The organism is Candidatus Lariskella endosymbiont of Hedychridium roseum, from assembly GCF_964020185.1.
Lineage (GTDB): Bacteria > Pseudomonadota > Alphaproteobacteria > Rickettsiales > Midichloriaceae > Lariskella.
Genome location: NZ_OZ026538.1, coordinates 115343 through 173013, shown reverse-complemented (window position 1 = coordinate 173013; position 57671 = coordinate 115343). Strand labels below are relative to the sequence as shown.

Annotated in this window: 56 protein-coding genes, 1 tRNA gene and 3 pseudogenes (1 of these 60 cut by a window edge); 35 read left to right on the top strand and 25 right to left on the bottom strand. The window is 35.5% G+C overall.

The window, feature by feature from the left end; translation table 11 throughout:
• Positions 1 to 281 precede the first annotated feature (281 nt).
• The 4 genes from flhA to queC all read right to left on the bottom strand — a co-directional run bounded on the left by flhA (position 282) and on the right by queC (position 6081).
• Positions 282 to 2429, bottom strand: a complete 2148-nt coding sequence (flhA, locus tag AACK98_RS00840; protein WP_339041567.1) for a flagellar biosynthesis protein FlhA — start codon at positions 2427 to 2429, stop codon at positions 282 to 284.
• A gap of 887 nt (positions 2430 to 3316) precedes the next feature.
• Positions 3317 to 3676: a TrbC/VirB2 family protein gene (locus AACK98_RS00835; protein ID WP_339041565.1), complete on the bottom strand. Its 360-nt coding sequence runs from the start codon at positions 3674 to 3676 to the stop codon at positions 3317 to 3319.
• A gap of 288 nt (positions 3677 to 3964) precedes the next feature.
• On the bottom strand, positions 3965 to 4444 hold the full coding sequence (gene greA / locus AACK98_RS00830; protein WP_339041563.1) for a transcription elongation factor GreA: 480 nt from the start codon (positions 4442 to 4444) through the stop codon (positions 3965 to 3967).
• 929 nt (positions 4445 to 5373) lie between these two features.
• Positions 5374 to 6081 carry a 7-cyano-7-deazaguanine synthase QueC gene (queC, locus tag AACK98_RS00825; protein WP_339041561.1) on the bottom strand — a complete coding sequence of 236 codons (708 nt, stop codon included), beginning with the start codon at positions 6079 to 6081 and terminating at the stop codon, positions 5374 to 5376.
• A gap of 211 nt (positions 6082 to 6292) precedes the next feature.
• Here queC and AACK98_RS00820 point away from each other — a divergent pair, with 211 nt between their 5' ends.
• The 5 genes from AACK98_RS00820 to AACK98_RS00800 all read left to right on the top strand — a co-directional run bounded on the left by AACK98_RS00820 (position 6293) and on the right by AACK98_RS00800 (position 9904).
• Positions 6293 to 6454: a hypothetical protein gene (locus AACK98_RS00820; protein WP_339041559.1), complete on the top strand. Its 162-nt coding sequence runs from the start codon at positions 6293 to 6295 to the stop codon at positions 6452 to 6454.
• Positions 6417 to 6695, top strand: a complete 279-nt coding sequence (locus AACK98_RS00815; RefSeq protein ID WP_339041557.1) for an IS1 family transposase — start codon at positions 6417 to 6419, stop codon at positions 6693 to 6695. Before AACK98_RS00820 ends, AACK98_RS00815 begins: the two co-directional genes overlap by 38 nt.
• Positions 6696 to 6825: 130 nt before the next feature.
• Positions 6826 to 8610, top strand: coding sequence for a peptidyl-prolyl cis-trans isomerase (locus tag AACK98_RS00810; protein WP_339041555.1), 1785 nt, complete (start codon positions 6826 to 6828; stop codon positions 8608 to 8610).
• A gap of 139 nt (positions 8611 to 8749) precedes the next feature.
• Positions 8750 to 8980: a hypothetical protein gene (locus tag AACK98_RS00805; RefSeq protein WP_339041553.1), complete on the top strand. Its 231-nt coding sequence runs from the start codon at positions 8750 to 8752 to the stop codon at positions 8978 to 8980.
• 318 nt (positions 8981 to 9298) lie between these two features.
• The gene (locus AACK98_RS00800) at positions 9299 to 9904 is read left to right on the top strand and encodes a 50S ribosomal protein L25/general stress protein Ctc (RefSeq protein ID WP_339041551.1); all 606 of its coding nucleotides are present in this window, start codon (positions 9299 to 9301) and stop codon (positions 9902 to 9904) included.
• A gap of 407 nt (positions 9905 to 10311) precedes the next feature.
• Here AACK98_RS00800 and AACK98_RS00795 read toward each other — a convergent pair whose 3' ends face one another.
• The 5 genes from AACK98_RS00795 to AACK98_RS00775 form a co-directional block, all read right to left on the bottom strand.
• Positions 10312 to 11571 (bottom strand): hypothetical protein, encoded by a 1260-nt coding sequence (locus tag AACK98_RS00795; RefSeq protein WP_339041549.1) that lies wholly within the window; start codon positions 11569 to 11571, stop codon positions 10312 to 10314.
• Positions 11572 to 11601: 30 nt separating this feature from the next.
• Complete coding sequence (locus tag AACK98_RS00790) at positions 11602 to 11970, bottom strand: IS1 family transposase (RefSeq protein ID WP_339042483.1); 369 nt, start codon at positions 11968 to 11970, stop codon at positions 11602 to 11604.
• Positions 11877 to 12260 (bottom strand): hypothetical protein, encoded by a 384-nt coding sequence (locus AACK98_RS00785; protein ID WP_339041547.1) that lies wholly within the window; start codon positions 12258 to 12260, stop codon positions 11877 to 11879. The genes AACK98_RS00790 and AACK98_RS00785 overlap by 94 nt, the downstream gene beginning before the upstream one ends.
• A gap of 122 nt (positions 12261 to 12382) precedes the next feature.
• Positions 12383 to 12898, bottom strand: a complete 516-nt coding sequence (locus tag AACK98_RS00780; protein ID WP_339041545.1) for an ankyrin repeat domain-containing protein — start codon at positions 12896 to 12898, stop codon at positions 12383 to 12385.
• A gap of 48 nt (positions 12899 to 12946) precedes the next feature.
• Positions 12947 to 14560, bottom strand: coding sequence for an ankyrin repeat domain-containing protein (locus AACK98_RS00775; protein ID WP_339041543.1), 1614 nt, complete (start codon positions 14558 to 14560; stop codon positions 12947 to 12949).
• Positions 14561 to 15335: 775 nt separating this feature from the next.
• Here AACK98_RS00775 and AACK98_RS00770 point away from each other — a divergent pair.
• Positions 15336 to 15412: transfer RNA gene (locus AACK98_RS00770), tRNA-Met, on the top strand.
• A gap of 575 nt (positions 15413 to 15987) precedes the next feature.
• Here AACK98_RS00770 and AACK98_RS00765 read toward each other — a convergent pair.
• Positions 15988 to 16755: an ankyrin repeat domain-containing protein gene (locus AACK98_RS00765; protein ID WP_339041541.1), complete on the bottom strand. Its 768-nt coding sequence runs from the start codon at positions 16753 to 16755 to the stop codon at positions 15988 to 15990.
• Positions 16756 to 16888: 133 nt separating this feature from the next.
• A pseudogene (locus AACK98_RS00760) lies at positions 16889 to 17882 on the bottom strand (IS481 family transposase).
• A 286-nt stretch (positions 17883 to 18168) separates the two neighbouring features.
• Between AACK98_RS00760 and AACK98_RS00755 the strand changes: the two are divergent.
• The 5 genes from AACK98_RS00755 (at position 18169) to AACK98_RS00735 (ending at position 22568) form a co-directional block, all read left to right on the top strand.
• Complete coding sequence (locus AACK98_RS00755) at positions 18169 to 18393, top strand: hypothetical protein (RefSeq protein WP_339041539.1); 225 nt, start codon at positions 18169 to 18171, stop codon at positions 18391 to 18393.
• Positions 18394 to 18633: 240 nt separating this feature from the next.
• Positions 18634 to 19017 (top strand): hypothetical protein, encoded by a 384-nt coding sequence (locus AACK98_RS00750; protein ID WP_339041537.1) that lies wholly within the window; start codon positions 18634 to 18636, stop codon positions 19015 to 19017.
• A complete protein-coding gene (locus AACK98_RS00745) occupies positions 18921 to 19292 on the top strand; it encodes an IS1 family transposase (RefSeq protein ID WP_339042481.1) in 372 nt (123 codons plus the stop codon). Before AACK98_RS00750 ends, AACK98_RS00745 begins: the two co-directional genes overlap by 97 nt.
• Before the next feature lie 1081 nt (positions 19293 to 20373).
• On the top strand, positions 20374 to 21012 hold the full coding sequence (locus tag AACK98_RS00740) for a hypothetical protein (protein ID WP_339041535.1): 639 nt from the start codon (positions 20374 to 20376) through the stop codon (positions 21010 to 21012).
• Positions 21013 to 21697: 685 nt separating this feature from the next.
• A protein-coding gene (locus tag AACK98_RS00735; RefSeq protein ID WP_339040258.1) for an IS630 family transposase occupies positions 21698 to 22568 on the top strand; the annotation gives its coding sequence in 2 pieces (ribosomal slippage) (positions 21698 to 22021 and positions 22023 to 22568; 870 coding nt in all).
• Between the two features lie 141 nt (positions 22569 to 22709).
• Here AACK98_RS00735 and AACK98_RS00730 read toward each other — a convergent pair.
• Positions 22710 to 23780 carry a transposase gene (locus AACK98_RS00730; protein WP_339041533.1) on the bottom strand — a complete coding sequence of 357 codons (1071 nt, stop codon included), beginning with the start codon at positions 23778 to 23780 and terminating at the stop codon, positions 22710 to 22712.
• Positions 23781 to 23920: 140 nt separating this feature from the next.
• Here AACK98_RS00730 and AACK98_RS00725 point away from each other — a divergent pair, with 140 nt between their 5' ends.
• Both AACK98_RS00725 and AACK98_RS00720 read left to right on the top strand, forming a co-directional pair.
• Positions 23921 to 24175: a hypothetical protein gene (locus tag AACK98_RS00725; RefSeq protein WP_339041531.1), complete on the top strand. Its 255-nt coding sequence runs from the start codon at positions 23921 to 23923 to the stop codon at positions 24173 to 24175.
• Between the two features lie 858 nt (positions 24176 to 25033).
• Entirely contained in the window at positions 25034 to 25981 is a 948-nt protein-coding gene (locus AACK98_RS00720; RefSeq protein WP_339041529.1) for a tyrosine recombinase XerC, read from the top strand.
• Positions 25982 to 26349: 368 nt separating this feature from the next.
• On the opposite strand, the gene AACK98_RS00715 is transcribed toward AACK98_RS00720, so the two are convergent.
• Both AACK98_RS00715 and AACK98_RS00710 read right to left on the bottom strand, forming a co-directional pair.
• Positions 26350 to 26628 carry an IS1 family transposase gene (locus tag AACK98_RS00715; protein WP_339041527.1) on the bottom strand — a complete coding sequence of 93 codons (279 nt, stop codon included), beginning with the start codon at positions 26626 to 26628 and terminating at the stop codon, positions 26350 to 26352.
• Positions 26591 to 27007, bottom strand: a complete 417-nt coding sequence (locus tag AACK98_RS00710) for a hypothetical protein (RefSeq protein WP_339041525.1) — start codon at positions 27005 to 27007, stop codon at positions 26591 to 26593. The genes AACK98_RS00715 and AACK98_RS00710 overlap by 38 nt, the downstream gene beginning before the upstream one ends.
• A gap of 1032 nt (positions 27008 to 28039) precedes the next feature.
• On the opposite strand from AACK98_RS00710, the gene AACK98_RS00705 reads away from it, so the two are divergent.
• From AACK98_RS00705 to AACK98_RS00695, 3 genes and pseudogenes are all read left to right on the top strand, one after another.
• On the top strand, positions 28040 to 28444 hold the full coding sequence (locus tag AACK98_RS00705; protein ID WP_339041523.1) for a hypothetical protein: 405 nt from the start codon (positions 28040 to 28042) through the stop codon (positions 28442 to 28444).
• Complete coding sequence (locus AACK98_RS00700; RefSeq protein WP_339041521.1) at positions 28431 to 29852, top strand: hypothetical protein; 1422 nt, start codon at positions 28431 to 28433, stop codon at positions 29850 to 29852. The genes AACK98_RS00705 and AACK98_RS00700 overlap by 14 nt, the downstream gene beginning before the upstream one ends.
• Positions 29853 to 30087: 235 nt before the next feature.
• Positions 30088 to 30645 (top strand): annotated as a pseudogene (locus AACK98_RS00695) (IS30 family transposase); the annotation flags it as partial.
• Here the strand turns inward: AACK98_RS00695 and AACK98_RS00690 are convergent.
• Together AACK98_RS00690 and AACK98_RS00685 are read right to left on the bottom strand one after the other, a co-directional pair.
• Positions 30615 to 30983: an IS1 family transposase gene (locus tag AACK98_RS00690; RefSeq protein ID WP_339042479.1), complete on the bottom strand. Its 369-nt coding sequence runs from the start codon at positions 30981 to 30983 to the stop codon at positions 30615 to 30617. The pseudogene AACK98_RS00695 and the gene AACK98_RS00690 sit on opposite strands and share 31 nt — an antisense overlap.
• Positions 30890 to 31273 (bottom strand): hypothetical protein, encoded by a 384-nt coding sequence (locus tag AACK98_RS00685; protein WP_339041519.1) that lies wholly within the window; start codon positions 31271 to 31273, stop codon positions 30890 to 30892. The genes AACK98_RS00690 and AACK98_RS00685 overlap by 94 nt, the downstream gene beginning before the upstream one ends.
• Before the next feature lie 580 nt (positions 31274 to 31853).
• On the opposite strand from AACK98_RS00685, the gene AACK98_RS00680 reads away from it, so the two are divergent.
• Both AACK98_RS00680 and AACK98_RS00675 read left to right on the top strand, forming a co-directional pair.
• Positions 31854 to 32237 carry a hypothetical protein gene (locus tag AACK98_RS00680; protein WP_339041517.1) on the top strand — a complete coding sequence of 128 codons (384 nt, stop codon included), beginning with the start codon at positions 31854 to 31856 and terminating at the stop codon, positions 32235 to 32237.
• Positions 32141 to 32512 (top strand): IS1 family transposase, encoded by a 372-nt coding sequence (locus AACK98_RS00675; RefSeq protein WP_339042477.1) that lies wholly within the window; start codon positions 32141 to 32143, stop codon positions 32510 to 32512. The genes AACK98_RS00680 and AACK98_RS00675 overlap by 97 nt, the downstream gene beginning before the upstream one ends.
• Before the next feature lie 95 nt (positions 32513 to 32607).
• Here the strand turns inward: AACK98_RS00675 and AACK98_RS00670 are convergent, their stop codons facing one another.
• Positions 32608 to 34098: an HlyD family type I secretion periplasmic adaptor subunit gene (locus tag AACK98_RS00670; protein WP_339041515.1), complete on the bottom strand. Its 1491-nt coding sequence runs from the start codon at positions 34096 to 34098 to the stop codon at positions 32608 to 32610.
• A gap of 239 nt (positions 34099 to 34337) precedes the next feature.
• Positions 34338 to 36065: a type I secretion system permease/ATPase gene (locus AACK98_RS00665; RefSeq protein WP_339041513.1), complete on the bottom strand. Its 1728-nt coding sequence runs from the start codon at positions 36063 to 36065 to the stop codon at positions 34338 to 34340.
• A gap of 319 nt (positions 36066 to 36384) precedes the next feature.
• Between AACK98_RS00665 and AACK98_RS00660 the strand changes: the two genes are divergently transcribed.
• The 4 genes from AACK98_RS00660 (at position 36385) to AACK98_RS00645 (ending at position 39211) form a co-directional block, all read left to right on the top strand.
• A complete protein-coding gene (locus AACK98_RS00660; protein ID WP_339041511.1) occupies positions 36385 to 36690 on the top strand; it encodes a hypothetical protein in 306 nt (101 codons plus the stop codon).
• Between the two features lie 109 nt (positions 36691 to 36799).
• Positions 36800 to 38440 (top strand): hypothetical protein, encoded by a 1641-nt coding sequence (locus AACK98_RS00655; RefSeq protein WP_339041509.1) that lies wholly within the window; start codon positions 36800 to 36802, stop codon positions 38438 to 38440.
• Positions 38437 to 38667: a hypothetical protein gene (locus AACK98_RS00650; RefSeq protein ID WP_339041507.1), complete on the top strand. Its 231-nt coding sequence runs from the start codon at positions 38437 to 38439 to the stop codon at positions 38665 to 38667. The genes AACK98_RS00655 and AACK98_RS00650 overlap by 4 nt, the downstream gene beginning before the upstream one ends.
• Positions 38668 to 38698: 31 nt before the next feature.
• Positions 38699 to 39211, top strand: a complete 513-nt coding sequence (locus tag AACK98_RS00645; RefSeq protein WP_339041505.1) for a hypothetical protein — start codon at positions 38699 to 38701, stop codon at positions 39209 to 39211.
• 365 nt (positions 39212 to 39576) lie between these two features.
• On the opposite strand, the gene AACK98_RS00640 is transcribed toward AACK98_RS00645, so the two are convergent.
• Positions 39577 to 39945 (bottom strand): IS1 family transposase, encoded by a 369-nt coding sequence (locus AACK98_RS00640; RefSeq protein ID WP_339042475.1) that lies wholly within the window; start codon positions 39943 to 39945, stop codon positions 39577 to 39579.
• The gene (locus AACK98_RS00635; protein ID WP_339041502.1) at positions 39852 to 40235 is read right to left on the bottom strand and encodes a hypothetical protein; all 384 of its coding nucleotides are present in this window, start codon (positions 40233 to 40235) and stop codon (positions 39852 to 39854) included. The genes AACK98_RS00640 and AACK98_RS00635 overlap by 94 nt, the downstream gene beginning before the upstream one ends.
• A 674-nt stretch (positions 40236 to 40909) precedes the next feature.
• Between AACK98_RS00635 and AACK98_RS00630 the strand changes: the two genes are divergently transcribed.
• The 13 genes and pseudogenes from AACK98_RS00630 (at position 40910) to AACK98_RS00570 (ending at position 52551) form a co-directional block, all read left to right on the top strand.
• Entirely contained in the window at positions 40910 to 43786 is a 2877-nt protein-coding gene (locus tag AACK98_RS00630; protein WP_339041500.1) for a hypothetical protein, read from the top strand.
• Between the two features lie 415 nt (positions 43787 to 44201).
• Positions 44202 to 44723, top strand: coding sequence for a ubiquinol-cytochrome c reductase iron-sulfur subunit (gene petA, locus AACK98_RS00625; protein WP_339042473.1), 522 nt, complete (start codon positions 44202 to 44204; stop codon positions 44721 to 44723).
• A 135-nt stretch (positions 44724 to 44858) separates the two neighbouring features.
• Complete coding sequence (locus AACK98_RS00620) at positions 44859 to 46022, top strand: cytochrome b (RefSeq protein ID WP_339042471.1); 1164 nt, start codon at positions 44859 to 44861, stop codon at positions 46020 to 46022.
• Positions 46023 to 47177: 1155 nt separating this feature from the next.
• Positions 47178 to 47504 carry a Grx4 family monothiol glutaredoxin gene (grxD, locus tag AACK98_RS00615; protein WP_339041498.1) on the top strand — a complete coding sequence of 109 codons (327 nt, stop codon included), beginning with the start codon at positions 47178 to 47180 and terminating at the stop codon, positions 47502 to 47504.
• A gap of 2 nt (positions 47505 to 47506) precedes the next feature.
• Complete coding sequence (pth, locus tag AACK98_RS00610; protein WP_339041496.1) at positions 47507 to 48088, top strand: aminoacyl-tRNA hydrolase; 582 nt, start codon at positions 47507 to 47509, stop codon at positions 48086 to 48088.
• Positions 48089 to 48224: 136 nt separating this feature from the next.
• Positions 48225 to 48584, top strand: a complete 360-nt coding sequence (rplQ, locus tag AACK98_RS00605; protein ID WP_339041494.1) for a 50S ribosomal protein L17 — start codon at positions 48225 to 48227, stop codon at positions 48582 to 48584.
• Between the two features lie 141 nt (positions 48585 to 48725).
• Positions 48726 to 49109 (top strand): hypothetical protein, encoded by a 384-nt coding sequence (locus tag AACK98_RS00600; RefSeq protein ID WP_339041492.1) that lies wholly within the window; start codon positions 48726 to 48728, stop codon positions 49107 to 49109.
• Positions 49013 to 49384 carry an IS1 family transposase gene (locus AACK98_RS00595; RefSeq protein ID WP_339042468.1) on the top strand — a complete coding sequence of 124 codons (372 nt, stop codon included), beginning with the start codon at positions 49013 to 49015 and terminating at the stop codon, positions 49382 to 49384. Before AACK98_RS00600 ends, AACK98_RS00595 begins: the two co-directional genes overlap by 97 nt.
• A gap of 867 nt (positions 49385 to 50251) precedes the next feature.
• The gene (locus tag AACK98_RS00590; protein WP_339041490.1) at positions 50252 to 50467 is read left to right on the top strand and encodes a sugar phosphate nucleotidyltransferase; all 216 of its coding nucleotides are present in this window, start codon (positions 50252 to 50254) and stop codon (positions 50465 to 50467) included.
• Between the two features lie 157 nt (positions 50468 to 50624).
• Entirely contained in the window at positions 50625 to 51071 is a 447-nt protein-coding gene (locus AACK98_RS00585) for a sugar phosphate nucleotidyltransferase (RefSeq protein WP_339041488.1), read from the top strand.
• Positions 51004 to 51417: a sugar phosphate nucleotidyltransferase gene (locus tag AACK98_RS00580; protein WP_339042466.1), complete on the top strand. Its 414-nt coding sequence runs from the start codon at positions 51004 to 51006 to the stop codon at positions 51415 to 51417. Before AACK98_RS00585 ends, AACK98_RS00580 begins: the two co-directional genes overlap by 68 nt.
• Positions 51418 to 51530: 113 nt before the next feature.
• Positions 51531 to 51890: pseudogene (gene tnpA, locus AACK98_RS00575) on the top strand (IS200/IS605 family transposase); the annotation flags it as partial.
• Between the two features lie 106 nt (positions 51891 to 51996).
• Positions 51997 to 52551 (top strand): hypothetical protein, encoded by a 555-nt coding sequence (locus AACK98_RS00570; protein ID WP_339041485.1) that lies wholly within the window; start codon positions 51997 to 51999, stop codon positions 52549 to 52551.
• A 172-nt stretch (positions 52552 to 52723) separates the two neighbouring features.
• Here the strand turns inward: AACK98_RS00570 and AACK98_RS00565 are convergent, their stop codons facing one another.
• The 5 genes from AACK98_RS00565 to AACK98_RS00545 form a co-directional block, all read right to left on the bottom strand.
• Positions 52724 to 53092 carry an IS630 transposase-related protein gene (locus tag AACK98_RS00565; RefSeq protein ID WP_339041482.1) on the bottom strand — a complete coding sequence of 123 codons (369 nt, stop codon included), beginning with the start codon at positions 53090 to 53092 and terminating at the stop codon, positions 52724 to 52726.
• Between the two features lie 542 nt (positions 53093 to 53634).
• Positions 53635 to 54342: a type III pantothenate kinase gene (locus AACK98_RS00560; RefSeq protein ID WP_339041480.1), complete on the bottom strand. Its 708-nt coding sequence runs from the start codon at positions 54340 to 54342 to the stop codon at positions 53635 to 53637.
• Between the two features lie 48 nt (positions 54343 to 54390).
• The gene (locus AACK98_RS00555; protein WP_339041478.1) at positions 54391 to 55278 is read right to left on the bottom strand and encodes a hypothetical protein; all 888 of its coding nucleotides are present in this window, start codon (positions 55276 to 55278) and stop codon (positions 54391 to 54393) included.
• 440 nt (positions 55279 to 55718) lie between these two features.
• A complete protein-coding gene (gene dacB, locus AACK98_RS00550) occupies positions 55719 to 57098 on the bottom strand; it encodes a D-alanyl-D-alanine carboxypeptidase/D-alanyl-D-alanine-endopeptidase (protein WP_339041476.1) in 1380 nt (459 codons plus the stop codon).
• 143 nt (positions 57099 to 57241) lie between these two features.
• On the bottom strand, positions 57242 to 57671 hold the 3' portion of the coding sequence (locus AACK98_RS00545; protein WP_339042464.1) for a DMT family transporter. Its footprint extends 446 nt past the window's final position; only the last 430 of its 876 coding nucleotides appear in the window; its start codon lies beyond the right edge, outside the window; it ends in the stop codon at positions 57242 to 57244.

Genomic DNA, 57671 nt, shown 5'->3' with positions numbered 1-57671 from the left:
GATCAATACACATAAGGTAAATTCCTTTCACCAGCTAAACTCACATTTATAGATCTATAAAAACATCTAATAAAAGTGGAACAACAGCCTCTACAGAAACAACCACTTTGAGGATGTCTCCATGAAAAAATCCTTAAAACGTATCAAACCCGAGGAGAATATACATCAATTTACAGCATTTGCAATTGTTTTTTTGCAATTTCTGATGCTATTTTTAATAGATTCTGTATTGATATAGCTAAAACCCTATCAATACAAGCGGCTTGCAACCTCAAGGAGCCCTATATCTGACCAAGCGTCTTTAGCTTCGCTTTTGCATGAATTTCGTTATGTGACATCACTGCGATATTCGAGCGGAATCTTTCGACGACTGCTCTAATAAATGGCCTTAGCATCGGAGAAGTTAGAATCACAGGTACTTCACCATTCACTGCATGCTTTTCAAATTCTGCATTAATTAATCCTACAAATTCTTGCAGTTTGCTAGGTGGCATGACAAGCTGCCTATTGTCACCTTCTCCAACTATATTCTCTCTAAATGCCTGCTCCCAAGCTGGTGAAAGCACAACGATCGGAATATATCCTTTGTCGTTCATGTTTGCATTACAAATCTGCTTAGCAATCCTAACCCTAACATGTTCTACAATCTTTGTTGCATTTTGTGAGTTAGGAGGTACGCCTGTAGATACTTCTGCTATTGCTTCAAGAATGGTTGCAAAATCACGAATCGATATCCCCTCACTCAGTAGCCCCTGTATTACTCTCTGCACAACTATTACTGACACATGAACAGGTATTATCTCAGAAGCTAGTTTCCTTTGTTCAGGCGCAAGAGTATCTAATAATCTTTGAGTATCTACGTATGTTATAAGTTCTGATATATTCTCTTTTATCACCTCTGTAAGATGTGTTGCTATTACAACAGAAGGTTCAACAACAGTATATCCCTTGAGCAGCGCTTCATCTTTTGCAATTTCATCTATCCACTTTGCAGAGAGTCCAAATGCTGGTTCTCTGGTTTCATCTCCCATCATGTCTATGTCACCACCCTTTGATTCCATAACCATCAATTTATTAGGCTTGATTACACCGCGACCACATTCTATTTCTTTAATTTTAATTATATATGTATCCTGAGGTAGTTGAATATTATCTTGTATTCTGACAGATGGCATAGTAAATCCAAGATCTTTGAGCAATTGCTTTCTAAGACCTTTAATTTGGTCAGTAATTTTGAAATTTGTATTATTGATTAAAGGCAATAGATCATAACCTAGCTCTAGTTTTATATTATCTATGTTACCTACTTGTTCAGATGTTACTGATTCTTGCTGAGCCTGTGCTGAGCCCGCCATTTGCATAGATTCAGCGCCACTTTCTCCTTCAAGCTCAATTTCTCCACCCGCAGCTTGCCTTCCAGTTTTATATAAGAAGTAGGAAATAGTAGCCATAATAGCACCACATGTAGAAAAAGGAGCAACTGGTATCCCTGGTATGCATGCCATAAATAAAAGCAAACCAGCTGTTACTGATAGAGCTTTTGGATATTGTATCAGCTGTCCTATTATTGCTTTATCAGCAGAACCTCTGACTCCAGATTTTGTAACTAAGAGACCTGCACTGATTGATACTATAATCGCAGGAATTTGAGTCACAAGACCGTCACCAACTGTCAGTATTGTATAAGTGTGCATCGCTTTATCAAACGTCATATCTTTCTGTAATATACCTATGATAATGCCGCCTATTAAGTTGATGAAAATGATTAATATCCCAGCAACAGCATCTCCTCTTACGAACTTATTTGCACCGTCCATTGCACCAAAGAATGTATTTTCACCTTCTAATTGCTGCCTCCTCATTTTTGCTTGCGCTTCGTCTATCAACCCAGCAGATAGATCAGAGTCGATTGCCATCTGTTTACCAGGCATTCCATCTAAACTGAATCTTGCAGCAACTTCTGCAATTCTTCCTGATCCTTTTGTAATTACAACGAAATTGATTATTGTCAGTATTGTAAAGATAATAATCCCTATCATGATTGAACCTTGCATCATGAAATCACCAAACGCTCTTACAACATGACCTGCAGCATCTGTACCAAGATGTCCATTTGCGAGTATTAATCTAGTTGTTGAAACATTTAATGAAAGCCTAAGCATAGTCACAACCAGCAGCAAGCTAGGAAATGCATTAAATTCAAGCGGCTTATCTATAAAAAGCACAGTCATTAATATGAGCACTGAAAACGTCAGAGAAGTGCTTAGCAATAGATCTAGCAAAAGCGGTGGAACAGGGAAAAGCAACACAGAGATGATACATAAGATGCCAACTGCAAAAAACACATCCTGACGCTTTGCAGATCTTCGTATAATCCTGTCTATAGAATTCCTGGCATTTGTCAGATTTAGATCAAGTATCTTATCCATAGTTTTCTTGAGTGCTCCATCAGCTTTCAACTATATCTTATCAAAAAATGATACCACTTAAGATTGCTCTAATAGCGCATCTAAAGCTATAGCTTCAGGTAAAAACACTAACATATATAACTAATACAAGTAAAATTAAAAATTGAAAACTGCCATCTAAACTTGAATTTTGCTAAACAACAAAATGATCAGAATATAGATAAGACATAATATGCAATCAATATATGAAAAATTATTACTAACCAGAGTTGCTGATTAATAACATGAATGTATGGCAAATTTTTTCTGCAAGATAAAGAGAAATGCCACTTTAGTAGCCGTTGCTATATATCTACTCTGCAAAAAATCCTCTACACATATTGCTTATTAAGCACTGCCTTAATAAGTACCGCACTAGGATTTTAAGTTCATGATTTTTAGAGCACAAGTGAATTTCCGAATCAAATATTATATATTTGCGAAGAAATTAACAAAGTAATACCAACTAGCACAAATAACAACATATACTTGCTGCGTATTTTTAGAAAATTTAAGATTAGATTTGAGTGTAGCTAGACTAGAAGTACAGCGACCATGCGTGCATTTAAATTTAAAAGAAAAGACGAAGCTAAAGTGTTCTGTTATTTGGTGAGTTGGTATTAATATGGAAAGGACAAAAAGGTCTGCGAAAGTGACTTTACCTGCAGTGCTTAATATAAATAACTGAGTAGCAAACTCAAATTTGAATTATGAATAACAAACACTAAAGCTACTGAATTAAGATATGCACAAAACAGCCACATGCGCTACAAATGTAGCATATGTGGCATCAAAATTAAACATCATCTATTCAAATAACAGATTCTATCTAACTGGAAGAGAAAAGTAGACATGTTGCTACTTTGCTATTACGGAGTACCAGGTGGACATATAGCACCAGTATTCCCAGTAATTGTTTGCACAACAGTTTCCGCTCCAAACAATATACCCATTGCAACACATATCATAATGCCGAGCGCCCAACTTACCTTTCCAAAGAACATACCAAGGGCGACAGAAATAATAACTATAATTGCTATAGCTTTACCAGGTGCACCTTGCACTAACCCAATAGCTGCGCACAGTGCTTGCGTTAGAGCATCATTTGTTGGTGCAGAAGGTGCTGCAGCGAACGCTACACTCCCTGAATATAACAAAATCAACATAATAGCACAAAAAGCAAAATAGTTGCTCGAGGCAAATGACCTAAGACTGCTAAAAAATCGCATTTACTTCTCTCCAATTACAAATATTCCAGTTCCACCATAAAAGCACAGCAGGATAAAACCTCAAGTCTCATCCAAAACAAGACAACAGCACTAAAGATGCACACATAAAAATAAAGCGCACAAGACTCAAGAGAGCAATCAACTGTGACAATACGGAGACAACTGCCAGTAATGAGACGATAACACAACAAATTCTAAGGTATCAAGATTTTTTTAATGAGCTTATCATGACAAATATGTAGCACAATGTTAGATTGTATGAATAGTAAGCTCAAAATAAAGCGCTACCTACACATATTCTACCAATATGATTTCATAATATTTTGTCCCTCTTGGCGTTGTTACTTCTATATTATCTCCTTTATTTTTACCTATTAACGCTTTAGCTAAAGGTGAATCTATAGAGATACGTCCTTCATTTAAATTAGCTTCGTAATTGCCAACAAGAGTATATACTATTTCTGCTTCACTTTCTTCATCAAGCAAAGTAACTCTAGCGCCGAATTTGACTTGAGTCCCCTTAAAATCACTCATATCTATTACCATCGCTCTGCTAATTTGGTTTTCAAGGTCAAGTATCTTAGCCTCTATAAAACCTTGCTTTTCACGCGCAGCGGTATATTCAGCATTCTCAGAAAGATCGCCATGCGCTCTAGCTTCTGCGATCGCATTAATGACAGCTGGCCTCTCAACAACTTTTAGGTGCTGTAACTCTGTCTCTAGTTTTTTATATCCACTAGGTGTGATAGGAAATTTATCAGGCTGCATAATATCAAAAGAGTTTCGTTTATGATCTTGTTAAGTGGCAAATGATCAATAATTATATATTATATTTTAAAATTCCAAAAGAGAGGTGGCATTTTTGCGCAAATTTGCATCATTGCCCCACATTCTAGATTTATAAGTATTATATAATCAGAGCAAAATACCGCGTAACGTTTTTAATCAAATATTTATTAATTTATTAAATAAGCGTGATGAATGCCAAATCAATCATACAACCTGGCAACATCTTTAAAATTTGCATATAGCTTGTATTCAGTTGTATTTAGATTAACCAAATAATATCTAGTGTTATCCTTCTTAAAAAGCAATATCGGACACATTATATTAAAACCCACATAAATAAAACTTCTGAACAAAGGATGAATCACACGAATATGAGAGCTTGGGGTTACAATGACGCACTATATAACTAAGAAGAATTACTTGAAAACCATACTAATAGTTATAAACACAGTGTGTATTACACCTAATGAAAACTTGACCTTTCAATGAATATACTCATCATACTTTTCAAAATTGGCGTCATCGCAATGCTCCTTATGTATTTTCTTATACACATGTACACCTATCCTTCTCCACTCTTTTTGAAACTAAACTTCGTATATAACACAAGAAACATCAACTCTTCATTTATCAGAGAGACGCTCTCGGTAATGATGAGGATAACAAGATCTATATCCATATTCGCACACCACAGCTTGTATGCGCAGAAACCTCAAGCTTTCATCATGAATATATCTAGCGAGTACAAAAAAGCATTATCCTTAACTTTCTAATTCTTCTGCATAAAATACTTTTCTCGCATATCTCTTACGAGCACTAACTCTATGAGGAAAGAATGGCATATATCGACTTTGATAGTAGCCATCTAGCTGTGCAAAAATAGAAACTCCTTTTATTTTAATTCAGAATCACATCCCTGAAGAAGCTTCACATTCATAAAACAGCGGGTCCTCCATTCCAATTTCGTGAAAGGCAACAGACCTTAACAAACATGCATCACATACGCCACAAGCGCGACCGACTATTGTAGCATGGTAACATGAACTTGTCAATGCATAGTCCACTCCTAGCTTTAGCCCAATACTAATTATCTCTGACTTTTTCATTGTCAAGAATGGCGCTTTAATCTGCAATTTTCTTCCTGATATACCTCTGGCAGTCGCAAGGTTTGCCATGCTTTCATACGCATTTATATATTCAGACCTGCAGTCAGGATAATTAAAATAATCTGCAGCATTTGCTCCTATAAAAATATAATCACTATCATTGATCTCAGCATATCCAAGTGCATACGAAAGGAATATAGTATTTCTCGCCGGAACATATGTAACAGCAGTCTCGCAACTACTCAAATGTGAAAAGTCAATACGTTTAGGAACACTCCGTTCAGATGTTAAAGCAGAACCGCTGAATGTATATGGATCTATATGTATTACTTTATACTCTAATACATTAAACTGTTTAGCAGCCTTAGCAGCACACTCAAGTTCTACACGATGTCTCTGTCCATAATCAAAGCTGATACAGTATGCCTCAAATCCTTCAGAACTTGCAAGTGCAAGTGCAGTCACAGAGTCCAATCCTCCACTTAATAAAACTACAGCGCTTTTATTCATTTCCCCCTCAAAATCAAGATATCAATAAAACCATATGCTTTCACTATTAGTTAAAATTGTAAATTACTCAAATATAGCATGAATTTTTGAGAGTTTTCACAATTAGATAGAAGTATGATATGATCACTTTTTTAAAAACTAAAGAGTGGTTTTATGGTTTGTTGTAAGGGATGTTGCTCTGATAGCTTGGTAAAAAATGGCATTGTGAGGGGTGTATAGCGTTATAAGTGCAGATCATGTTCTAAATTTTGTTGAGGGCGATCTGCGCAAGAAGCCTCAAACAGCTGTTAAGAAAGCATTATTGATACTGCAACATTCCAAAAGCTCTACAAAAAGTGAGTCATCTGAAAGAATGTCATTTTTATACGGATGATTGGGATGCTTTTTCTAAAATTTTACCCAAAGAGCGTCATACAATTGGAAAGTCTGGCACAGTATGTATCGAGAGAGATAATAGCAACACGCGACATCATTTATGCCGAATGACACGGCGCACTAAAATCGTTTCTAAAAAAGAGTCAAGGGTATACAGATCCATCAAGCTTTGGTGCGCTCTTACTATTACACAAATATTCAAACAATATCAAGAACAGCTCTTATCTATCTTTATGTGAAAACTCTCGAATTTTTTATTCCATCTTCATTTAATATGATGTATTCTCCTATACCTAGTAAAGCACTGAACTAATGCTAGTATTTTGCTTTTATAATCTACTACTACTTGTAATATCTTGGTTCCAAAAGATGCTAAATTTACTCAGAGAAGGTGTCAATAGTATTATTATCAAAGTATTGTTAATTTTAGGTATTTTGATCTTTATTTCCGCAGGAACCATCACAGCCTTTTTCAAAAAAGAAGAATACGTATTAAAAATCGGCGATATAAAGTATACTAAAGAAGGGCTGAATGCTGAGATTGAAAAGCGCGCAGCTGTTATGCCGGAAGATTTGCAAGGGGGACAAAATCTAGAAGAACGCAGGAATCAAGCTCTTGGAGATATAATAAGGAGCGCAGTGTTGCTCCAGGAAAGTAAAAGGTTAGATTTGCTGCTGAGCGATGATTCTGTAAAGTATCGTATCGCAAATGATCCATATTTTCAAAAGGATGGAAAATTTAGCAAAGAATTATGGGACAAATATTTTAATAGCCACAGCGTTGCTGAAGCAGAGTTCATACAAAGAACAAAAGATATGATCTCTGAGCAGCAGCTAGCCACTATATTTTCATCTGGAAGATTAGATAATCAAGAGCTGATAAATCAGCTTTTTGTTGCTATTTACGGCGTTCGTCAGTTGGAAGTATTTAAAATAAATAAAGCAGCCATCCAGATTACAAAAATTCCAGAAGATGCGGATTTATACAGTATTTATCAAAATGATCCAGACAGATTTACAATGCCAGCCAAGCGTTATATATCTTATCTAAGTATCGATATTAATGATATTACTCCGGATGCTTCTGTTTCAAAGGAAGACATAAAGTCATTATATCATAATAGCGCTCATTTATTTACACATCCAAATAGGAGATTTGTAAAACAATTGGTATTCAAAACAGAGCAAGAAGCACTTAATGCATATAATAAAATTAAAAGCGGCAAAAGTATCGAAGAAATTGCAAGTAGTATGAATCTAGCGAAAGAGTCATTTGAGCTTGGTATAGTAACTAAAGATATGTTGCCACAAGAGTTATCAGATATTATCTTTCAGCTTAAAGAAAAAGATGTTAGCAAACCAATTAATACATCTTTTGGTTGGCACATCTTTTTTGTAGAGACCTCCTTACCTGAAGGGCAAAAAACATTTGAAGAATCTGAGGAAGAGCTCATCGCAATGATACAGGATGAAAAACGATTCAAAGCTTTTCAGGAATTAAAAGCTTTAGTGTCTGAAGACTTTTTGTATGACAAACTGCCTATATCTGATGTTGCGAAAAAATATAGCTTGGTTGTAAAAACTGCTGAGTTAATAGATGGTGATAACAATTTGCAGCATATTCCGATGTCATTAGTGGAGGATGTTTTTACAAAGCATGACCCTAAAGAAAGAAATGGAGTTGCAGGTACTCAAGGCGAGTACTTATTTTATGAGATAGAATCTCTGCAAACCTCTTCAATACGAGATTTTGACAGCATAAAGGAAGAGCTACAGTCAATTTGGAAAGATAAAGAAATGCGTAACACTGCCAATGAGCTCATGCAGAAAGTAAAACTTTCAAGCGAAGGTGATTTGCCAGAATTAGTATCAAAATATAGAGAAAAGTTTGCTATTCAAAGTGATGAAAGTACTCTTAGTGAAAATTTTACTCAATTAATATTAACTATGAGGCAAGGACAATTTTCTAAAATGTTTGAAGATTCTGATGATTACATAGTTTTTAAATTATTAAGCATAGAAGAACGCAAAGGAAATGATGTTGATTCGCTTAAAGGTCTTATACAGCGTGATTTTATCTCATTACAAAGAGATATGATGTTTGAACAATATCTGATTAGCTTGCAAAATAGATATATGTATAAAGACAAGTAATAGTTTATTGTTTTGTCATACGTGATTACTCTTTTTTATAGATTATATAACTCACTTGACTTCTTATGAGAAGAATGAGAAAATCCGTGGGTTGAAATTTGCAATTCCCTGCTTGTTTAGCGGTATGGCAGTTTATTAAATGAAAGAAATTTACGAGGTCTGTGATATGGCTCCGAAGGGTGGTTCCAAGAATAACATCAGCAATCGTGGGAAAGCTGCTGCGTTAAAAAAGATTGACGGAAGAGAAGTCAAACCTGTGATGTATAAGGGTGCGAGGCTTGGACATGGTAATTTTATTGCCGCAAAATTTGATGATGGAAAATTAGCTTTAGACGCTACTGGCAAGCCAATTCCATATCAGCTAATTTGAATTAGTCGCCTGCGTCATAACTCTAACGAATATAGGATTTATCTTGGCTGCAAGCAATGACAGCGCAGAATCCAGCAGAAAAAGTAGCAAAATTGCAAAAAATCTTATAGATTTTGTTAAGTAGTTATTTACAAGCATTGGATAAATTATATATCCACAAATTAGCGTATGGCCTCGCCTAAAAGCTAATTTTTGTACATTTAATTTTCCGCAAAGATTTATTTGCGCAGCAAATCAATTTTTGACGGATAGAGGAATTAATATCATTGTTATTACCCGTGTTTTGCTTATGCTTATTCGGGTGTAGTGTTCATTTGTATGGTTAAAAGTATGTCTTCTAGAATATCATTTGTTGCAGAACAAAAATCTGCTAGTGGAAAAGGAGCAGCCAGAGCTACTAGACGTGCTGGGCGTATTCCTGCGATAGTATATGGCGGTCTTTCTCCGCTTATGATTTCTTTATATGGTAGAGATTTCATAAAGGAATACCATAAAGGTGGTATGCAATCCAGAGTGATAGAAATCAAACTAGGGGAGCGTTCTCACGTGGTTTTGTTGCGAGATATTCAATTACACCCCGTTACTGATTTTCCTGAACATATAGATTTTCAGGAGATTAGAGAGGGCGAGAGCGTAAGAGTCTCTATACGTGTAAAGATCCTTAATGAATCTAAATGCCCAGGCATTAAGAAAGGAGGAGTATTAAACGTTGCAACAAGGTCTGTGACTTGTTATTGCAATGATTTGAACATTCCAGAATTCATTGAAGTGGATCTAGAAAACCTAGAGATAGGTAATTCCGTTCACATAGTAGATATTAAATTACCTGTTGGAGTTACGCCTATTTCTCATGATAACTTTGCAATTCTTTCTATTTCTGGCCGTGATGATGAGTCTGCTGGTGCAGAGACTAAAGCATCTTAAAATACCTGGCGTATAGCATTTTATCACTAGCGTTTTTTAGTTGAAGTGGTTAGCACAAATTTCAAAGGTATTTATTGCATTTATTGCTCTTTAGTACGCGCCAAAAAGTCTCGGAAGCGCGCATAAAATAGCGCCCCGAGTATCAAAATAGCGCTTTAAATCCGTAAAAAAGTCTATCCGCCAAAAGATTTATTTGTTACGCAAATCAATTTTTTGCGAATGGACTATGGAAGACTCTCAAAGGTCATACCTTACTTTACCTACTTCCATATTCTCCAGATTTAAATCCTATAGAGAAAAAATTTGCTTAGGCTAACATATTCAGCGTACTAATAATTGCTCTATCCAGGAAATCTTTAACATTTACATATAACAGCTCTTTTATACTGCTTTAGCCATATCAGATCTTAAAACACTGAACCATTATTTTCACTCAAGTGAAACAAAGGATTTAATAAACTGTAAAGCAATCCATCAGTACTATCGTTTGTAAAAAGTGTAGTAGAAAAGCCTAGAGTTTCACCGCTATCGTTATATGAGTCGCTACTTTGCATGCGCGCACCTCTAAGTGACACCGTATTTTCCATTTCTTCTTCAGAAATATTGGAAGATTGACTGATAACCCTAACAGTACCACTCTCAAGCGCAGAGCGAGCGCTATCAAATAACTCACCAGTTCTAAGATAATGCAATACTTGCGCTTGTAATTTTCCATCCGTAAGTAAAGTATCTGGCATGGAAACTTCAAATGTCTCATTGGCAATAGAGAATTTATAATGTTCCTGGATTGCAGCTGAATTTCTTTCTAGCATATTGCGGGCACTAGGAAGCAATTCACCAGTCTTATAATAGTAAATAAGCTGCGCTTGCGTTTTCGCATCCACAAGAAGATTGGTATTTGCAATCTTCAGTTCAATACTTTTCTTCATGTCAGAAACTCTGGATATTTTATAGAAAAGCATATTGCCTAAAATAGTTGCACTTTCAGAAAGTACTGGCATGCTTTTGATTATGCTTTCATGTGCGCTAATATCATTTGGACTACTATCACTTGTGCTTTCCCCTTTGCTAGAATCTTTCAGCAAATACTCTTCAAATAGAGTTGAATGCTTCAGTACCGCTTCTTCTTGTGACACACGCTTCTTTCCACTCGCAAACGCAGTTAAATTTTCTATAACTTCAGGTCCGCAGTTACTGTATTTTTGTTTTTCTACTTCTGCAGTTATTCGTTCAGTAGAATAACCTCTAGATTTTAGAGCTGCACTAACATTTGCAAAAAACGATTCAGGAGCTGTATTTAACTCAGAATCCATATAATAGAGCACAACTTCGCCCTCATATTTCTTAGCTGCAATCCCTACTAAATGTTTCCCACCTATGTTAAGTGGTATGAGTACAGTATCTTTTTTAGATGCTATGATAAAAGACGAAAGTTTAGCAGCAGTATCATCTTCATTACCAGCTCTTAAAGTATAATTGTCTTCAAGAACATCAATTGACTTTAGCGCTCCTGGTTTGGCATCCTCAAGCCGTAATTTTAGCAGAAAGCTCACATGATCTTGATAATAATAAGAAAGTGCTTCAGGAATACCTGGAATAGCAATTCCAACTTCTGCGCCGTATATATCCATATTATTGTCTGAATCTATGACATTGTTTGAACTCACGAATCTTATTAGTAAATTATCTGAGAGTTTTCACATAAAGATAGATAAGAGCTGTTCTTGATATTGTTTGAATATTTGTGTAATAGTAAGAGCGCACCAAAGCTTGATGGATCCGTATACCATTGACTCTTTTTTAGAAACGATTTTAGTGCGCCGTGTCATTCGGCATAAATGATGTCGCGTGTTGCTATTATCTCTCTCGATACATACTGTGCCAGACTTTCCAATTGTATGACGCTCTTTGGGTAAAATTTTAGAAAAAGCATCCCAATCATCCGTATAAAAATGACATTCTTTCAGATGACTCACTTTGTTGTAGAGCTTTTGGAATGTTGCAGTATCACGATTGCCTGTAACCCAGGCAACTGTTCTCCTTGTACTACGATCAACTGCCTTAATGATCCAAAGCTTGTTTTTTTTGAACCAATAAAATGCCACATCTCGTCGAATTCCATCTCCATAATATCCGAAGAGACAACTGGCTCCTGAGTCTTGCCCATCACCTCTACTACCCAGCGATAAATTATGGACGGCGAATGCCCTAATATCTTGCCTAACATAGAAAAAGAGCCATTACCAAGACTATATAGCATAACGCATAATGCTTTCTTAACAGCTGTTTGAGGCTTCTTGCCCAGATCGCCCTCAACAAAATTTAGAACATGATCTGCACTTATAACGCTGTACACCCCCTCACAATGCCATTCTTTACAAAGATATCAGAGCAACATCCCTTACAACAAACAATAAAACCACTCTTTAGTTTTTAAAAAAGTGATCATATCATACTTCTATCTAATTGTGAAAACTCTCAATTATCTATTAGCTGACGCAAATTTGGAGCGATTGAATGATACACTTCGTTAAACAAGCTTTCTACTTCGTTTGGAAAACTCGCTATCAAGAGTGCTAGCGAATCTTTATTATTGATAGTATAGTGCCACACTGTGTGTCCATGAAAATCTTTTTTGCTAAGCAAGCTTTTTACTTCATTTGGAAACATCTCTATCAAGACTGCTAGTGAATTTTTATTTAGAGCGGCAGCATAGTGTAGCACTGTGCTCCCATCGTTATTTATTATTTGAAGCCCGTATTCTTGAAATATATTCATCAAAATTTTTAGTGATTCTGTATTAACAGCAGCAAAGTGCAACACTGTATCACCACGAACATTTTGTATATTTAGCATTTTATGGACGAATCTCTCTGTCATCAAAACTTTTAGTGATTCTGCATGATAAGTAATAGCTAATTGCAGCGCTGTGATACCATAATTATTTTGCACATCAAGTAATCTTTCTACTTCGTTTGGAAAACTCTCTATCAAGGCTGCTAGTGAATCTTTATGTAAGCAACGGCATAGTGCAGCACTGTATTACCAATGCTTATTTTTCACCTCAATTATTCGATCACCAAATTTCTGCACTAAGAATTGTAATGAGTCTGCATTGGCGACATGAAGTGCTGTGCGACCATTGTTATCCTTCAAATCAAATACTTTATCTCCAAATACATTCACCAAGTATTCTAGTGATTTTGACTTGTATTGAGCAGCCAAGTGTAGTGCTGTTTGACCATCTCTACCTTTAATCTCGAGTAAGTCTTTTACTTTGCCTGAAAAAGTCTTTATCAAATATTCTAGTGAGTCTGGCCTCTGAAAGGCGGCAATGTGCAACACTGTGCTACCATTGATATTCCTTACTGCAAGCCAGCTCTCTTGAAACATACTCATCAAATATTCTAGTGAGTTTTTATTAGCAGCAGCAAAGTGCAACACTGTATCACCGCGAGCATTTTTCATATTTAGCATTTGAGCAAGGAATCTACCTGTCAAAGATGGCAGTGATTCTGCATTATAAGTAACAGCTAATTGCAGCGCTGTGTTTCCATAGATGTCTCTTGCGCTAAGTAAATTTTCTACTTCATCTGGAAACATCTCTATCAAAAGTGCTAGCGAATCTTTATTATTAGCGGCAGCATAGTGCAGCACTGTACTTCCACTGCTATTTTGCACCTGTATAACTAGATTTCCGAATTTTTGTATAAAAAGTTCTAGTGATTTTGTATTATGAGCAGCAGCTGCTTGCAGTACAGTGCTGTTACGATTATTTTGTACAGTAAGCAACCTTACCACTTCATCTTGAAACTCATCTATCAAGAACTTCAATGATTCTGCATTCTTAGCAGCTAAGTGCAGTACTGTGTTACCATCATTATCTACTTCTTTTAGTAATCTTTTTACCTTTTCTGGAAAAGTATCTATTAAAGCTTTTAGCGACTGTGCTTTATACTCTGCGACCAAGTGCAGCACTGTTCTTCCATAGTTATTTTTTAAATCAAGCGCTTTTTCCCCAAATACTGTCATCAAGAATTCTAGTGATTCTTGGTTATGAATAGCATAGTGCAGAACTGTGTCACCGTAGTTGTTTCGCACTTCAAGCAATTTCTCTTTAAATTCCCACAACTTCTCAAACAACAACTTTAGTGCAGCTACATTATTAACAGCACTGTGCAGTGCTGTGTTGCCATAATTATTTTTCACCTCGACCATTTTCTCTTGGAATTCTCTTATCAAGAGCTTTACTGCTTCTATATTCCCGTAAGCCGTTGCTATATGCAGAATTATACTGCCGTGACTATTTTTCACTTCAAGCACTTGATTTCCATACAAATTTATCAAGAGTTGTAGCGAATCTGAGTTACGCTCAGCAGCCAAGTGTAACGCTATTCTGCCATTGTTATTTTTCACTTCAATTAGGCTTTTGTATGCATCGTCTTTAAATACATACATTAGACATTCTAGCGACTTTGCGTTATACTGTGCCGCAATATGCAGTATTGTATTACCAGAATCATCCTGCTTATTCAGCAATTTCTTCACTTCCTCCTTATCTTCTTGTATCAATTTGCTTAGAGCCTCTGCATTTTCTTTAGCTGCGCTGTATGCTTGCTGATATACTAAATCACTCAACATATTTTCATCTTTCATAAAGTACTTCCTATAGTTTTTATAATTTTTAAAATGAAAAATTTAATGACTGTAAAATTTCCAAAGCTTCCTGCTAAATTATCGAAGTGAATCAGAGTCTGCATCAAGCAAATGCACAAAAACGCAGAGCATACAAAAGCTTTCAGAAAAAGACTACCATATCTAATATATAAGGCTTTTTAAGCCTATCAACACATACAACATCTCATAACAAAAAGAAACGAGCAATAAAATAAATAATTAACAATAAAACAAGATAATTCGCGTTATATTACAATGCAATGTGATCTTCTAGCATGTTTATCTATATAGTATAATGATAAGATTTATGATTTATCGCAAATCAGCTTTGCAATGCACCTATAACCAACAAAATATATACTGAAAACATCTGACTTTTTGAAATTCCCATGTATATCCCACGACTGTTATGTGAAGCAAACAATCCAAATTTGCGATATATAGAAGATGTAAGATTAGGCACTGCCTTAAGTAAGTGCATGCGCGAGAATTTGAATGGCAGGACTCTTTTATACTGCTTTAGTGGGAATGCCAAATCCCATTATTAATTCATCATAACAATGATTATAAATTTAAGAGATGTTATTAATTTGCTCTGCAAATTATGTAACTTGGTAGCAAAGGAAATTTTCAATATATATAGTAAAACTCAAATAACCCTTTACAATATATATAGCGCTGTGCTAGATTCCACATTCGGTGTTCACCTTTTTATGCTTTGTTCCTTTGATTAGAGACAAAACATTTCTATTGACGCGGGGTGGAGCAGCTCGGTAGCTCGTCAGGCTCATAACCTGAAGGTCGTAGGTTCAAATCCTGCCCCCGCAACCATTAATTTTCCATCAAAGCTCAAAAATTCATCTATATTGTGCTTTCTATGTTGAGCAGAGCATCTCCAGTGTTTAGGTATTCTATCCGCTAAAAATTTATATACGCAAACAAATCAATTTTTGTTGAGAAGTTAAATGTGCAAAAATTAGCCCAGGACTTAGCCATGTGCTAATTTTTGGATATATTAACGCGAGTTGCCAATTAATTGATTGCTGTATGGTCGATTTTTAGCGCACTATATGTGACTTGAGTGTTTTGCAAATGAACAAAAATAACATATGAAAGAGGTTTTCTGCATAAACGTACTGTTTTGTCGATGATTTTATGAAAGATCTATTGATCCGTATTGCCTGTAATTAGTACCTTAGGGGCTCAATTTTAATTGGCAACTCGCGCTATATTATTACTCATGCGCCTAAGCAAACACCGCTTGCACAAAATCCGTAAGGTTTTTACGTTTATCAAAACATTTTCTTACGGATTTAAAGCGCTATTTTTGCGCTCCAAGTAACATTTTCATGCTTATTCCGAGACTTTTTGGCGCATACTATCTACTACCGACAAATCACGCAAGATTAAACTGATCTTTTAGATGGAAGGTTATCTCGCTTCTCTAAACTCTTTGTATGATCACCAAAAGCAAGCTTATGTTCTTTCAGCAATTTTGTAAATTTATCTGATAACTCGGCTGCTAAGTGGTTTTCCTGCGCATAATTCAATGGAGTTTTTCCATCTTTATCTTTTGCTTGCAAAAGTTCCAAAATCCCTTTTTCTTTTGAAAGAATATTTACCGCATACATCTGTCCATCTCTATCTCTTTCCTTAAATTGTATCGCGATCTTATGTAAAATATTTTGATGCATTGCATTATCCACAATATCGATAACTGCACCATTCTTCATCAAATACTCAAATGATTCCTTTCTACCATATTCAGCAGCTTTCATCGCTGCATTTTCCCCATTAACATTCAGTACATTGATGTCTGTATTACACTGTTTTACAACAAGATCCATAATTTCCGGCGAGCCAAACACATAGTGCATAACACTGTTGCCATACTGGTCAAGTGCATTAATATTGTGTACTTTATATTCAGATCCGAATAACTTGTGCAACATATGAAAGATCTTTTCTAGGATATTATATTTATCATATTCTTTATTATACTCTGCAAGCAGTTGTTCTTTCTCTTGCAAAAAAACTTCTCTCAATATATCCATATCTAATGTTGAATTGGCAAATGTCAGTATTGGATTTGCTCCGTTCATTTTAAACACCGCTAACTGTTCTCTTAGATTTTCTATCTCCTGCATTTTGTCTTCCTGAATTTGTAGTTCCATTTTTAATTACCTCCTAAAAACTCGTTATCTCTTTAATGAAGAACTATAAGATATAAAATACTACCTAAAGTGGTACAAAGCCTCTTTAAAAAGTGTAGAAGTCAAGATTTGATCTTACAGACAGTTATAAATTTTATATCTGCTTGTCAGTTAAGTTTTGACTGTCAGATACGTAACTGAGATACAAGATTTCATTATTCTTTTCCACAGCTAACTTTTTACTATCCAAAAAAGTTTGCATAGGTGTTTTTCCATAACAATATTTACCAGAATGAGGTCTTTCATTGTTGAAATATTCTAACCAAATATCAAGATCTAATTGCAAGTCATCCAATGATGTATAAATCTTTTTACGCATAGCTGTATCAAAGAATTCTTGTTTCATAGTTTTATTAAAACGTTCACACATACCATTAGTTTGAGGTGAATATGCCTTAGTTGTTGTATGCTCTATACCTTCTATACTGAGAAATAACTCAAAAGCATGATGTTCTATATTTCCCTTATATTCTCCTCCACGATCTGTAAGAATACGAAGCATCGGTATCCCTTGACTCTCATACCATGGTAACACTCGATCATTTAGCATATCAGCAGCAGTAATCGCAGTTTTGTCAGTATACAGTTTAGCATCAGCAAATCTACTGTAGCTATCAATAAATACCTGAGCATAAACCTTTCCTATCCCTTTGAAATTGCCTACATAATATGTGTCTTGGCAACCTAAATAACCTGGATGTTGTGTCTCAATTTCTCCATGTGCTTCTTTTTCATTACGGCGTTTCTCTAGTACTTGCAGCTGTGCTTCGGTCAATATAATACCATCTTGGGCCATCTTAGCTTCTAAGGCTTTCAATCTTTTATTGATATTATTCAAATCATTACGTAACCAAATCGATCTTACTCCTCCAGGAGAAACAAGTATACCACTCTTCTTCAGCTCATTTGATACTCTAAGTTGTCCATATGCTGTACTCTATCGCCATATCAACTACTGCTTTTTCTACTGCAGGATCTACTCTATTAGCGATTATTGGCTTCTTGCGACTTATCTCGCATAGCGCTTCTTCTCCTCCTGTTTCATATAGTTCTTTAAATCTGTAATAGCTATCTCTACTATAACACATTGCCTTACATGCAGATTATATACTACCAAGGCTTTTTGCCAATTCAAGTAAACCTAGTTTCGGTTTGATGATTTTTTGATTTAAGTTCATTGCTTATCTCCATTTAATAACTAATTTAATTTACTAAATGTAAGATAAAATGTCGACTAATACAATTAATATGTCATTTGACAGAGGATCTAGTCTTTTTATCGCGGCAAGCAATGGTAGACATTTATTAACTAATTATCTAATCGAGCAAGATGCAAAATTTATTTCAAAAAAATCGCAGCAAGATCTTCTGCAAGTGACTGTAAAAACAGATAACATTTCATATTTACGTAAGTATTTTAGCGAAGAAGGAATATTAAGTAAGTTATTTTATGGTGTTGATAAAACAGCATTATTACACTTAGCAGCGAAAAGTGGAAGTCATAGATGTTTCAAAGAGCTATTTAACATTCTTGGTAAAGAAGCATTTGCGACATCAGAAGGAAATGGACATATACTAAGCTCTGCTATGGAAGGGTGAAGTAGTGAAATTATTAGACTACTTCTCAAAAGTGGTATTGATAATAATGTTGCTCTAGATACAAACAATAATAACGCGTGTCACCTTGCGATCAAATATGGTTTTATATCATTACTGGAGAGTTTTCACAATTAGATAGAAGTATGATATGATCACTTTTTTAAAAACTAAAGAGTGGTTTTATGGTTTGTTGTAAGGGATGTTGCTCTGATGTCTTTGTAAAGAATGGCATTGTGAGGGGTGTACAGCGTTATAAGTGCAGATCATGTTCTAAATTTTGTTGAGGGCGATCTGGGCAAGAAGCCTCAAACAGCTGTTAAGAAAGCATTATGCGTTATACTATATAGTCTTGGTAATGGCTCTTTTTCTATGTTAGGCAAGATATTAGGGCATTCACCGTCCATAATTTATCGCTGGGTAGTAGAGGCGATGGGCAAGACTCAGGAGCCAGTTGTCTCTTCGGATATTATGGAGATGGAATTCGACGAGATGTGGCATTTTATTGGTTCAAAAAAAACAAGCTTTGGATCATTAAGGCAGTTGATCGTAGTACAAGGAGAACAGTTGCCTGGGTTACAGGCAATCGTGATACTGCAACATTCCAAAAGCTCTACAACAAAGTGAGTCATCTGAAAGAATGTCATTTTTATACGGATGATTGGGATGCTTTTTCTAAAATTTTACCCAAAGAGCGTCATACAATTGGAAAGTCTGGCACAGTATGTATCGAGAGAGATAATAGCAACACGCGACATCATTTAGGCCGAATGACACGGCGCACTAAAACCGTTTCTAAAAAAGAGTCAATGGTATACGGATCCATCAAGCTTTGGTGCGCTCTTACTATTACACAAATATTCAAACAATATCAAGAACAGCTCTTATCTATCTTTATGTGAAAACTCTCATAATTTTAGCATAAGATGCATGTATAACATTTCCAGCTTTATAACAGACACTACACAAACAAAAAATATATAAAGCGCCCGCACTCATAAGCTGTATATAATTACAAACTTTTAGACTAAACATTATAGATAATAAACGAGATTACAATCACAACATCCTATTTATCCGTCGCCATCAGCATATGTGCTGTATGGATCCAAACTTTATGAATTCGTCAAAAATAAACAATTGTAAGTGTAGCGTTGTATAACTAAATAACACGTGCTACTCTCTATAAGGCAAAAAAAACAATAATTATAATATTATTTCGCGAGGGAATTGTTACAAACTTTTAAATCATGTAATATTATATAAAATTTCGCGCAAATGAATTGCAATGTCGGCGGCATATTGGCATTCGCCCTTATATCATAAGATATTTAGCAAAAAATCAACCATTTCTATAATTTATTTGTGATAAATAAAAATAAAGAATAATTAAAAAATATTATAATGCGTTGAACGATGCAATACATGCTATTTAGTAAAATATAAGCAATATTGTATACTTCAGATGAATAAAGAAGTTGGTATTTATTCTGTATAGCGCTGTGCTCAAGTCAGTGCTCGCGCGAGGATTTTAAGAGCATGATTCTTGAGAGTACTAGTGAATTTCTGAATCAAATATTATATATTTGCGAAGGAATTAACAAAGTAATGCCAAATCTCTCAAATAACAGCATATAGTCGCCGCGTATTTTTAGAAAATTTAAGATGGGATTTAAATTTAGCGGCACTAGAAGTAAAGCTGCCAGAAGCATACTTAAATTTAAAAACAAGACGAAGCTAAAATGTTCTGTTATTTGGGGGATTGAGTATAAGCATGGAAAATGAGGCAAAAAAGACCTGCGCAAGTGACTTATGAAGGCAGCGCCTATGACTTAGCACAAGAAAAACATTTATGACTAAAGAACAACTACAGATTGATATAACCTTCTTTCACAATATCTAAAATTTTATAAGTTGCTTATAAAAGCAATGAGAACAACAGCATTAAACATTACAATACAATTTCCGAGAAGGAGCGCAAATATGGTAAGATCTTACTATGAATTCTTCGGACAATCTCCACAAGATCAAATAACAGCGCGCATTGAACGCGCATTCTGGGCACAAAAGGAAGAAGAAGCTAAACAAAGAAAGCTTTTCCCCAGACTGCAAAACGACCTACTATATCTAGCAGCTCTCGAAAAATATGAATTGATTGAAAAAATCACAGACTATCAAGCTGCAGTCGCAACAGGTCTTGTAAAAACACTAGATTTTAGCCACAACAAGTTAAGTTACATTAGTAATAGCATGGTCTACAAAATATATAAAATCATGTCGAATATGCTGTATAAAACTAGTGTAGAGAAGCTAACCCTATGGAACAATCACTTTGGGAAGGAGCATAACAACGCATTGCGAGCAATACTGCTGCTGACGAAAGATTCGAGCGTCAAGTTTCTTGATCTAGGACATAACTATATTGGTTATATGAATCAGGGCGATATATCTTCAATATTTAGTATATTCAAAAACTTAAATATCACTCATATTAACCTATCCAACAACCACCTAGGGCGACTAGATGTTTCTAACTTACTGATACTATTAGACTTGCTGACTATTGGAACTAAAATAACACATATTGACATTAGCTCTAATGCTCTTTGTGAAATGAACTGAGCTTTATTGAGAAATTTTGATTTTTCTCTAAAATATGCCACAAGAAATTTACATTATCTTAACTTAAGCCACACAGGCCTTTATAATAGAGGTATACACTATGCAATATTAGATTGGATTAGCAACTCAAATGTAGAACACTTAGATCTTTCCCACAGCGGATTGTGGCAATTTACCACCGAGAACCTACATAGACTTTTTAAAAAACTCGAAAAAACCAATGTATCTAATTTAAACATAAGTGATAATAAACTATTTTACACTGGAAGCAGCGCAAATCTTAAAGCTATTTTACAAGCCCTTAATAATAAGCCAAGTATATAAAATCAATCTAAGCGGCAATAATCTACTGCTTATAAAACCAGGATTTCTTATCAAAATCTTCCAACAGATTCCAAGCAATAAATACTATCATTTCACATTTGATATACAAGATATGAATCAACGGGGCCTCAGCGCTGTATAAGCTGCTAAGCGAAAGACTTGAACAAAATCAATTCATATTTGAAATGTCATTTTCATTCAATAGATCCAATCCTAAACACAATATATTATTTGAACTGCACAAGGCATTAAGATATGAATTTATGTATAGTGCCGGAGATATAGCATAAGTGACTAAGATACTGACAAAAGTTAGGAATTAAGATATAAAAAGTGAGTATGAAATAAAAAGCATAAAATTATGGCAAGAGCATATCCAATAGAACTTAGGGTAAGAGTAATAGAAGCATTAGAAAATGGTGCAAGAATCACTAAAGTGAGTAAACTATTTAGAGTGAGTCGTGATACTATCTATAAGTGGAAAATTCTGCAAGATAAGCACGGTTCTTTGAAAGCAGCAAGTGGTTATCAAAAAGGTCACAGTCATAAGATCAAAAATCTAGAAGATTTTAAAGAATTTTTTGAATTAAATATTGCTATGACATCAAAAGAACTAGCAAAGAAGTGGTGTAATATATCACCTACAACGATCTTACAGGCGATAAAAAAACTTGGTTATAGCTATAAAAAAAACTCATCTTCATCCGAAAAGAGATATTCCGTTAAGACATGAATTTATTGAAAAGATAAAAACCATCACAAGAGATAAAATAGTATATCTTGATGAATCTGGAATAGAAGATAATGCTTGTAAAGGATATGGTTGTAGTATTTTAGGAGAAAGGTGCTATGGGGAAAAGGTGTATCAACATAAAACTAGAATAAGTATGATAGCTGGTCTTTGTAATTGTAATCTTATTGCTCCCGTAATATTTGAGGGTAATTGCAATAAAGAGGTCTTTGAAGCTTATATTAGGGAGATGTTAATTAAAGAATTAAAACCTGGACAAACTGTTGTTATGGATAACATTAACTTCCATAAGAATCCTAAAGTGAAAGAGTTAATTGAATCTGTGGGTTGTTACATATTATTTTTACCAACTTACTCTCCTGATTTAAATCCTATAGAGCATTACTGGTTTAAGATAAAAAATGAAATTAGAAAAACTATAGATTTATTTGATACTCTTTATGATGCTGTTTTTAATACAATTAAATTGTCAGCACCTTAGTCACTTATGCTATATTTCGCAAGATGACTTTGCAAAAGCGCTACATTACATCAATATCCTGCAAATACTACGCAATATGGAAGATGAATTGTTATTTCATCATTATTTTCCCAATATAACTCACCATATTACATACTCACCTTACGCAAGAGCATTATTTTTGCGTAAATTTATCAATTCATTCATAGATGCTATATTCGCTGCTACTAACAATTTATATTTAATAGCAAAATGATTGGTTGCAGTGGCAACCTTTATAATTTCTAACTTGCAAAATGCTACGATTGAAGCAAATATATGGTTTGCTTGAGATCGCATCTTTTTCGTTGGAGATTTTGCAAAGCTTGTATTTTCTTTGATAGATTTGTGATATTCCTCAATTCTCCATCGTTTTTGATAGATTTCGTACAAATAGGCAGCATCATGTTCTGTATCATTAGAAGCAAGGTATAGAATACCAGTTGATCCGTCCTCGTTTATGAAAACTTTTTTGATTAGTAAAACTTCAAAAGATACTCCTTTCAACCATACCTTCTTTGATTCTCCATCCTGCATATCTAATGATGAGATTTGTTGAAACTTCCCCAATTTTTTATCTTTACATGATAATGCAATAATTCTATTTGATTTAATACCTATAATAAACTTTTTACCAAGCGATTCTATGAATTCCATATTCTCTTTAGAACCAAACCAATTGTCGGCTAAAATATGCTCAAACAACACTTTGTTCTCTGTTGATCGTTTTATGAGATTGCGAAAATGTTGGTTTTTGCTAATGCTAGATTTACGCTGTACTTTTCCTGTCTCAATATCAGAAAAACTAACATCTTTACGAATGAGTGCGTACCCAAACGGAAGCACTACGTCACCATACGAAACTAAGCACGATAAAATGTTTATCCCCTTTACATGCCTTCCTTTAGCATAAGAGTGATGCCATGCTACTATCTCATTTTCATCCGTATAAGGTTTCTCTTCTATTGAATCATCTAATATCAAAACACATCCCTTGTTAAGCTCATGCTTCCTAATTTCTGGCTTGATGTATAACCATAATTCTTTTGATCCTAAATCTTCAGAATTAAGATATTTTGTAATCTTGTCGTGGCTTATATCTCCAGACAATAAATCTGATAAACCAGTAGCTGTTGCATACTTATTTTGACAAATTAAATAGTCTGAATATATATCCAATATTTTCTTAGACATACTTTATTTTTTTATTTCGCTTACTTTTACTACCTTTATACTGATTTTGTCAATTTTGCGTAAGGTGAGTTACATATACAAATCATGAACATATAGAAGACTACTCTACATCTGACAATGACCAATATCTTCGCCTCTCTATGCTAAAAACACTAAGAAGTAATGGTCAAATCCCTCATGGCTTAAAAACTCAGTATGCGAATAAACTTCATGAGACAATCGGAGACATACTACACAATACTAGATATGATAAAGAGTCGAAGCAACTAATGATGTCTGAAATTCTTTCATTTATCTCATATGATGATATGAAAGCTATTTTAAATAGTGCATGTATGTTCTGTTATATCACTGAACAAGAATCCGTTGATGCTATAATGCAAAGCACTATTTAGTCCTCCAAAAATTGATTTGCTTGCGCAAATCAATTTTTTGTGGAGAAGTTAAATGTACAAAAAGTAGCCTAGGATTCGGCCTTGCGCTAATTTTTGGATATATTCATTGCTCCTGTGCCTAAGCAAAAACACTACTTTCACAAAATCCGTAAGTTTTTTGCGCTGACTTATAACATTTCCTTACGGATTTAAAGCGCTATTTTGGCACTCTAAACATCATTTCATGCCATTTCTGAGACTTTTGGCGCGTGTACTTAGTCAGAAAAACACAGAGTACATAACATACTCTAATATAGATAGGTATAACTTAAATTTTCAGCTCGAGCACAAATTTTCATATTATCTCTAATAATTTAGAAGAGCCTTGATAAATGAATATACTCGTCATACCTTTCCAAATTGGCGCCTTTAGAATGCTTTTTATGATGTACTTGTGTACACAAAGCACATACACTCATCCTTCCTAGCTCTTTTTGAAACCTCACTTCGTATGCATATAAGTTACATACAAACTCTTCATTTACCTGCAGTATACATGCATATGTAGACATCTAAACCTCTCGCAAAATGCGGGATAATATAAAAATCAATTCATAAATTTCTTATACTTACTTAACGTTATTTTTAGGGTAGATTGTAACATGAAACACTTTGACTGCAAGCTCCTCTATGCATCGGTTGAAATACAGTGTTTCTACTAGACACGGTTAACAAAGTAATTATGCAAAACCTTTTTTGGCTTCACTTTCCATATTACTTCGTAACAGCACCTAGGGGTTTTAGTATATGTGCTAAGAGGCAAGTATGACGGATTTTACTGTGCTCGATCCATGAAATGTAACAAGAATATGCCGAATAATGAGTAAAATTAGAATAGACAAAGCAGTTGAGCTATACATTACAGACTGGATCAATCAGCTTCAAAAGCAGTCTGCATATTCTGAAAACACTTTAAATGCATATATTACAGATCTATTTTATTTCTTTAAATTCGTTAGCAATCACTATGAATCCTCTATCTCAAAAGCGCTATTAGAACAATTAATAGCTCAAGATTTTAGAGCATGGCTTGCGTTTAAGAAACGTAAAAGCTTGAAATCTACATCTATTGCAAGGGCATTATCAGTAGTACGAAATTTTTATAAATACTTAGAAGATAATCACCAAATAATAAACTCAGCTATATGGACAGTCAAAGCTGCAAAAATACCCAAATCACTTCCTAGAGCCTTGCCATGCAGTGCGGCAATAGAAGCTACTCAAGTCATAAGCCACATTGCAAGTGACACATGGGTTGGCGCAAGAGACAGCGCAATACTATTACTTCTATACGGATGTGGTCTTCGTATAGGAGAAGTATTATCAATTAAGAAGTCTGACCTGCCACAGCTTGGCAGTAATATAATAATCATCCGCGGGAAAGGAAGAAAAGAAAGGAGCATACCACTTCTACCAAAGGTGAGAGAAGCTTTAAATAAATATCTAGAGGAATGCCCATATTCTGTAGAAGATGGTCCACTTTTTTGTGGCATTAGAGGAGGACCATTAAATCCAGATGTATTTCGACATACACTGAAGAAGCTAAAAAAAAGCTTGGGACTGCCGTCTTATACATCTCCACATGCATTCAGACATAGTTTTGCAACACATTTATTACAAGAAGGCGTTGATTTACGTACTATACAAGAATTACTTGGACATAAAAGCTTATCTACTACACAAAAATATACGAAAATAGATGGCGTTGGATTACTATCTGCATATTCAAAATATCACCCTAGAAATAAAAAAAATGATAAAAATTAGTAATACTAAAAGCTTATAAGCATAAGGTATTTTTAGAAAATTCAAGATAAAATTTGAGTTTAGCTGTACTAGGAGTACAGCTACTAGAAGTGCGCTTAAATTTAAAAGAAAAGACGAAGCTAAAGTCTTCTGTTATTTGCGGGAGTTGGTATATGGGCTAAAGTGCTATAAAATAGGCATAGTAACCGAATATTTAGAATAAATTTTTATTCGCTTGAAATCGGCAACGTAGCTCTATTTTAGGCAATATGCTGACTTAAAATTTATCAAAAAGACAAAGTCTAGCACGACTCTTTTATGCTGCTTTAGCCATATACACTATTATACCTTAAAATTAGATATACAGTTATTGCAATTTTTGAGAGTTTTCACATAAAGATAGATAAGAGCTGTTCTTGATATTGTTTGAATATTTGTGTAATAGTAAGAGCGCACCAAAGCTTGATGGATCCGTATACCATTGACTCTTTTTTAGAAACGATTTTAGTGCGCCGTGTCATTCGGCATAAATGATGTCGCGTGTTGCTATTATCTCTCTCGATACATACTGTGCCAGACTTTCCAATTGTATGACGCTCTTTGGGTAAAATTTTAGAAAAAGCATCCCAATCATCCATATAAAAATGACATTCTTTCAGATGACTCACTTTTTGTAGAGCTTTTGGAATGTTGCAGTATCACGATTGCCTGTAACCCAGGCAACTGTTCTCCTTGTACTACGATCAACTGCCTTAATGATCCAAAGCTTGTTTTTTTTGAACCAATAAAATGCCACATCTCGTCGAATTCCATCTCCATAATATCCGAAGAGACAACTGGCTCCTGAGTCTTGCCCATCGCCTCTACTACCCAGCGATAAATTATGGACGCCGAATGCCCTAATATCTTGCATAACATAGAAAAAGAGCCATTACCAAGACTATATAGCATAACGCATAATGCTTTCTTAACAGCTGTTTGAGGCTTCTTGCCCAGATCGCCCTCAACAAAATTTAGAACATGATCTGCACTTATAACGCTGTACACCCCCTCACAATGCCATTCTTTACAAAGATATCAGAGCAACATCCCTTACAACAAACCATAAAACCACTCTTTAGTTTTTAAAAAAGTGATCATATCATACTTCTATCTAATTGTGAAAACTCTCTAATTTTCATTCTAAATTTCCAAGCTCAATCAAAATCATCTGCGATACTCGCAAAAGTAGCCGTCGCTTTCTATTAAAGCGCGAAATTATAACCATTCAGCAACACAGCCGCTTTATTTTACACAGAATATTAAAAATATATTGCATTATTATGGCACAAGCATAGAATTAAGCATTAAGAATACTTATAAATCATAGAAGAACCAAAATGTATACCTCTTCTCTCTTTTATAAGAATCCTTTGACCACTCTTGTTTTAGGTCAATGCAAATATTCAATTTATATATTGTAAAAGTTACTTACTGTAGTACCTAAATTTCTAAATAGCAAAGTGTATAGATCCAAATATTAAGATAAGTATGTGCTACTAGTTCAGCTAGAACATTAATAAGCTGTGGTGAATTTGTGGCCCCTCCCCTTCCTAGTGTTTTATAAAGCAGGCAAGTCAGCATTAACCCTGGCACAACCAAAATACATCATTCACATGCACAATATAACATCATTTTAACTGAAGCAATTATGAGATCAAACAATCATTTATAGCGTGTCATATGAAAAGATGTAGTGGAAGAAAAAGTAATATTATTAGCATAAGCAGCAGTGCAATCAATCAGAAATTGAAACAACTGCGAAAATTCCAACAGCTTTTTAACACAGAAACTGATGATGTAGACAGCAATATATTCCATACGCGATATCATAACACATACGATATAAATCATATAACACAGCTCTGCAGCAGGAAGATAAAAAAGTTATGGCTAGCAAATGAATCAGTAACTAATGCACCCTTAGAATCCCATAAATCGTTTAGTAGACTGCTTCGGAAACTTGTTTCAGTGAGGCAAGTACAAAGAGCATACGGAGCGCAAGTGTGCAAGAAGTACATGAGCATCTTTAAGCTAAAGATGCAACAAAGCAATTGCCAACTCGAACAAATGTTTCAGAAACAGTCTAGTGAAAATAGCTTCGCAAATAATACACACTACTCTTTTGCAAGAGAGCACCAAAATTTTGTCAAAACTCAAATAGAATTTACTATTCCTAGTATAAACGATTTACAAAAAATAATAGAAAATGGCCATCATAACGCTATTAACATACTCGATAAAACGAATGAATTACCTAGCAGGATTTATAATAAAGTTAAAATAGGCGTTTATACAAAAGTTGAGGAAATTTTTATTGATATTACAACTGCTATAAACGATGAGATCCGCAAAAGACAAACCACTACTCTGATAGAAAATGATGAGGAGTTTCAAGGAAAAAATATTGAGAGAGTGTGGAGCGTGAAAAATGGCAAACAATAAGGAAGATTTTGATTGGGCAGATCTAGAAAGGAATTTTTCGATGAAATCACGTGATTTCAGAAGAAGCTTGGCTTATCTAGCACGCTCTGAAATGAACAATATATTCGAAAATAGAGATCTACGATTAGATAAAAAAGAAAATACTTCATCTTTATCTACTACACGTGAAAATGATGATCGTACTAGACAAAGCAGTTCTTTAGATGACACGGTAAATTATGGAGATCCTGAAATATCATTTTCAAGACCGTCAAGTTCTAGCACTACAGAAGAAGATATAGTGAATATAGGCATAGAGTCTTTTCAAGATAGCCAAAGCAGTAGTTTTTTGGAGCATAGTTTTCAAGAAGATAGTGTGGACTTTCCAATACATCAAATTGAATCCGAAAGTAGTTTTGCACAAAAACCATATGAAAATAGTACCAATCTTTCCAAGGATGAATATAGCAAGCATGCAGCAGCATTGAATGACTCACAGAATTTGGATAGAGACGAAGATTTAATTAAAGCATCAGAATTAGATCATAAATACCAAAATAATAGCGTTGTCATTTCAAAATTTAGCAAATCAATAGAAGAAGTTTTTGATATTGGATTTAAAGAATTTATAGGAGATTTTGGGGAAAAAACCAGAGATTATGCAGAAATCATGATAGATAGTTTAGAGAAAGGAAGAGAGAGTAATATGCAGTCAGCAGAAATGAGTGTGATACAAGTTGTGAGTAGTGTGAAACAAAAAATTTCCGCTGCTGAAAGTAGAGCTACTGCATATGCAGTAGCAGAGGAAAACAACAATTCAATAAACACAGCATCAAAAATTCTCCATGACGATACAAAGAGCAAAGATCCTAGCATTGTCAACAAGGATGTATCATCGGTTAAAATGCTTGATGAGCCGTTTCCAGTAAGAAGACTTGATTATATTGCAAAAGCTGAAAATGAAAGAGTTCAAAACGCATATAGCAATCTTACATCACAACTTCAAAAGCTTGAAAGCATTGCACCAGAATTTGCTAAATCTACTAAAGATAATTATCTAAGAGAAACAAAGCATCATTTTAAAAATACTATCGCTGCTATGCATGGACTTACCTCTAGCATAAAAAGCTTCGTCACAGAAGTTGAGAAAGAAGCAGAAAGAGAGTTTTCTAGCGCAAAAGATAGGTTTCTGCTAACAAGGGGAATAAACACAGACAAAGTGCAATCTCACACCCAAGCCAGCGATATGCAGCATACAGCACAAAACAAAGAGCCGTTATTTAGACGAGCAACAGCAATCAAGGAAAATGATGAACATTCATTGCTGCAACGTCACAAAGACAAGCCTATCAAGATACTAGGAAAATATACGCAAGATATTGCAGACGAAAGAAGCTCACAAGCACCCACTACAAAGGGTAAAAGCTAAAATTTCATTAGTACAAACTATAGCACTGCCTTCATAAGCCACCTGCGCAGACCTTTTTGGCCTGATTTTTAAAGTATTACTTCGTTAATTTCTTCACAAATATATATATATTTGTGAAGAAATTAGTCCGTCCCTTGCATTCTAAAACGAAGTGCAACAATCCAAAAAATGATATAAGAATCATTTAAAAACAAACAAAAAGGATTGTTGTAAAAGCAAATAGTATAACCATCTTAATAAATTAGAAAGAGTAAAAATTTTTCTTTTATCGAAACAATCTGGCTTGAGTGTAAGCCATATTGCTTCGAGTTTGAAGCGCTCACATTCTACAATTTATCGTGAATTACGTAGAAATGAACACAAAAGCTTATATCTTCCTGATACTGCCCGCACCTTAGCACAAAAACGAAGGCACGGTTGCAATAGAAAAATTAGAGAAGGTACTCCGCTTTATACTGATATAGCAAGCAAACTAAAACAGTCTTGGAGTCCCGAACAAATCAGCGGTAGACTTAAGCTGGAGAATAAATGTATTTATTGCCGCCATGAAACAATATATAGCTATATTTACCGCAAGGATAAATGCAATATGTGGTATAAGTATTTGGCTAAAGCAAAGAAAAATAGGGGCAAGCGTAAAGGCAGAAAAGTTGGTAGTGGTAAATTCTTAGGCTTACCTTCCATGCATGAGAAACCTACTTTTGTTGCTTCCGGCACAGTTCATAGAAACTGGGAGTTAGATACAATATCATTTGAGAGTTTTCACACAAAGATAGATAAGAGCTGTTCTTGATATTGTTTGAATATTTGTGTAATAGTAAGAGCGCACCAAAGCTTGATGGATCCGTATACCCTTGACTCTTTTTTAGAAACGATTTTAGTGCGCCGTGTCATTCGGCATAAATGATGTCGCGTGTTGCTATTATCTCTCTCGATACATACTGTGCCAGACTTTCCAATTGTATGACGCTCTTTGGGTAAAATTTTAGAAAAAGCATCCCAATCATCCGTATAAAAATGACATTCTTTCAGATGACTCACTTTGTTGTAGAGCTTTTGGAATGTTGCAGTATCACGATTGCCTGTAACCCAGGCAACGGTTCTCCTTGTACTACGATCAACTGCCTTAATGATCCAAAGCTTGTTTTTTTTGAACCAATAAAATGCCACATCTCGTCGAATTCCATCTCCATAATATCCGAAGAGACAACTGGCTCCTGAGTCTTGCCCATCGCCTCTACTACCCAGCGATAAATTATGGACGGTGAATGCCATAATATCTTGCCTAACATAGAAAAAGAGCCATTACCAAGACTATATAGCATAACGCATAATGCTTTCTTAACAGCTGTTTGAGGCTTCTTGCCCAGATCGCCCTCAACAAAATTTAGAACATGATCTGCACTTATAACGCTGTACACCCCCTCACAATGCCATTCTTTACAAAGACATCAGAGCAACATCCCTTACAACAAACCATAAAACCACTCTTTAGTTTTTAAAAAAGTGATCATATCATACTTCTATCTAATTGTGAAAACTCTCGATAATGCTATATTATCTGTGAAATAAATAAGAGATATGTTATTGAGTTATATGGGCGTGCATTCTAATTTGAAGTGCGACAATCTATCGTGCAGCCTGGATAATATCTTCTCTAGGCTTTCTGAAATTAAGAATTTTCCTTGGTGTATTATGTAGATTTTTACATATTAAGTCAATGTCTGCCTGCGTAAGTTTTGATATTTCTGTATTTCTTGGCAAAGAAGTGCCTTATCCTTCCGTTTATAGCCAACTAACTATAAAATAGTTATAAAAGAAGGAAAAAGGAAATGTTAAACAGATGTCGTATTCATTAGATTTTCGTCTAAAAATTGGAGAGTTTTCACAATTAGATAGAAGTATGATATGATCACTTTTTTAAAAACTAAAGAGTGGTTTTATGGTTTGTTGTAAGGGATGTTGCTCTGATATCTTTGTAAAGAATGGCATTGTGAGGGGGTGTACAGCGTTATAAGTGCAGATCATGTTCTAAATTTTGTTGAGGGCGATCTGGGCAAGAAGCCTCAAACAGCTGTTAAGAAAGCATTATGCGTTATGCTATATAGTCTTGGTAATGGCTCTTTTTCTATGTTATGCAAGATATTAGGGCATTCGCCGTCCATAATTTATCGCTGGGTAGTAGAGGCGATGGGCAAGACTCAGGAGCCAGGTGTCTCTTCGGATATTATGGAGATGGAATTCGACGAGATGTGGCATTTTATTGGTTCAAAAAAAACAAGCTTTGGATCATTAAGGCAGTTGATCGTAGTACAAGGAGAACAGTTGCCTGGGTTACAGGCAATCGTGATACTGCAACATTCCAAAAGCTCTACAACAAAGTGAGTCATCTGAAAGAATGTCATTTTTATACGGATGATTGGGAGGCTTTTTCTAAAATTTTACCCAAAGAGCGTCATACAATTGGAAAGTCTGGCACAGTATGTATCGAGAGAGATAATAGCAACACGCGACATCATTTAGGCCGAATGACACGGCGCACTAAAATCGTTTCTAAAAAAGAGTCAATGGTATACAGATCCATCAAGCTTTGGTGCGCTCTTACTATTACACAAATATTCAAACAATATCAAGAACAGCTCTTATCTATCTTTATGTGAAAACTCTCACATTATCTTTTATTAATTGATAGAAGAATACTGCGGTAAAATTTTTTCATTAGACAAATTACTTTCGCAGGCAGTACCGTATTTAACTACGCTTCCTTAAACGCTCTATGGAAACTATCAAGTATAGGACTGATTAGATACTGCAGGAATGTTCGAGTACCTTTCACTATAAATACTGTCACAGGCATTCCAGGGTATAACTTTATATCAGAATTTATTCTATGTACTGTTTCCTCTTTTATTTCTATTCTTGCTATATAGTGCGAACGACCGGATTTTTCATCAGTAAATCTGTCTGCTGAAACATATATAACTTCTCCTGCTATTCTAGGTACAAGACGGTTTTTATACGCATTCAACTGAATCTTAGCCTCAAGTCCTACTCTTATGCTTTCAATATCTTGAGGGACAATCATAGCTTCAACTAAAAGCTTATCATCTTGTGGCACTATATCCATTACTCTTCCACCTGGATTTATAACTCCTCCTATAGTGTGGTACTGTAGACCAGTTATGATACCAGCACTTGGTGCTCTTATGATCCTTCTGGAAAGCACATCCAGTACAGCTTGATACTTCTGTTCTGACTGTAATACTGCAGATCTATTTTCTTTATATTCTTGAGCAAGTTTTTGTCTATACTCCGTCTCAGTACGTATTTTGTTAAGAGCTGATTCTGCGATCTGCTCTTCACACTTTGCAATTGCAGATTTAGTAGTATGTACATTGGCTTCAAGTTCTTGTACCCTGTTTTGAAGTGGTATAACTCTAGATTTTAGCTCAAGTCCCTGATCAAATAATTTTTGTGCTGTTGCAAGTTGCTCTTTAACCGATAAAAGCTGTGCATTATATGACCTAAGGTTGGCCTCTCCACCTTTTAAATCTTCCTTAAATTGCACAATCCTGTGATCCATAACTTCCAGCGCAGCCCTTAATGCTTTTTTATTTAATTCGAAGAGTGCAGTCTGTGTTTGTATAAATTGTTGCACTTCTTGTTCGTGTGTGTCTAGAACATCATCAGAAAAATCAATGTTATCATCACCTCTTTCTTCAGCAATCAACCTCTTCTCTACACTTTTGACAAGTCTAAGCTGAGAAAGCAATATGTTTGCCTCAGATTTAGCATGAGTGCTGTTTAATATAATAAGTTCCTGTCCAGCTTGAACAGATTGTCCATCTTCTACAAGTATTTGCTCTATAACTCCACCTTCAAGGTGTTGTATTGTTTTATGGTTACCGCTCACCACTATGCTTCCCTCTGCCATTGCGGCACTATCGAGCGGTGCAAGCCCACTCCATACAATAAAAAATCCAACAGTAATAAGTATAACCAAACCACCAAACAATACAGCTGGTCTTATTTGCTGATGCAGTTCTTCTTCTATCTTATGTTGATACTTCGCTTCTTCTGGTGTGATTGCAAACATAAAAGACTTTGCATCAATGAAAAACTTTTTGATCTCACCCCAATCAATTAACTTTGCTTTCTCAGCCTTAGCTTCAATCACTTGTACATTATCCTCATGATTTTCTTCTATAGTTTTACTTTCTTGTTCATGAATATTTTTAGATGACATAGCACCACATAATAAAAATTAGTATGACCAGCAAAACGCTGACCAATCTTATATATGAATAGATTTCTTTTAATATACTTTTTCTTCAAATGTTTATTCCAGCAGCCAATTGCTTTGTTGCATCCCTTAGCCTTCAAATGGAATGCTTATATACTTCTTGTACACTTGCGCTTCCACGTGCTTTCGTATACTCATTGCACTTGCCTCATTGAAACAAATTTGAAGAAAAAGTCTAATAACTAAGAAGTAACAGACATAAAAGACTGCTGACCCTTTTGCATCTTCTGCATTTCTTCTATAACTTGCTTTCTAGGACCAAACATGACGACTGTACCATCTTTCATAACCATAATTTTATCGACAATACTCAATATAGAAGAACGATGTGAGATAATTGTTGATGTAATCTTTTGTTCTTTCGCATATTCAAGTGCACTTGCCAAAGCAGCTTCACCATAACTATCAAGACTAGCGTTTGGTTCATCTAAAACAAGCATCTTTGGAGAACCAAAGAAAGCTCTAGCAAGCCCTATTCTTTGTTTTTGTCCACCAGATAAAGTAGAGCCATCAAAACCTATTTCTGTATCGTATCCTTTTGGTAGTTGCAAGATCATATCATGAACTCCTGCAAGCTGTGCAGCCATTATCACATCCTCATGATGAGCATTTGGATCCATCCTACCAATATTTTCTCTAATAGTTCCGCTGAATAGCTCTATATCCTGTGGGAGATAACCTATGTTTTTGCCTAGCTCCTGTCTATTCCAATCACGTATACTTGCTCCATCTATTCTCACAGTTCCAATTGTCGGGTGAAGAGCTCCAACTATTAATTTCGCAACCGATGTTTTCCCAGAACCGCTCGCTCCTATTATTGCAAGCATTTCTCCAGCTTCTACTGCTATAGAAACACCTTTAACTATATGTTTTTGAGAACCTGGTGGAGCATAATATACACTCTCCATCTCAATTTTACCTTCTGGTTCTGGAAGAGACATAACTGTATTCATAGCAGAATACTTAGAAAATGCTGTATTTAATCTCTGGTACGCTTTTTTGCAGTTAACGTATCCCTTCCATGAAGTGATCGCAACTTCAAACGGTGCTAGGGCTCTGCTAACTAGAGATGAACTTGCTATAATAGATCCGCTAGAGAATGCTCCTTGTTCTTTTACAAATAAATAAGCACCAAGGCCTGTAACTGCGATCTGAAGTATAAGTCTAATAAATTTTGTAACTTCCGTGAAGACGGCCTGTCTTTTAGTAGCAAGAGACTGCATTCTCTGAACATCATTGTTGATATTCTGCCATGATTTATTGACCTTTGGTAAAAGGCCCATCACTTCTATCACTTCTGCATTACGTGTTACTTGATCAACCTGTCTCATGCTTCTAATAAATGTTTCATTAGTTGCTTCAAGAAGTGGTTTTGTTGCTTTATCACCCATAAGTCCGACTATGATAAGCACAACGCCCCCTATCACAGCTAGCATACCTATATAAACGTGTAACATAAACAGCACTATTAAGAATATGATAGCCCAAGGAGTATCAAGAATTGCGACAAGGCCATGACTTGTTAGATAAGTCTTTACTGTTTGCAGATCACGCATTTGTTGGCTATTAGCGTTTGCTTTAGATTCAAGAGCTGTTCTCACAGAATTTGCAAAAACATCATATGATAATCTTTTCTCAAACCAGCTGCCCATTTTTGTCATCGCAAAAGAACGTGCTGCCTGAATAAGACTCAGCAAAGCAAGTGCTAGTAAGATCACGAGTGTTAGCATGCTTAGTGTATCAAGATTTCCACTTGAAAGTACTCTATCCAAAACTTGCATTGAATAAAGCGGAGTAGTTAGCATAAGAAGGTTAACTACACACCCACATATTAGTATGTATTTCACCATTACCTTGCAAGCTAATAGATTAGCTCTAAGAGGTGTAATACCATTATTCATTTGTTGCATAATTTGACTTCCGTCCCTCTCTGCTTATTTTTACCTGCTAATTGTACATAATTAATCAATTTCCAAAAACAATAAATATTTGAGAAATTATTACAATTCTATGCATATATAGTCAACTTATCACTAAGTGATATATGCTTCGCTAAATATATATATATATGCGCAAAAAATAAAGCAAAATTTCTGTTGTAGGTTTCTTGTAACATACATACACTCAATAGTTGCAAGAAGCACTAGCTTCGCATTTATTAATCCAAATAGGTGAAGAATTCATATGACTACAAATGTTAATGACATGCAAAATGCGCAGGCACATTTTTTGACTGAGAATCTGGCAGATGAGAGTAAAGAGATTACAGAAAAGTATACAAGCCCAGCGGAAGATCCAGCAAAAGATTCTCTTGCATCACAAATGGACGTGAATCAGAGTAGGCTTAAAGTTGCGAGGGACAGTATCGACGCTTTCTCAGCAATTCTAGGTATTGCTGAGAAAGCTGCTCAGATCGTTCTCGAAATGGCACAAAAAATGGAAGAAACAAGAGCTAAATCTGCAAGTGGTGAGATTAGTGATAAAAACAAAATATTATTAGACCTCTTGCATAACCTGTTCCAAACTGTGATTTGATTGTCACTAAAACATAAAAACACTCACGTGGATCATTGTTTGGTGACGTTTTGCAAAAATCTACTCTATAAGAATTTCTACCTCAGAATGAGGTTATGCAAGAGGTCTATTGGATAAACACTTTCAAGCATTTAAAGCTCAGTTCGAACGTACAGTTGCAAATACAAAATATGGTGATAAGAAGCTTCTTGATGGTTCCCTTTCTGCTGGTAGTACAGTTGAAACAAATACAGTTGGCATAGAGCCTGGCGCAACTGCTGAGAGCACAATGTCATATGAAATGCCAAAAGTTGATTTGACAGAGCTTTCATTGAACGGTGTTAAGATCAGGATTGATAAAGGTGCTACTGCTGGAACTCCTCGGTCATTCTTTAAACAACAAACCGAAACTATATCACTTTCTTTAAAGGATGTTGCACCTAATCTCATTACTGCAACTGCAGCTTCTGCTATTAAGATTGCAGGCGTAGAATTCAAACTCTTAAATGGCGGGGCTGCTGCACCTACAGCTAAAGCATATGAGATAGATATGGCAGGTAAAAGCAGCGCCGTTGATATTGCAAATGCTCTTGCAAATGCGATCAACACTGCTGACAGAGCTACATTGACTGGTCTTGCTGGTGTTGAAGCGTCAGTAAGCGGTGGTGTTTTAAGCATTAAAAAAGTTGTAAACTCTGCTACAGACGGCGGTACCGCTCCAACATTTGACGTTGAGATGACAAGTGTTGTTGCTACTGAGCTTGGTGCTAACCTTGTATCTAGTGTGAGACAAGGTGGTACTCCTATGAACTATACTCCTGTTGGTGGAACTGCAGCTAAATTTACAACACGTCAAATAATAGACGGAGATGAATACTTTGTTGTTGGCGGTGATGTTGCACTGGCAGACGGCACGGGACGCGAAAGTGCAGCAAACGACATTGCAAACTTAATACAGAATGCTAATGGCTCTCCTATAGTTCAATCACAGCTAACTAGAGATTTACTTGGAGCTCTTTCTGCGACTGTGCTCTTTACTCCTGAAACGACTGCGGGTCAAGATGACAGCGTAACTACAATGAAGCTTTCTTCAAAGATGTCTGGCATTGCTGGAGCTTTCTCTTTGATTGAGCGCAGTCCTGGCAGCGCTGTTAAGACTGAATCTAGTGTATTCTCTTCTGATGCAAAAGTAGGTTCTTTAGGTCTCAGCAACACAAGCGCTGGTGGAAGTATTAGTACCGACGCTATATTGCAGGGTCTTGGCACATCTATCGCAGACTCAGGTTTTGTAGACATTTCTAAAGATCTGTTGGTGGATGGAACTGAGATAAAAATTGGTGGCCGCACTTATGTGCTCAAGGAAAATATATCTGGCTTGCAAAATGCAATCCAAGTTAAAAAACTTGATCCACTGCAAACACTGAATAACATAGCTACCTTCTTAAATACTCAAGCTGATCCATCTGTTGCTAACTTCAATTACGAAGTCAATGGTGACAAAACAAAAGATATAAGTCAGCTGCGTTTCTTCGCAAGAGTCCCTGATGATGCTGTGAATTCTGTACAGATGAGCATTAGTAACAAGAGCGTTACAAACAAAGCGCTTCTCACTCTTTCAGGTGGGGATGCTGGTGGTATAGATACAGCTAAAGTTACGAATAATCCAAGCTTCGTTGGTAGAGTTCAAGGCTTCAAGAAGATACTACACTTCCAAAAGATACACGTGTTATCATGCAGTCTAGTGAAGGTGGTAGCTTTTCAATTAACTTGAAAGCCGGCAAAGGAATGGTAGTTGAGTCTAACAATAAAGAAGCGGAAGCTGCTTTTGCTAAGAAGTTTGATGAAGCATTCTCTCAGGTTAAATTTTATCAAGCGAGAGAAATTGATAGCCTTAAGCCTGCTGCAAGATCTTCTGTTGATGGGACGATTGCTGAGTTTATGGCTGCTGATTACAAAAAAGGTGCTGATATAGAAATAAATAGAGGTAATCGGTTCTGAGAAGACCGGCAAAGCTTCTATCGTGCTCAGTTTGAAAGATGGACGTAAATATCATAGCGAAGATTTTGGTAACAGCATAGGGGAGTCTCAGAAAATCGACTTAATTAAATTTGAAGATCCAATCGAGGGTCAAAACGTTGATTCTAATGAGAAGATCTCTATACGCTTTGGCCGCAGTGTGGACTTAACAGATCCATATGCTACGAAGCAATTCCAAGCTGATATAATAGCTGCGTTCAAAACTACCAGTTCGCCTCTTCAATTCCAAGCTGGAACAGAGATTGGTGATAAAATCATTGTTAGTATTTCATGCTTTGATTATCATGATCTATTTGCTGACAAAGAGTTTAATGTTCAAACAGCTGCAAACGCTGAAAGGCTTGCGAAAGTGATGGATGAAATTATAGCAAAAGCAAACGCTGAAATAAACGCTGCATTGGATAAATTCAATGATGATACAGCAGTAGATTCTCTAGGTCTCAACAGCACTTTATTATCTACAGATCACGCATTCGCTGTCGCTGACGATTGGCATTTGATTTAGGTTCAAGAGCTGTTCTTACAGAATTTGCAAATACGTCATAAGACAACCTTTTCTAAAAACCAGCTGCTCATTTTTTGTCATTGCGAAGGAATATGCAGCTTGGACAAGACTCAGGCAGAGCAAGCGCTTATAATTTTACTAGCGCTTGCATGTTTAGTATGTCCGTCAACAATTTATTTGCACAGCAGATCAATTGTTGCGGAATAATTAAATGTACAAAAATTAGCCCAGAACCTCTGCCAAGCTAATTTTTGTAATTTGTCCTATACTTAGAAAATACTACTTCAGCACTGCTGGTAGAGTCTGACACAATCCATAAGGTTTTAGCAATTTTGTCACTTTTTCTGCTGTATAATCGAGAGTTTTTACATAAAGATAGATAAGAGCTGTTCTTGATATTGTTTGAATATTTGTGTAATAGTAAGAGCGCACCAAAGCTTAATGGATCCGTATACCATTGACTCTTTTTTAGAAACGATTTTAGTGCGCCGTGTCATTCGGCCTAAATGATGTCGCGTGTTGCTATTATCTCTCTCGATACATACTGTGCCAGACTTTCCAATTGTATGACGCTCTTTGGGTAAAATTTTAGAAAAAGCCTCCCAATCATCCGTATAAAAATGACATTCTTTCAGATGACTCACTTTGTTGTAGAGCTTTTGGAATGTTGCAGTATCACGATTGCCTGTAACCCAGGCAACTGTTCTCCTTGTACTACGATCAACTGCCTTAATGATCCAAAGCTTGTTTTTTTTGAACCAATAAAATGCCACATCTCGTCGAATTCCATCTCCATAATATCCGAAGAGACACCTGGCTCCTGAGTCTTGCCCATCGCCTCTACTACCCAGCGATAAATTATGGACGCCGAATGCCCTAATATCTTGCATAACATAGAAAAAGAGCCATTACCAAGACTATATAGCATAACGCATAATGCTTTCTTAACAGCTGTTTGAGGCTTCTTGCCCAGATCGCCCTCAACAAAATTTAGAACATGATCTGCACTTATAACGCTGTACACCCCCCTCACAATGCCATTCTTTACAAAGATATCAGAGCAACATCCCTTACAACAAACCATAAAACCACTCTTTAGTTTTTAAAAAAGTGATCATATCATACTTCTATCTAATTGTGAAAACTCTCGTATAATCATTACTTGCAGCTAGTATTAAATCATCCAGTTTTTTTTAGAGTGCTGACGCATTCGACTATCAAAGTCTCCACTTGATAAGCACCTATCCAAGACATGCCGTGAATAAAGCAGCGTAGTTAACATGAGAGGGTTAACTATACACTAATAGTATGCATTTTCACTATTACCTTTTGCTCCAGTAGGTTAGCTCTTAAAGGTGTAATACCATTATTCATTTGTTGCATAATTTGACTTCCGTCCCTCTCTGCTTATTTTTACCTGCTAATTGTACATAATTAATCAATTTCCAAAAACAATAATATTTGAGAAATTATTACAATTCTATGCATATATAGCCAAATTATCACTAAGTGACATATGCTTCGCTAAATATGTATATATGCGCAGAAAATAAAGCAAAATTTCTGTTGCAAGTTGCTTGCAATGTACCTACACTCAATAGTTGTAAGAAGCAGTAGCTTCGCATTATTAATCCAAATAGGTGAAGAATTCATATGACTATAAACATTAATGGTCTGCAAAGTCCACAGTCACGTTTTTTGACTGGGAATCTGGCAGATGAGCGTAAAGACATTAGTATGAGGCTGATTACTGGAAAGCGCGCAAGTCCAGCGGAAGATCCAGCAAAAGATTCTCTTGCATCACAAATGGACGTGAATCAGAGTAGGCTTCAAGTTGCGAGGGACAGTATCGACGCTGGTTCAGCAATTCTAGGTATTGCTGAGAAAGGTGCTCAGATCGTTCTCGAAATGGCACAAAAAATGGAAGAAACAAGAGCTAAATCTGCAAGTGGTGAGATTAGTGATAAGGAAAGAGTATTGCTGGATCAACACTTTCAATCGTTTAAAGCTCAGTTCGAACGTACAGTTGCAAACACAAAATATGGTGATAAGAACCTTCTTGATGGTTCCCTTTCTGCTGGTAGTACAGTTGAAACAAATACAGTTGGCATAGAGCCTGGCGCAACTGCTGAGAGCACAATGTCATATGAAATGCCAAAAGTTGATTTGACAGAGCTTTCATTGAACGGTGTTAAGATCAGGATTGATAAAGGTGCTACTGCTGGAACTCCTCGGTCATTCTTTAAACAACAAACCGAAACTATATCACTTTCTTTAAAGGATGTTGCACCTAATCTCATTACTGCAACTGCAGCTTCTGCTATTAAGATTGCAGGCGTAGAATTCAAACTCTTAAATGGCGGGGCTGCTGCACCTACAGCTAAAGCATATGAGATAGATATGGCAGGTAAAAGCAGCGCCGTTGATATTGCAAATGCTCTTGCAAATGCGATCAACACTGCTGACAGAGCTACATTGACTGGTCTTGCTGGTGTTGAAGCGTCAGTAAGCGGTGGTGTTTTAAGCATTAAAAAAGTTGTAAACTCTGCTACAGACGGCGGTACCGCTCCAACATTTGACGTTGAGATGACAAGTGTTGTTGCTACTGAGCTTGGTGCTAACCTTGTATCTAGTGTGAGACAAGGTGGTACTCCTATGAACTATACTCCTGTTGGTGGAACTGCAGCTAAATTTACAACACGTCAAATAATAGACGGAGATGAATACTTTGTTGTTGGCGGTGATGTTGCACTGGCAGACGGCACGGGACGCGAAAGTGCAGCAAACGACATTGCAAACTTAATACAGAATGCTAATGGCTCTCCTATAGTTCAATCACAGCTAACTAGAGATTTACTTGGAGCTCTTTCTGCGACTGTGCTCTTTACTCCTGAAACGACTGCGGGTCAAGATGACAGCGTAACTACAATGAAGCTTTCTTCAAAGATGTCTGGCATTGCTGGAGCTTTCTCTTTGATTGAGCGCAGTCCTGGCAGCGCTGTTAAGACTGAATCTAGTGTATTCTCTTCTGATGCAAAAGTAGGTTCTTTAGGTCTCAGCAACACAAGCGCTGGTGGAAGTATTAGTACCGACGCTATATTGCAGGGTCTTGGCACATCTATCGCAGACTCAGGTTTTGTAGACATTTCTAAAGATCTGTTGGTGGATGGAACTGAGATAAAAATTGGTGGCCGCACTTATGTGCTCAAGGAAAATATATCTGGCTTGCAAAATGCAATCCAAGTTAAAAAACTTGATCCACTGCAAACACTGAATAACATAGCTACCTTCTTAAATACTCAAGCTGATCCATCTGTTGCTAACTTCAATTACGAAGTCAATGGTGACAAAACAAAAGATATAAGTCAGCTGCGTTTCTTCGCAAGAGTCCCTGATGATGCTGTGAATTCTGTACAGATGAGCATTAGTAACAAGAGCGTTACAAACAAAGCGCTTCTCACTCTTTCAGGTGGGGATGCTGGTGGTATAGATACAGCTAAAGTTACGAATAATCCAAGCTTCGTTGGTAGAGTTCAAGGCTTTACTGTGACTTCTGTTACAAATAACGAAGTCAAACTACAACTTTCTGTCGGTGGCATTAAATATGAAGGCTTAATTAAAGATACTACACTTCCAAAAGATACACGTGTTATCATGCAGTCTAGTGAAGGTGGTAGCTTTTCAATTAACTTGAAAGCCGGTAAAGGAATGGTAGTTGAGTCTAACAATAAAGAAGCGGAAGCTGCTTTTGCTAAGAAGTTTGATGAAGCATTCTCTCAGGTTAAATTTTATCAAGCGAGAGAAATTGATAGCTTTAAGCCTGCTGAAGGATCTTTGGTTGATAGGACAATTGCTGAGTTTATAGCTGCTGATTACAAAAAAGGTGCTGATATAGAAAAAATAGAGGTCACAGGTTCTGATAAAACTGGCAAAGCTTCTATCGTGCTCAGTTTGAAAGATGGACGTAAATATCGTAGCGTTGATTTTGGTAACAGCATAGAGGAGTCTGAGAAAATCGACTTAATTAAATTTCAAGATCCAATCGAGGGTCAAAACGTTGATTCTAATGAGAAGATCTCTATGCACTTCGGCCGCAGTGTGAACTTAACAGATCCACATGCTACGAAGCAATTCCAAGCTGATATAATAGCTGCGTTTAAAGCTACTAGCTCGCCTCTTCAATTCCAAGCTGGAACAGAAGTTGGTGATAAAATAAGTGTTAGCATTTCAGGCTTTGATTATCATGATCTATTTGCTGACAAAGAGTTTAATGTTCAAACAGCTGCAAACGCTGAAAGGCTTGCGGAAGTTATGGATGAAATTATAGCAAAAGCAATCACTGTAAACGCTGAGATTGGTGCTGCTATGAACTCATTCCAGCAAGTTGCTAAGTCTCTCCAAGCGCAGACTCTTGGATTAATTCCAATCAGCGACGTTCTTGGTAAAGTAGACATGCTAGAACAATTAGCTGCTTTCAATCAAAATAGTACACAGATGGATATCGCTGTTAATTCTATGGCTGAAACAGATCGTTATTCTAGAACGCTCATGCAAAGACTATTCACATTCCAATAATCTAAGCCTACTTAGAAAATTGGAACAATTAAGAAAGGCACCAAAGCTAAACACTTTGGTGCCTTTTTGCTATATATACGGCATATCATTCTCATAGCTTTTTTTAAACACTAACTTTGTCTGTGCGAAAGTTAAAAGCAACTCTTCATTTATCAGATATTATATGTATGGTATTATAGCTTCTAGAAAGAGTGGGATTTTAGAGCTTAGTAAAAGTTTTGCAACTTACTCAAGTAGAATAAGAATGCTACTGCTTAAAGCGTCATTATTTTAATGAACATTATTTCTTTTGTTTGCAGTATTCTGTTATTTTGACATAATATAGTCTACAAGCTTTATATTAAAATGAATCATTTTAGATATGTCTGATTTAGCTAAAACATCTGCAGGTATGAGCTCAGGTCATCAAGAGCAGATGCAAGAAAGTGAATCTGGTACGACACGTAGAGATTTTGTAGTGATGGCTGCAACTGCAGTTGTTTGTGCTGGAGCTGCTGCAGCTACCGTTCCGTTTATCAGATCTATGAGCCCTGATGCTGGAGTGCTTGCGCTTAGCAGCGTAGAAGTAGATGTTTCGAATATGATACCTGGAGAAATGAAAACTGTTATGTGGTCCGGCCGCCCAGTTTTTATATTCAGAAGAACTGAGGCGGCAATAAAAGAAGCAAGAGATGTTGATATTAATACTTTAAAAGATCCTCAATTAGATGAGGATAGAATAATAAAAGGAAACGATGAGTGGCTGATAGTCGTTGGTATCTGCACACACCTTGGCTGCGTCCCAGTAGGGCATAAGGGGGATTATGATGGTTGGTTTTGTCCTTGCCATGGTTCTCAATATGATACTTCAGGTAGAATAAGAAAGGGCCCTGCGCCTTCAAACTTAGAAGTGCCAAAATATGAATTTATTAGTAAGACGAAAATCAAGATAGGATGATAGGTATTATTGTTTATGGATACTGCACTAGTAAAGGATCACAATCAGAAAGAGTTGCACGACTGCGAGGAAAAATCTCAAGTTGCTGATTTGAGACATGGTTACAAAGGGTTGATCGGTTGGATAGAGGAAAGAATGCCTATTTTTTCTTTTATACAGCATCTAAAGGATTATAGAACGCCTAAAAATCTTAACTATGCCTGGAATTTTGGCTCCGTGGCAATGATTATACTAATTCTACAAATAGCGACAGGTTTATTTCTTGCGATGCAATATACGCCGAACGTGAATTTAGCGTTCGATAGTGTAGAAAATATAATGCGTAATGTAAATTATGGGTGGCTACTCAGATATATGCATGCAGTTGGAGCTTCTATGTTTTTTGCTGTCGTATATTTGCATATAGCAAGAGGGCTTTATTACGGATCATATCAGTCACCTAGAGAGCTTTTATGGTTCTTTGGGTTGATAATTTTTGTTGTGATGATGGCCACGGCATTCATGGGCTATGTACTTCCTTGGGGACAAATGAGCTTTTGGGGCGCTAAGGTTATCACCAGTCTGTTTTCTGCTATACCATTTGTTGGAGATGATATAGTAGTGTGGCTTTGGGGCGGATTTTCAGTAGACAATCCTACGTTAAATAGGTTTTTTGCATTACACTTTTTGCTTCCTTTTGTAATAGTTGCTCTTGTTGCAATACATATCATAGCCCTGCATATACATGGCTCTAATAATCCAACTGGAGTAGATGTAAAAACAAAAAAGGATACAATACCATTTCATCCATATTATACTGTGAAGGATTGCTTTGGATTTGGAGTTCTCTTCTTAGTCTTTTTTTCATTTGTTTTCTTTAGTCCAAATAGTCTTGGACATACAGACAATTATATAGAGGCAAATCCTCTCTCTACACCGCTGCATATAGTACCGGAGTGGTACTTTTTACCGTTTTATGCTATACTGAGATCTGTTCCAGATAAATTAGGTGGCGTAATTGCAATGTTTGGAGCAATTTTCATTCTTTTTGCACTGCCTTGGCTTGATGGATCCAGAGTTAGAAGCGCAAATTATAGACCTATTTTTAGACTGTTCACAATTTTATTTATCATTGCATTTGTAATTCTTGGTTATATTGGAGGAAAGCCGCCTGAAGACCCATACATCACAATTGGTCAATGTTGTACAGCATGGTATTTCCTTCATTTGTTAGTCATTTTGCCTATAGTATCAAGAAAGGAGAAGACACTGACAGAACCAAATTCCATAGATGAACATATGAAGAAAAGTAAGTGCTGATATTTTTGTGATATTTATAGGTATCAAGAAGAATATAAAAATTTAGTTTCATGGTAGTTGAGAGTCTGTACCTAAAAAATTGATTTGCCGCGCAAATAAATTTTTGTGGACAGTTCAATATACAAAAATTAAAATGTTTGCACATATATGCTATCATTTTAGTGAGTTGCTATAATTTGTTCAATACTTACAAATACTACTTATGTCTTTATTAGGCGCCGCCTAACAAAACCCATGAAGTTTTTAGCAATTTTCCCACTTTTTCTGCTGGACTTTCGGTATATCATAATCGCTTGCAACCAATATAAATACTGCGCTTTGAAGGTTATGCTGTAAAGAATATGAAAAGTCATTCTTGACTCAATTTGCGCACATATTTAGACTAGTTATCAATTAATAAAAATTAGCAACTCACATTATTTAGTTTAATAGAAAAGTACAATATTTGTTCCAATCATCTATCACTAGACTTTTTTCAGAATTATGCTATCTTTGGCTGAGGTTTTTTGTATAGGATTTAGCAGATATATTGTATATACTCATAGTACTTTTCAAAATTGGTGCTTTTAAAATGCTTATTATTATATTTCTACATCACACTCTTCCTAGCTCTTTTTGAAGTCTAACTTCGTATATGGCACTGCTTGTGAAAAAGTGTCAGCAAAAGGGTTTTGAGCGTGATTTTTGGGGATATAAATTAATTTCTGCACTAAAAACAATAAATGCCAACTCTTCATTGTCCTGAGGTATATCTTGTAAATCTCATGCAGAACATGAATAAGCAAGTATTGTTGATGATATGTGATCCTTGACATAATGCCAGTACTGCTACCTCCTTTGGTAGGATAAGTAATTCACTTGGAGAAAATTGATCGAATCTGACCATATTGTAGTTCATAAGCGTTTGAAGAAGTTTATTCTAAAAAAACTTGAATTTCATGATGCATTACCTAGCTTTGCTTAAATATTATGTGACTATTGATAAAAGATAAGTGAAATATTACACTGTTAGCCGCATTTTTGCGGCTTAGGCCACTGTCTATTATTTTTCGCCAAGTTCTTATTTGCTTTATATGTTCACGTTTAGCAATTAGCTGTAACGTGATCATTTCTATATATTCTTTTATTTTCATATAATTTATTTATTTTTATAAAATGTCTATTCACGATTACATAAGAAATGAGATAGAGTCAAATGATGTAGTTTTATTTATGAAAGGGTCTGCAAGCCAGCCTGCTTGTGGTTTTTCATCTGCTGTTGTAAGGTTGCTGAATAAATTAAATGTAAAGTTTAAAGACATTGATGTAATGACCAGCAGTGAGCTAAGAGAAGGTGTGAAGACATTTGCTAATTGGCCTACAATTCCTCAGCTCTATATTAAAGGGCAGTTTATAGGTGGTTGTGATATAGTACGTCAAATGTATGCAGATGGCGAGTTGCTGCAATTGTTTCGAGCAAATGGTATAGAGTTTTCTGAGTAGAAATGTTTGATTTAGTTGTAGGTCTCGGCAACCCTGGCTCAGGTTATGCAACGACGCGACATAATATAGGTTTTATGATAGTGGATGCTCTGCATAACGAATATGGAGTGCAAGGTTGGAAAAAAAAATTTAACAGTGAGATTGCAAAAATTACTGTTGAGGATAAACACTTTATGCTAGCAAAGCCCATGGCTTACATGAATAACTCAGGAGATGCAGTTGCGGCTATCATGCGATTTTATAAAATTGCTATAAGTCGTGTGCTTGTGATTCATGATGATTTAGACTTGGACTTCTCGCGAATAAAGTTCAAAGTAGGTGGTGGTAGTGGTGGTCACAATGGTATAAAATCTATAGATAAAATATGCGGTAATGAATATGGACGTTTAAGATTTGGAGTATCAAAACCTAGTTATGCAGATGCATCTTCACACGTACTTTCTGGATTTAGTGCGGAGGAAGTGTATATTTTATCTCAGTCTGTGGAGAATATTGTGCGTAACATTGATTTTCTGTTATCAGGACGTTCGGATTCATTCATGAACTTGTACGTTGCTAAAAAATTTGGTGTGGATTTAAAGTAGTTTCTTGACAGCTTCGAATAGATAATCTAAATTCTTCTTGGTGTTATCGCTTTGAGGTGGGCTACTGTATTTCGTTTGCTTTATACCTTTCTGTTTGTGTAATATTAGATTTTAAGAATGAGTTATTGGGTTTTATATGTATCACGGGAGAAGACAGCGTAAGTTTAGTCGTTATAGTGCGCACAGAAAGTCTATGTTGATGAATCTTTCTAGGTCTTTGATTGAGCATGAGCAAATTATGACAACATTGCCTAAAGCTAAAGATATGAGGCCTGTTGTGGAAAAAATTATAACACTTGCGAAAAAAAACAATCTACATGCAAGACGTAGGGCTATGGCGTTCTTTGGAAATAGTGGAGCTCCTATAGTTGCCAAATTATTCAGTGAACTTGCGTCTCGTTATAAAGATAGAAATGGTGGGTATACTAGAATCTTGAAAGCTGGTTTTAGGCAGGGTGACTGCGCACCTGTAGCTTATATTTCTTTATTGCCATAACTTTCATTTTATTATTTTGAGAGTTTTCACGATTAGATAGAAGTATGATATGATCACTTTTTTAAAAACTAAAGAGTGGTTTTATGGTTTGTTGTAAGGGATGTTGCTCTGATATCTTTGTAAAGAATGGCATTGTGAGGGGTGTACAGCGTTATAAGTGCAGATCATGTTCTAAATTTTGTTGAGGGCGATCTGGGCAAGAAGCCTCAAACAGCTGTTAAGAAAGCATTATGCGCTATGCTATATAGTCTTGGTAATGGCTCTTTTTCTATGTTATGCAAGATATTAGGGCATTCGCCGTCCATAATTTATCGCTGGGTAGTAGAGGCGATGGACAAGACTCAGGAGCCAGTTGTCTCTTCGGATATTATGGAGATGGAATTCGACGAGATGTGGCATTTTATTGGTTCAAAAAAAACAAGCTTTGGATCATTAAGGCAGTTGATCGTAGTACAAGGAGAACATTTGCCTGGGTTACAGGCAATCGTGATACTGCAACATTCCAAAAGCTCTACAACAAAGTGAGTCATCTGAAAGAATGTCATTTTTATACGGATGATTGGGATGCTTTTTCTAAAATTTTACCCAAAGAGCGTCATACAATTGGAAAGTCTGGCACAGTATGTATCGAGAGAGATAATAGCAACACGCGACATCATTTATGCCGAATGACACGGCGCACTAAAATCGTTTCTAAAAAAGAGTCAATGGTATACGGATCCATCAAGCTTTGGTGCGCTCTTACTATTACACAAATATTCAAACAATATCAAGAACAGCTCTTATCTATCTTTATGTGAAAACTCTCATTATTTTAATACTTCTTCACGTATAGCCAGCTTTGCTGGCTTTTTTGTTTTATATGTATTCAGTAGATATACTCTAAAAAATCACGCCCTTAAAATCCGTGTTCGTGCACTTATGAAGGTAGCATCTAATAATCTGAGTGTATTGCAGATTTTTTCAGTAATACAAAGAGGTGCATATATCCACTTTAGTAGTGTCTGCAACATATCTCACCTGCACAAATCGTTATTTTATATTTTTGAAAACTTTAGGAAAGGTTGTTCCTGACTCAATTTTTGTGCATATCTGAACAAGTTGCTAATTATAAAATAATTGGCAACTCACATTATAATGAAATAGCAACTCTTTATTTATCAGAGATATATTATAGCTTTATATTTTATCGCATTAGGAAAAATCTATCGCAATAATTCATATATGAAATGATATGCGACTTCATTTATCAAGTTCTAAGATTTCAATATCTAATTAGCAAATTGTTAATCTAATTATACAATTGTTTGTATACGAGAGGCGATTTTGCAGAAATTATTTATGAAATGATGATTTTTTAAGGTACTATCGCAAAAGATATATTTATTATATGCATTTTTATAATTTTTAGCGGAGTAATGTTGATAAAATAATTAGCTATAGTACGAAATTTATATTCGTTTGGGTGTTTTATGTGACTTATATATAAGAGTATAATTCATATATAAGAATTCAAGTTTACGTCCTATAGGCAATTTGAATGAAATATTTGCGTTAAATATGAATTAATATGTCTTTAAAAACATGTGATTTGATAATTAATGCACCGTATTTCGATACAATTACACTTCGCATGGAGTATTTCAAAAACTTTGGGAAGGGAATTTATGTTGAAATTGCAAAGTGATATTGCCTCGTATAAAGAGGTGGTGCCAGTGATTCTATGTGGTGGAGTAGGAAAACGTGTGTGGCCACTTTCATCTGACAAAATGCCAAAGCAATTCCTCAAAATTGAAAGTGAACATTCTTCGTTACAGGAGACTATAAAACGTTTTACTTCAAACTGTTTTAAAAAACCAATAATAATGACTGCACTTCAATAGACCTCTTGCATAACCTCATTCTGAGGTAGAAATTCTTATAGAGTGGATTTTTGCAAAACGTCACCAAACAATGATCCACGTGAGTGTTTTTATGTTTTAGTGACAATCAAATCACAGTTTGGAACAGGTTATGCAAGAGGTCTAATATGAAACATTTGTGGAAAAAGATCTATTGGAGCTAGAAGTTGATTATGAAATAATATTTTTGGAAGAGAATCAGAGAAATACTGCTATGCCTAGTATTCTAGCAGCGCTATATATTGAGCTTATTTATGGAGACGCGTTAATGTTGATTGCGCCATCTGATCACTATATATCGCCAAATTTTGCGATGAATAGTGTGATTGAACAGGCCATCTCATTTACAGAAGATCGTATCGTGATATTCGGAATCAAGCCAAATAGTCCAAGTACAGAATATGGCTATATAAGAGTAGGAAATATCATAAAGCATGATATAGCATATGAAGTAAAATCATTTAAAGAAAAGCCAGATATCGAGTCTAAAAGCCAGATATCGAGTCTAAAAGCCAGATATCGAGTCTGCAATATCATATATTCAGTCAGGGGAGTATTTCTGGAATTCTGGATATTTTTTAGTTAAAGCAAGTAAATATTTATCAGTAATTTATGATCTTGAGCCGGAAATATTACGGTATTGTAAAGAAATATTTGCAGATAAGGTAAAGAACAAAATATATAATTTACGTGCCATAAATACAGAGTATGTTAAGTCTAGTATTAATAGATTGCAGAGAATGAATGTTGCATATGAAAATATAGAATGCTTAGGAACTGCAAGCAATAAGTCGATAGATGAGATTCTCAGTAAATCTAGGTGTGAATTAATGACAATGGTTGAGTTAAAAGAAATAGAGTGGGCAGATTTAGGCTCTTGGAAGTCCCGTTTTGAAGTTAGTAAGAAAGATGCAAAAAATAATTTTATGTAGTTATATGTGATATGGTTAACACCCTCGCCTTTAGGCGAACACTTTAGTATTAGTTATCTAGGAAATGTGCTAAGGGAGGACGAATGGAATATAGGAGATGATCCCACAGCCTATATGACCTAAAGTATCATATAGTATTTTGTACTAAGTATAGGTATAGAGTTTTAACTAGGCAAGTTGCGATTAGAACTAGGGAAGTAATCCGAGAAATATGTGCTGCTAATTACATAAATATAATTAGTGGCAGTATGAGTCCTGATCACGTACATATATTAGCATTGGTTCCGCCTAGTATATCAATATCTAAAGCTGTGCAATATATTAAAGGTATAAGTAGTCGTAAGTTGCTACAGGAATTTGCACTGCTCCGTAAGCGGTATTGGGGGACAACATCTTTGGGCCAGAGGGTATTTTGTTGTGACAGTTGGCAATGTGAATTCAGAAGAAGTGCAAAAATATATAGAACAGTATGAGGAACATCACAAAAAAGATGATTTTAGAATATCAGAGTTTTAGCGTTTACGCTTTTAATCTGCTTTGTAAGCGTTACACAAACTACCGCGCTTTAGCCGGTAGTAATTGATAACTGGGAATGTTTTAGCGGATCAAGTTCAGTCAAGCTACATAGTAAACCAAAATGATGAAATGATTGTAACACTTGGTGTTGAAAATCTTATTGTGATCAATACAAAAGGTGCAGTATTGATCGCGGATAAAGATCAATGTGAGTTGATAAAAAAAAATACAACAATCGCTAGCCAAATTCAGTTCGTTGAAAATTCTATACGTGAATATAGTCTAGAGAGAAGACCATGGGGGCATTACAGAGTTTTATACTCCTATGCTGGTTACGTAGTAAAACAAATAGTTATATTACCAATGGAAGAAATTTCACTTCAAAAGCATTTATTGAGATCCGAACATTGGGTTGTTGTAAGTGGGAGAGGAGCTGTAGAGAATGAGTCTGTATTGAAAGAAGTAGTTGTAGATGATTATTTATATATAGCAAAAGATGCTGTGCATAGAATAAGAAATACTTCCGAAGTTGAGGAGCTTAAAATAATTGAAGTACAGATTGGAGCAGCGCACGAATCTGATATAGTGAGACTCAGTGATAAATATGGAAGAAAATGATATTTATGTATATGGTCGCATCATAATGCTCAAAACACCGAATTTATATTTGTTATAAGCAATTATGGCGCCAAAAGTCTCAGAAGCTGTATCAAATGGTGTTTAGTCCATCCGTCTTTGGCGCCTCAATGCGGCAAAACCACTTTTATCAACGCAAGCAATTATGTTCCATTCACTTTGTAAGCGCTTTATTCTTTGGCAAAACATAGATCTTTTTACGCAATCTACCTTCGGATGATTTAGAGTTTTGATAGCTGATACCCAAACGCTTTATTGCGTATCTAATGCCAGATGCGCTTACACCTAGCTTTAATGCCCTTTCATAGCTATAAGAATCAGGATGATCATGTATGTCTCTTTTTAAAGATTCATAGTCTATTTTTACTGGTTTTTTATTCCTATGCTTGATAGGCATTAGTTGCTTCTTCCATTTACTAATTGTTGTCGTTGATATTTTAAATCGTTCCGACAATTTTATGAATGTTTCACCAGCTTCTTGTAATTTTAACACTTTCTTTCTGAATTGAATTGAGTAGGACATTTTATGTTTTCATTTCTTTTATAGCAACTAGCATCTTAACGTATATCATACCTCTTTTATACTGTTTTAGCCATACATCAAATTAAATTCGAAAATTATCATAGCGCGAGTTGCCAATCAATATTAAGCATCTAAGCTACTAATTACCGGCAATGCGGATCAATAGATCTTTCGTCAAATCATCCAAAACAGTACCTTGATGCAAAAACCTTTTTCATATGTTATTTTTGTTTATTTGCAAAACCCTCAAGCAACATATAGGGCCATAAAATCTGCCACACCAGCCAAGCAATTAATTGGCAACTCGCGTTATCATAATGTCCTATGAGTATATAACATATGCTCCATCACAATGTTTGATGCAAAAATGATTAGTTAATAGCGATACTTTATTATCGCATCTCATATCCAAACTTTACCCAAATTTCCACCAAGTGTGGATTATATATATCTACAAAATCTATCTCATGTAATAACATCTTTGCAGCTCCACCTGTGATTATTGTCAGACACTTCTGCTTAATATCTTGAAAACATACATTTTATAATGTGGTTGTAATATGCTTGATCATCCCTATATGGCCGTGATACAAACATGCTGCAATCGCCCCTCTCGTATCTCTACCATACAAAGCATGTCTATTTAAATCGACATTAATATTTGAGAGTGCTGGAATGAAATGTTTGATTGCTTTGCCTGTAGCACTTAACCCTAGTGTTATTACTGTACCATCATATCTCCATGTACCATCTGTTTTGAAAATTAAAGATATGGTAGTGGCAGTTCCACAATCTATCACAATGCATTGTGAGTTATATAATATTACAGAAGCTATCACAGCACTAATCAAATCTGCCCCTAGCGTCTCAGGATGACATAACCGCGATAAATCTAGTATCTTCTGATCTTGCACAGATATTATAAATGGCTCTTTTTTTAGATATTTTCTAATGAATGTAATAATCTTGCCTAATACAGGTGCAACTACGCACGAAACCCCAACCGCATCGATTTTACTCAAATCAATCTTAGCATTATCAAAAAGCGTAGAAAGTAACGCCATATATTCGTCACATTCTCTCTTATAATCAGTCTGAAGCTTAAAAGTACCAATTATAGATTTGTCCACATTTTCATCAGGTGAACAACCGTAACTTTCGACAGAATGCAGCTGCAAACCTAAGCTGTTTTCCGCCCTAAAAATAGTAAAATTTGTATTAGTATTACCTACATCTATCGCTAGGAACACACCACCCCTTTTACAAGCTTTTTAATAACTTAACTATAATTTAGTTATTTATTGTAGTACAGCTATATTTGATTTACTGGTATTTTTACTAAACACGCTAATAACATTTTGAGTAAATTCCTTGAATTGATCTTGTGTCATTTGATTCATACCAGCTGCATTATATTGCTGCACAACACTTAATATACATTCTTGTAAACTCTTTTCTTCAACCTCTTCTTGCTGATCTTTCTCCTGAAAGCTCTCATCATTTTGTGGTAGCATTACATTTATCATTTTAGCTTCAGGGTTTTGAGCAGAGAAGTCTATCAGATAACCAACTTCGGCAAAGCGGCAAGCAGCACAAAACGGCAGAGAATTTATAGATTCTTTTTCATCTCTCTTATAATTTTCCCATTCATTACCCAAATGGTGTAACCCAAGCAAAAAGAAGTCTTGCATACTAATGGATTTATAATAAGTCAGCTTGCTTGCATTGAGTATTGGCTCACTAATCCCACCCATAGCACGGTCACCATCATCTAGCACTCTTTCTTTAATAAGAATGTCACCTTCTCTTTTCAACATGCTTATTGACGTAAAATTCCCACTACCGCCACCGCTGTAAAACGAATATATTAAAAAGTGATTAAGCCAAGGAGAACCTAAATACTGCCAGTACATAGATTCACAGCAGTATTCCTTCTTGTAATCGTAACCCTGAAATCCACTTGGCACATCTGTATTCGCAGGTTGCCTTTCTATTTTTTCTTTTATTATCTCCTTATAACACTGTCTTAAATCTACTCTATCATCATCTGTACCACCTAAAATCTTTGCAATACAATATGCTTCTATTGGCTTATTGCCATATGTCAAAGCTTTGGGTTGCGCTTTTTCATTTGCAATTGCTTCACTAAAACTGATATACAAAAATAAAAAATTAATGAGCAACACAAATCGCATAATATTTTTACATCTATAATTAATAATAAACATAAACAAAGATTTTATTTTAAAGTAGATAGTCTGTCTGTAAAAATTGATTTTCTGCGCAAATCAATTTTTACCGAAAGTTAAATGTACAAAAATTAGCCTAAAGAGGCGGCCCTGCGTTAATTTTCGGATATATCATTTATCCTGTATCTAGCAAATACTACTTAGGGACTACCGACAAAGTCCATAAGATTTTTAGCAATTTTGCCACTTTTTCTCTTGGACTTGCGGCATATCATAATTGCCTGCAATCAACATAAACCATCTGCTTTAAGAATTACAAAGCAGGCGACTAAATAGGTATATATTAATCATAAAAAATATCTGATTCATTAAATTATATTACCGCTCATCACTTTGATAAAATTACACTTATAACTTGCGCTTAAGTGTATTGCAAATCAACTTTTCTTACCTCTTGTAAGACGATAATTAAGAAAGTTGTCCATGTTTCCATGCATTTCACCTTTCGGGGAACAAAAACCACTAACACTCATCACAAAGACAATGGAGTTATTTTTATATCCGCAAAGACAACTTATACCAGATAGATTGCCAGTTTTAGCCACAATGTCAATATCTAGCTTTCTTTTTTCCATAGTAGTACCAACCTCACCAGATTTCGGTAGAGAATCTACAAATCCTTCTACAAAAAATCCTTTTTTCAATAATTCCAAAAGTTTCACTGGCTGAAGCCTGTTATAACGCGACAGACCAGAACCATCGACAAATATTGCCTTGCCAAAATCTATATCAAAATGCCGCGCTATAAGATTTTTTATAATTTCATTGCCATCGTTCCACTTTAGATATTTCGATTGTTTTTGTGACTTCAAGGTTGTTACATATATACTATCAAACACAAAATTATCAGATGTTTTAAGTGCACTAACCATGATCTCTTTGATAGGTTTAGATTTTACAGTATTTACAAGCGAAAACCCATCTTTTGAGCAAACATCATTATGAAAAAATTTTACACGACCTTTGATTTTTAATTTTGCGAGTATTTTCTTGATTTTATACATGACGTAGGACTCTACATCTATCGGTGCCAAATATAACGTTCTTGCAACTTCAGAATTATTAATAGTGCCACTGATTACAATACGACTTCCATTCCACTCTAGCTCAATTTTTGATTTTTCATTTGAAGTTAGAAGATGATTGTCCATCTCTTGATAAGGGCCGAAATTTTTACTTACTTTTTGTATACCGATTTTATGCCAATCTTCATCAAATATATCAGCATATTCACCATCTTTAGTAGCAAATATAGTTAATTTCATAATATTTTCATCTATACTTGCTGGAAATATCGGTCTAGCATAAGCACGCCCTAAATCATCCAATAGTATATTTCTTGAGTAAGGAGATATATTAAATGCTGATACATCCAAGAATATGCTGCCTGAAATATTAGAATCTCTAATGGGCAAAAGTAATTCTTCAATATCAATCGATGTCAAAGTTGGATCTCCAGAAAACGAAATCATTATATCATCGATAATTTCGCCTCGCTTTTTAACAGATAAATTTGTTTTGTAACTATAGTTAGATCCAAGAGTCTTTGTAGCAACAAGTGATGTTACGACTTTTTGACAACTTGCAGGTGTAACAAATGCTGCAGACAAATGCTCCTCATAAATTTCATTACTTGCTATATCACCTATGATATATGAATAAAACCCTGGCTTTTGTTTATAAATGTCTTGTGTTGAAATAGTCGTACAAGCAAAAAGCAGTAAGCAACTTAATAAAGGAGTGATGAGTTTTTTCATCTTTATATCTCAAGGCATAGAACATTAAAATTAGTATAGCCATAACATTCAACGCATCATTAGACTTCTTCTTAAACTTAAATACCAGTGAGGCAAGTGCAAGGAGAATACGGAGCTTAGGGGAAAGCACAAGTCACATTGCATCATACATTCTCTTGAGAAACTATACCTTTAGTTACTTTCATCTTACTTTGCGTATAAAAAATGTATGAAGATGCGATAGATATTATTACAGCTCCAACTATCGAGTTTTGTGATGGAACATCACCAAACAATGCATACGTAGCAACTGCCATGAATATTAATCTACAATAGCTAAATGGCATCAACACCATTACTGGAGCCAGTTTGTATGCAAAGAACAGTACTATAACATTAAAAACACTAACAAAAGCCATGAGCGTAATATATAATACATCAGATGATGATACTGTAGTCCAGTTATATAGCGCAAACGGCGCTGTAATAATTGCAATATTCAAAAACTGATAGAAACTTTGAGTTGCATAATGCTCTTTTAATGTCTGTTTTTTACAGAGTACATCATGCATAGCAAGGCCTAGAGCAGATATA

Excerpts from the sequence above, each read along its gene's own strand:
- rplQ (WP_339041494.1), top strand. The coding sequence starts at position 48,225 with ATGTATCACGGGAGAAGACAGCGTAAGTTTAGTCGTTATAGTGCGCAC.
- pth (WP_339041496.1), top strand. The coding sequence starts at position 47,507 with ATGTTTGATTTAGTTGTAGGTCTCGGCAACCCTGGCTCAGGTTATGCA.
- greA (WP_339041563.1), bottom strand. The coding sequence starts at position 4,444 with ATGCAGCCTGATAAATTTCCTATCACACCTAGTGGATATAAAAAACTA.
- dacB (WP_339041476.1), bottom strand. The coding sequence starts at position 57,098 with ATGAAAAAACTCATCACTCCTTTATTAAGTTGCTTACTGCTTTTTGCT.
- AACK98_RS00800 (WP_339041551.1), top strand. The coding sequence starts at position 9,299 with ATGGTTAAAAGTATGTCTTCTAGAATATCATTTGTTGCAGAACAAAAA.
- petA (WP_339042473.1), top strand. The coding sequence starts at position 44,202 with ATGCAAGAAAGTGAATCTGGTACGACACGTAGAGATTTTGTAGTGATG.
- AACK98_RS00805 (WP_339041553.1), top strand. The coding sequence starts at position 8,750 with ATGAAAGAAATTTACGAGGTCTGTGATATGGCTCCGAAGGGTGGTTCC.
- AACK98_RS00725 (WP_339041531.1), top strand. The coding sequence starts at position 23,921 with ATGCTAAAAACACTAAGAAGTAATGGTCAAATCCCTCATGGCTTAAAA.
- flhA (WP_339041567.1), bottom strand. The coding sequence starts at position 2,429 with ATGGATAAGATACTTGATCTAAATCTGACAAATGCCAGGAATTCTATA.
- grxD (WP_339041498.1), top strand. The coding sequence starts at position 47,178 with ATGTCTATTCACGATTACATAAGAAATGAGATAGAGTCAAATGATGTA.
- AACK98_RS00720 (WP_339041529.1), top strand. The coding sequence starts at position 25,034 with ATGAGTAAAATTAGAATAGACAAAGCAGTTGAGCTATACATTACAGAC.
- AACK98_RS00565 (WP_339041482.1), bottom strand. The coding sequence starts at position 53,092 with ATGTCCTACTCAATTCAATTCAGAAAGAAAGTGTTAAAATTACAAGAA.
- AACK98_RS00705 (WP_339041523.1), top strand. The coding sequence starts at position 28,040 with ATGCAACAAAGCAATTGCCAACTCGAACAAATGTTTCAGAAACAGTCT.
- AACK98_RS00810 (WP_339041555.1), top strand. The coding sequence starts at position 6,826 with ATGCTAAATTTACTCAGAGAAGGTGTCAATAGTATTATTATCAAAGTA.
- AACK98_RS00700 (WP_339041521.1), top strand. The coding sequence starts at position 28,431 with ATGGCAAACAATAAGGAAGATTTTGATTGGGCAGATCTAGAAAGGAAT.
- AACK98_RS00775 (WP_339041543.1), bottom strand. The coding sequence starts at position 14,560 with ATGAAAGATGAAAATATGTTGAGTGATTTAGTATATCAGCAAGCATAC.
- AACK98_RS00740 (WP_339041535.1), top strand. The coding sequence starts at position 20,374 with ATGGTAAGATCTTACTATGAATTCTTCGGACAATCTCCACAAGATCAA.
- AACK98_RS00765 (WP_339041541.1), bottom strand. The coding sequence starts at position 16,755 with ATGGAACTACAAATTCAGGAAGACAAAATGCAGGAGATAGAAAATCTA.
- AACK98_RS00835 (WP_339041565.1), bottom strand. The coding sequence starts at position 3,676 with ATGCGATTTTTTAGCAGTCTTAGGTCATTTGCCTCGAGCAACTATTTT.
- AACK98_RS00590 (WP_339041490.1), top strand. The coding sequence starts at position 50,252 with ATGTTGAAATTGCAAAGTGATATTGCCTCGTATAAAGAGGTGGTGCCA.
- AACK98_RS00620 (WP_339042471.1), top strand. The coding sequence starts at position 44,859 with ATGCCTATTTTTTCTTTTATACAGCATCTAAAGGATTATAGAACGCCT.
- AACK98_RS00670 (WP_339041515.1), bottom strand. The coding sequence starts at position 34,098 with ATGTCATCTAAAAATATTCATGAACAAGAAAGTAAAACTATAGAAGAA.
- AACK98_RS00665 (WP_339041513.1), bottom strand. The coding sequence starts at position 36,065 with ATGCAACAAATGAATAATGGTATTACACCTCTTAGAGCTAATCTATTA.
- AACK98_RS00730 (WP_339041533.1), bottom strand. The coding sequence starts at position 23,780 with ATGTCTAAGAAAATATTGGATATATATTCAGACTATTTAATTTGTCAA.
- queC (WP_339041561.1), bottom strand. The coding sequence starts at position 6,081 with ATGAATAAAAGCGCTGTAGTTTTATTAAGTGGAGGATTGGACTCTGTG.